The 57210-nt window shown below is 69.6% G+C and carries 53 protein-coding genes (2 of these 53 running past the window's edge); 23 read left to right on the forward strand and 30 right to left on the reverse strand.

Annotation, left to right across the window (positions count from 1 at the left end; all coding sequences use genetic code 11):
- The 5 genes in view from AB0B68_RS22550 to AB0B68_RS22570 are tightly spaced (at most 59 nt apart) and all read right to left on the reverse strand, a layout consistent with a single transcriptional unit that may run on beyond the window.
- Positions 1-233, reverse strand: the start of a protein-coding gene (locus AB0B68_RS22550) for a hypothetical protein (protein ID WP_357262412.1). 325 nt of this gene lie to the left of the window's left edge; the window shows 233 of its 558 coding nt (coding positions 1-233); the start codon lies at positions 231-233; its stop codon lies off the left edge, out of view.
- Entirely contained in the window at positions 226-714 is a 489-nt protein-coding gene (locus AB0B68_RS22555; RefSeq protein WP_357262415.1) for a hypothetical protein, read from the reverse strand. The genes AB0B68_RS22550 and AB0B68_RS22555 overlap by 8 nt, the downstream gene beginning before the upstream one ends.
- A 6-nt stretch (positions 715-720) precedes the next feature.
- Positions 721-1032, reverse strand: a complete 312-nt coding sequence (locus tag AB0B68_RS22560; protein ID WP_357262418.1) for a hypothetical protein — start codon at positions 1030-1032, stop codon at positions 721-723.
- Entirely contained in the window at positions 1029-1427 is a 399-nt protein-coding gene (locus AB0B68_RS22565; RefSeq protein ID WP_357262421.1) for a YbaB/EbfC family nucleoid-associated protein, read from the reverse strand. The genes AB0B68_RS22560 and AB0B68_RS22565 overlap by 4 nt, the downstream gene beginning before the upstream one ends.
- Positions 1428-1486: 59 nt before the next feature.
- On the reverse strand, positions 1487-1885 hold the full coding sequence (locus tag AB0B68_RS22570) for a hypothetical protein (RefSeq protein ID WP_357262424.1): 399 nt from the start codon (positions 1883-1885) through the stop codon (positions 1487-1489).
- A gap of 115 nt (positions 1886-2000) precedes the next feature.
- Between AB0B68_RS22570 and AB0B68_RS22575 the strand changes: the two genes are divergently transcribed.
- Genes AB0B68_RS22575 through AB0B68_RS22585 form a run of 3 tightly spaced genes read left to right on the forward strand, consistent with a single transcriptional unit; the run spans position 2001 to position 5266 of the window.
- Positions 2001-2273, forward strand: coding sequence for a hypothetical protein (locus tag AB0B68_RS22575; protein ID WP_357262427.1), 273 nt, complete (start codon positions 2001-2003; stop codon positions 2271-2273).
- Positions 2266-2877 (forward strand): DUF6879 family protein, encoded by a 612-nt coding sequence (locus AB0B68_RS22580; RefSeq protein WP_357262430.1) that lies wholly within the window; start codon positions 2266-2268, stop codon positions 2875-2877. Before AB0B68_RS22575 ends, AB0B68_RS22580 begins: the two co-directional genes overlap by 8 nt.
- 49 nt (positions 2878-2926) lie before the next feature.
- Entirely contained in the window at positions 2927-5266 is a 2340-nt protein-coding gene (locus AB0B68_RS22585) for a tetratricopeptide repeat protein (protein ID WP_357262433.1), read from the forward strand.
- Between the two features lie 27 nt (positions 5267-5293).
- Here the strand turns inward: AB0B68_RS22585 and AB0B68_RS22590 are convergent, their stop codons facing one another.
- Together AB0B68_RS22590 and AB0B68_RS22595 are read right to left on the reverse strand one after the other, a co-directional pair.
- Positions 5294-5545 carry a hypothetical protein gene (locus AB0B68_RS22590; RefSeq protein WP_357262436.1) on the reverse strand — a complete coding sequence of 84 codons (252 nt, stop codon included), beginning with the start codon at positions 5543-5545 and terminating at the stop codon, positions 5294-5296.
- Positions 5542-5844, reverse strand: a complete 303-nt coding sequence (locus AB0B68_RS22595) for a DivIVA domain-containing protein (protein WP_357262439.1) — start codon at positions 5842-5844, stop codon at positions 5542-5544. Before AB0B68_RS22595 ends, AB0B68_RS22590 begins: the two co-directional genes overlap by 4 nt.
- A 231-nt stretch (positions 5845-6075) precedes the next feature.
- Here AB0B68_RS22595 and AB0B68_RS22600 point away from each other — a divergent pair, with 231 nt between their 5' ends.
- The 4 genes from AB0B68_RS22600 (at position 6076) to AB0B68_RS22615 (ending at position 9878) form a co-directional block, all read left to right on the forward strand.
- The gene (locus tag AB0B68_RS22600; RefSeq protein ID WP_357262442.1) at positions 6076-6963 is read left to right on the forward strand and encodes a helix-turn-helix transcriptional regulator; all 888 of its coding nucleotides are present in this window, start codon (positions 6076-6078) and stop codon (positions 6961-6963) included.
- Positions 6956-7159 carry a DUF397 domain-containing protein gene (locus AB0B68_RS22605; protein ID WP_357262445.1) on the forward strand — a complete coding sequence of 68 codons (204 nt, stop codon included), beginning with the start codon at positions 6956-6958 and terminating at the stop codon, positions 7157-7159. Before AB0B68_RS22600 ends, AB0B68_RS22605 begins: the two co-directional genes overlap by 8 nt.
- Before the next feature lie 108 nt (positions 7160-7267).
- On the forward strand, positions 7268-7699 hold the full coding sequence (locus tag AB0B68_RS22610; protein WP_357262448.1) for a hypothetical protein: 432 nt from the start codon (positions 7268-7270) through the stop codon (positions 7697-7699).
- A 130-nt stretch (positions 7700-7829) separates the two neighbouring features.
- Complete coding sequence (locus AB0B68_RS22615; protein WP_357262451.1) at positions 7830-9878, forward strand: DUF262 domain-containing protein; 2049 nt, start codon at positions 7830-7832, stop codon at positions 9876-9878.
- Between the two features lie 605 nt (positions 9879-10483).
- Here the strand turns inward: AB0B68_RS22615 and AB0B68_RS22620 are convergent.
- The 6 genes from AB0B68_RS22620 to AB0B68_RS22645 form a co-directional block, all read right to left on the reverse strand.
- Complete coding sequence (locus tag AB0B68_RS22620; protein ID WP_357262454.1) at positions 10484-12091, reverse strand: serine/threonine-protein kinase; 1608 nt, start codon at positions 12089-12091, stop codon at positions 10484-10486.
- A gap of 43 nt (positions 12092-12134) precedes the next feature.
- Complete coding sequence (locus AB0B68_RS22625; protein WP_357262457.1) at positions 12135-13004, reverse strand: hypothetical protein; 870 nt, start codon at positions 13002-13004, stop codon at positions 12135-12137.
- 88 nt (positions 13005-13092) lie between these two features.
- Positions 13093-16152 (reverse strand): type I restriction endonuclease, encoded by a 3060-nt coding sequence (locus AB0B68_RS22630; protein ID WP_357262460.1) that lies wholly within the window; start codon positions 16150-16152, stop codon positions 13093-13095.
- On the reverse strand, positions 16149-17399 hold the full coding sequence (locus AB0B68_RS22635) for a hypothetical protein (protein WP_357262463.1): 1251 nt from the start codon (positions 17397-17399) through the stop codon (positions 16149-16151). The genes AB0B68_RS22630 and AB0B68_RS22635 overlap by 4 nt, the downstream gene beginning before the upstream one ends.
- Positions 17400-17505: 106 nt before the next feature.
- A complete protein-coding gene (locus AB0B68_RS22640; protein WP_357262466.1) occupies positions 17506-19467 on the reverse strand; it encodes a class I SAM-dependent DNA methyltransferase in 1962 nt (653 codons plus the stop codon).
- 304 nt (positions 19468-19771) lie between these two features.
- A complete protein-coding gene (locus AB0B68_RS22645) occupies positions 19772-21673 on the reverse strand; it encodes an N-6 DNA methylase (protein ID WP_357262469.1) in 1902 nt (633 codons plus the stop codon).
- A 103-nt stretch (positions 21674-21776) separates the two neighbouring features.
- Here AB0B68_RS22645 and AB0B68_RS22650 point away from each other — a divergent pair, with 103 nt between their 5' ends.
- The 9 genes from AB0B68_RS22650 to AB0B68_RS22690 all read left to right on the forward strand — a co-directional run bounded on the left by AB0B68_RS22650 (position 21777) and on the right by AB0B68_RS22690 (position 30435).
- Positions 21777-22337: a DUF4352 domain-containing protein gene (locus AB0B68_RS22650; RefSeq protein WP_357262472.1), complete on the forward strand. Its 561-nt coding sequence runs from the start codon at positions 21777-21779 to the stop codon at positions 22335-22337.
- A 223-nt stretch (positions 22338-22560) separates the two neighbouring features.
- Positions 22561-23151 (forward strand): hypothetical protein, encoded by a 591-nt coding sequence (locus AB0B68_RS22655; RefSeq protein WP_357262474.1) that lies wholly within the window; start codon positions 22561-22563, stop codon positions 23149-23151.
- 26 nt (positions 23152-23177) lie between these two features.
- The gene (locus AB0B68_RS22660) at positions 23178-23612 is read left to right on the forward strand and encodes a hypothetical protein (protein ID WP_357262477.1); all 435 of its coding nucleotides are present in this window, start codon (positions 23178-23180) and stop codon (positions 23610-23612) included.
- The gene (locus tag AB0B68_RS22665; protein ID WP_357262480.1) at positions 23548-24018 is read left to right on the forward strand and encodes an RNase H family protein; all 471 of its coding nucleotides are present in this window, start codon (positions 23548-23550) and stop codon (positions 24016-24018) included. The genes AB0B68_RS22660 and AB0B68_RS22665 overlap by 65 nt, the downstream gene beginning before the upstream one ends.
- A gap of 192 nt (positions 24019-24210) precedes the next feature.
- Positions 24211-26664 (forward strand): AAA family ATPase, encoded by a 2454-nt coding sequence (locus AB0B68_RS22670; RefSeq protein WP_357262483.1) that lies wholly within the window; start codon positions 24211-24213, stop codon positions 26662-26664.
- Positions 26661-27065 carry a hypothetical protein gene (locus AB0B68_RS22675; protein ID WP_357262486.1) on the forward strand — a complete coding sequence of 135 codons (405 nt, stop codon included), beginning with the start codon at positions 26661-26663 and terminating at the stop codon, positions 27063-27065. The genes AB0B68_RS22670 and AB0B68_RS22675 overlap by 4 nt, the downstream gene beginning before the upstream one ends.
- 187 nt (positions 27066-27252) lie before the next feature.
- Complete coding sequence (locus AB0B68_RS22680; protein ID WP_357197147.1) at positions 27253-27729, forward strand: hypothetical protein; 477 nt, start codon at positions 27253-27255, stop codon at positions 27727-27729.
- A gap of 70 nt (positions 27730-27799) precedes the next feature.
- Positions 27800-29602 (forward strand): glycoside hydrolase family 15 protein, encoded by a 1803-nt coding sequence (locus tag AB0B68_RS22685; protein WP_357262489.1) that lies wholly within the window; start codon positions 27800-27802, stop codon positions 29600-29602.
- Positions 29599-30435, forward strand: a complete 837-nt coding sequence (locus tag AB0B68_RS22690; RefSeq protein ID WP_357197141.1) for an aldo/keto reductase — start codon at positions 29599-29601, stop codon at positions 30433-30435. Before AB0B68_RS22685 ends, AB0B68_RS22690 begins: the two co-directional genes overlap by 4 nt.
- Positions 30436-30531: 96 nt before the next feature.
- On the opposite strand, the gene AB0B68_RS22695 is transcribed toward AB0B68_RS22690, so the two are convergent.
- From AB0B68_RS22695 to AB0B68_RS22720, 6 genes are all read right to left on the reverse strand, one after another.
- Positions 30532-31509 (reverse strand): oligopeptide/dipeptide ABC transporter ATP-binding protein, encoded by a 978-nt coding sequence (locus AB0B68_RS22695; RefSeq protein ID WP_357262533.1) that lies wholly within the window; start codon positions 31507-31509, stop codon positions 30532-30534.
- A 98-nt stretch (positions 31510-31607) separates the two neighbouring features.
- A complete protein-coding gene (locus AB0B68_RS22700) occupies positions 31608-32711 on the reverse strand; it encodes an ABC transporter ATP-binding protein (protein ID WP_357262493.1) in 1104 nt (367 codons plus the stop codon).
- A complete protein-coding gene (locus AB0B68_RS22705; protein ID WP_357262496.1) occupies positions 32708-33685 on the reverse strand; it encodes an ABC transporter permease in 978 nt (325 codons plus the stop codon). Before AB0B68_RS22705 ends, AB0B68_RS22700 begins: the two co-directional genes overlap by 4 nt.
- A 124-nt stretch (positions 33686-33809) precedes the next feature.
- On the reverse strand, positions 33810-35549 hold the full coding sequence (locus AB0B68_RS22710) for an ABC transporter substrate-binding protein (protein WP_357262499.1): 1740 nt from the start codon (positions 35547-35549) through the stop codon (positions 33810-33812).
- A gap of 49 nt (positions 35550-35598) precedes the next feature.
- Entirely contained in the window at positions 35599-36612 is a 1014-nt protein-coding gene (locus AB0B68_RS22715; RefSeq protein WP_357205968.1) for an ABC transporter permease, read from the reverse strand.
- Positions 36613-37254: 642 nt separating this feature from the next.
- Positions 37255-38181 carry an AraC family transcriptional regulator gene (locus AB0B68_RS22720; RefSeq protein WP_357262502.1) on the reverse strand — a complete coding sequence of 309 codons (927 nt, stop codon included), beginning with the start codon at positions 38179-38181 and terminating at the stop codon, positions 37255-37257.
- A gap of 103 nt (positions 38182-38284) precedes the next feature.
- Between AB0B68_RS22720 and AB0B68_RS22725 the strand changes: the two genes are divergently transcribed.
- From AB0B68_RS22725 to AB0B68_RS22745, 5 genes are all read left to right on the forward strand, one after another.
- On the forward strand, positions 38285-39115 hold the full coding sequence (locus AB0B68_RS22725) for an NAD(P)H-binding protein (protein ID WP_357262505.1): 831 nt from the start codon (positions 38285-38287) through the stop codon (positions 39113-39115).
- Positions 39116-39195: 80 nt separating this feature from the next.
- Complete coding sequence (locus AB0B68_RS22730) at positions 39196-40239, forward strand: SEC-C metal-binding domain-containing protein (protein ID WP_357205977.1); 1044 nt, start codon at positions 39196-39198, stop codon at positions 40237-40239.
- 88 nt (positions 40240-40327) lie between these two features.
- Complete coding sequence (locus tag AB0B68_RS22735) at positions 40328-41074, forward strand: metallophosphoesterase (protein ID WP_357262508.1); 747 nt, start codon at positions 40328-40330, stop codon at positions 41072-41074.
- Between the two features lie 2 nt (positions 41075-41076).
- A complete protein-coding gene (locus AB0B68_RS22740) occupies positions 41077-41712 on the forward strand; it encodes a LysE family translocator (RefSeq protein ID WP_357205982.1) in 636 nt (211 codons plus the stop codon).
- Positions 41713-41802: 90 nt separating this feature from the next.
- Complete coding sequence (locus tag AB0B68_RS22745; protein ID WP_357205985.1) at positions 41803-42318, forward strand: DUF2231 domain-containing protein; 516 nt, start codon at positions 41803-41805, stop codon at positions 42316-42318.
- A 54-nt stretch (positions 42319-42372) separates the two neighbouring features.
- Here AB0B68_RS22745 and AB0B68_RS22750 read toward each other — a convergent pair whose 3' ends face one another.
- The 11 genes from AB0B68_RS22750 to AB0B68_RS22800 form a co-directional block, all read right to left on the reverse strand.
- Complete coding sequence (locus AB0B68_RS22750; protein WP_357262511.1) at positions 42373-45708, reverse strand: S8 family peptidase; 3336 nt, start codon at positions 45706-45708, stop codon at positions 42373-42375.
- A 102-nt stretch (positions 45709-45810) separates the two neighbouring features.
- Complete coding sequence (locus tag AB0B68_RS22755; protein WP_357262514.1) at positions 45811-46803, reverse strand: LLM class flavin-dependent oxidoreductase; 993 nt, start codon at positions 46801-46803, stop codon at positions 45811-45813.
- Positions 46800-47126, reverse strand: a complete 327-nt coding sequence (locus AB0B68_RS22760) for a TIGR04076 family protein (protein ID WP_357205994.1) — start codon at positions 47124-47126, stop codon at positions 46800-46802. The genes AB0B68_RS22755 and AB0B68_RS22760 overlap by 4 nt, the downstream gene beginning before the upstream one ends.
- Entirely contained in the window at positions 47123-47494 is a 372-nt protein-coding gene (locus tag AB0B68_RS22765; RefSeq protein WP_357262517.1) for a nuclear transport factor 2 family protein, read from the reverse strand. Before AB0B68_RS22765 ends, AB0B68_RS22760 begins: the two co-directional genes overlap by 4 nt.
- A 38-nt stretch (positions 47495-47532) precedes the next feature.
- The gene (locus AB0B68_RS22770; RefSeq protein WP_357262520.1) at positions 47533-49176 is read right to left on the reverse strand and encodes a DUF885 domain-containing protein; all 1644 of its coding nucleotides are present in this window, start codon (positions 49174-49176) and stop codon (positions 47533-47535) included.
- Complete coding sequence (locus tag AB0B68_RS22775; protein ID WP_357207693.1) at positions 49173-50411, reverse strand: amidohydrolase family protein; 1239 nt, start codon at positions 50409-50411, stop codon at positions 49173-49175. The genes AB0B68_RS22770 and AB0B68_RS22775 overlap by 4 nt, the downstream gene beginning before the upstream one ends.
- A 9-nt stretch (positions 50412-50420) precedes the next feature.
- Positions 50421-51398: an ABC transporter ATP-binding protein gene (locus AB0B68_RS22780; RefSeq protein WP_357262523.1), complete on the reverse strand. Its 978-nt coding sequence runs from the start codon at positions 51396-51398 to the stop codon at positions 50421-50423.
- Positions 51395-52372: an ABC transporter ATP-binding protein gene (locus tag AB0B68_RS22785; RefSeq protein WP_357207687.1), complete on the reverse strand. Its 978-nt coding sequence runs from the start codon at positions 52370-52372 to the stop codon at positions 51395-51397. Before AB0B68_RS22785 ends, AB0B68_RS22780 begins: the two co-directional genes overlap by 4 nt.
- A 1-nt stretch (position 52373) precedes the next feature.
- Positions 52374-53273, reverse strand: a complete 900-nt coding sequence (locus AB0B68_RS22790) for an ABC transporter permease (RefSeq protein ID WP_357207684.1) — start codon at positions 53271-53273, stop codon at positions 52374-52376.
- Positions 53270-54355 (reverse strand): ABC transporter permease, encoded by a 1086-nt coding sequence (locus AB0B68_RS22795; RefSeq protein ID WP_357207682.1) that lies wholly within the window; start codon positions 54353-54355, stop codon positions 53270-53272. Before AB0B68_RS22795 ends, AB0B68_RS22790 begins: the two co-directional genes overlap by 4 nt.
- 10 nt (positions 54356-54365) lie before the next feature.
- The gene (locus AB0B68_RS22800) at positions 54366-55970 is read right to left on the reverse strand and encodes an ABC transporter substrate-binding protein (protein WP_357262527.1); all 1605 of its coding nucleotides are present in this window, start codon (positions 55968-55970) and stop codon (positions 54366-54368) included.
- 291 nt (positions 55971-56261) lie between these two features.
- Here AB0B68_RS22800 and AB0B68_RS22805 point away from each other — a divergent pair, with 291 nt between their 5' ends.
- Positions 56262-56798, forward strand: coding sequence for a helix-turn-helix domain-containing protein (locus AB0B68_RS22805; protein WP_357208222.1), 537 nt, complete (start codon positions 56262-56264; stop codon positions 56796-56798).
- 124 nt (positions 56799-56922) lie between these two features.
- On the forward strand, positions 56923-57210 hold the beginning of the coding sequence (locus tag AB0B68_RS22810; protein ID WP_357262530.1) for a Xaa-Pro dipeptidyl-peptidase. It continues 1596 nt past the right edge of the window; the window shows 288 of its 1884 coding nt (coding positions 1-288); the start codon lies at positions 56923-56925; its stop codon lies beyond the right edge, outside the window.

Consider the following 57210-nt stretch of genomic DNA (forward strand, 5'->3'; position numbering starts at 1 on the left):
TTAACTTCCTTCGCGGGGTTCTTTGGCCGGATGCTGTCCAGATTGTGCCGGGGGTGCGGCGGCTTGAGAGGGATCTTGCCGGCAGGCCCGGGGACGGCTCTTCGGGCCGCATCAGTGGCGTCACCGGCGGCCTTCGGCCCGACCTCCCTGGCTTCGCGCATCGACGCCGACGCCGCCTTGGCGATGATGCCGGAGGCGGCCTCGCTTCCCGCCTTCCGACCCCGCCTACCCAAGTACGATCTCCAGCGCCTGCCCGATCAGAAAGTCGATGGCGATGTCGATCAGCTTCTTGAAGATGGGGATCTCCAGCAACGAGGCACCCAGGGTCGGCCCGGCCGTGGCGATGGCCTGAACGATCGCGATGGCCAGCAGAGTCAACTGGACGATGACGTTGATTTTCAGAGCGAGCACCGCCATGGCACACAACAACAGCGCGGCTCCGACTGCCCGCGCTCCGGTGCCGATCCCCCGCAGCACGTCCGACGCAGAGTCGGTGTGAGCCCACTGGGCACGGAAGGCCTCCAACGCCTCCCCGTGGTTGTCGCTGAGCATTGCGGCGGCCTGACCTGCGGCGGTCGAGACGCTGTCGACTTCGGCCCCGAAGGCGATCCACGCCTGGCCCAGTTCGAATAGTCGGTCTTCGTCGCTCTCCGGCCAGATGTAGCCGAGTTCGTTCAGCAGGCCGGACAGCTCCCCCGGAATCTGGATGCCCATCGTGGGTCAGCCCAGCGCGCGGAACAGGTCGGCGTTGTCTTCCTCGACCTGGTCATAGGCGTTGCCCATGCCGACCAGGCCGTCAGCGAAGCCGCTCAGGGCGTTGAGGACGGAGGTGACCGATCGCTCTGCGACCTGGTTGGCGGCTTGGTAGGACACGCCGATCAGGCCACCGACATCGTCGGCACCGAAGATGTCTCCCATCCCGTCGGCCGTTGCGCGAAGTTGCTGCCACCGCTCGCCAAGCTGATCTGCCGCCGTCCGCACCGCCTCACCGGCCTCCCGTAGCTGAGCCGGGTCGACGTCCAGCGGTCTCATCGGCGGGGCTCACGTAGCAGCGCCACAACGTCCTGCAACGTCTGGCTCATCTGGGCCATCTGTCGGATCGACCGGTCCTGTACCTCGTGGAGGCCGCTCGCCAAGGCGTCGACGTCGACCGGCTGCCCGATGGCGGGCTGGCCTCCTCGCAGGACGTCGAGTGCCTCGTTGACGGCGGTCATCACATGCTCGGCCAGCTCCCACGAGGGCAAGCGCATCAGTCGTGGGTCGATCATGAACGAGTCGAGTCTGCCGTCGGTGATGGTCGCGGTGACCAGCCCGTCGGCGGCACTGCCATGGGCGGCAGGGACCTCATGGGAATCGGCGAGGGTTTCCGGGCGGCCGGACCGCACGGCCTCCAACGCCCGACGCGTCTCGGTCAGCAGATCGTCCATCGAAGACAGCTCACGTTCACCTACCACAACACGGGAAGATATCAGCTCAGTACGCAGCGTCAGTGCCGAGCGGGACCGTCGCCGAGATGGATTCCGCCATGGACATCACGCGCCTGCACCACTGACCCGTGCACGTCACCGGAGACCGAGTTGGCGACGCCGCCAGCACCTTCAGCGACGGTCGCCTCGACCTGCGACCACCGAGATCGCAGCTCGGCACCGAAGGCCACGTCGCGGCGCGACTCCCGTTCGAGCAGCTCGGCGAGGCGGCCCATTGCCTCATGCGAAGGCTGTTGCAGGGCATCCTCGACGACGGCACGGGACGCCGGCTCGTGCTGAAAGCGGCTGCGAAGAAAGCCGATCAGGGAGGACACGGCCGCCCGGCCACTCTGGGCCAGCTCAGTGGTCGCCCAGGCAACGAGCGTCGTCGCCGCGGTCACCATGATCGGGTCGGTCACCACTCCGCCTCCCGCCATCGCCCCGGATCGCGAAGGCGAACATCGGGCGCCAATAATCAAGGAGCCTCGATGTTACCTTGGGTGCTCGCGCGAACACCTGACCTCGGAGGTCACCATGAGCGGACAGCGTTGGGAAGCGGACCCTACCGCCGAGCTCACCCGCCGTTGGGGTAAGTCCTCCCACGAGCTGGGCAACACCTCCGGCGACGGCAGCTGCCCCGACGTCTGGGAGTTGAGCAACGGCGACATCGCGGTGATTGGGCAGGACCTCACCGAGGTCTACCAGGGACGGCTTCCCGCCGACGTCTCGGTGGATCCTGGCGAGCGACTTATCATCATTCCCCGGTCGACATTGATCGCGGCGAAGGTGGACATACCTGATGCATGACCTGTTCCACGGGGACCCTGGCGAGCGGCTCCGGCTGGAGGACTACTGGGCGGACTTCGACGACCGGTTCTGGCGGACCGGTGCTCCGGGCTTCTGGAAGCTGGAACGGCAGCAGACCTTCAAGGAGCCTGGCGACGAGGGTTGGCAGGCGTTCGCTGACGGCCGATGGGAGGATTCGCTGCGGATCCTCGACGCACGCCGCCCCGATTTCCAGAGCTACTACCGGCGCATCGCGGAGAACGGGTTCGCCACCCGCCGAGTACGAGTCGTCGAAGAGCCACTCACGCCATATCTTCAGTGGGAGCTGCACGTGCTGCGGCTGCGGCACGAGTACGGCGGTCTGACCCGTGTGGTCGGCGCGGACGCGCCCGCGGCAGCCGAGTCGGGCGGTCAGCTGCCGGAGATCTACACCCTCGGCACCGAGGTGATGTACGAGGCCGTCTACGACGCCGACGGAGTGTTGGCGGCTGCCCGCCGCTGGCGCGACCCCAAGTTGGTGGCAGGCTGCCAGTCCTTCATCGAGTCCCTCTACCACCGCGGTGAACCCCTGGACGAGTATTTTGCCCGTGTGGTGGCACCGATGGGACCTCCCCACGCGGGGTGATGAGGTGGACGGCGTCGGTTCGGACGAGCCTGGGCAGCAGCCGGCTCAGGTGAACCGGTCCGATCTGTCCGGCCCGGCGGAGCTGGTCCAGGCCCGCGACGTGTACGGCGGTGTGCACTTCCACGGCGAGGTGGCATCCCAGGAGCGACCGCAGCAGCTCCCCGGTGACGTACGCGGTTTCGTCAATCGGGTGGAGGAGCTGCAGACACTCAACCGGCTGCTGACCGAGGGCGATCAGAGCGTCGATGTCAGCCTGTCCGTGATCACCGGGACGGCCGGCGTCGGTAAGACCTCAATAGCCCTGCGCTGGGCGCACAGCGTCCGGAGCAGGTTCCCTGACGGGCAGCTCTACGCCAATCTGCGCGGTTACGATCCGGGGGAGCCGGCGCAGCCGGATCAGATCCTCGACCGCTTCCTACGGGCTCTCGGTGTTCCGCCCTCGGCGGTGCCAGCGGATCTGGATGACCGGGCGGCGCTGTACCGCTCGCGTCTGGCCGGCCGGCGCGTACTGGTGCTGTTGGACAACGCCGCATCGGCCCGGCAGGTGCGCCCGCTGCTGCCGGGCACGGACCGTTGCCTGGTCGTGGTCACCAGTCGGAACATGCTGTCCGGGCTGACCACCCGCGACGGCGGCCGACGGCTGACGCTGCGCATCTTGACCGAAGACGACGCCGTCACTTTGCTACGCGACATCACCTCGCCCTACCGAAGCGGCGATGACCCCGCCGAGCTGACCGAGTTGGCGCGACTCTGCGCCCGGTTACCGCTGGCGCTGCGCATCGCTGCCGAGCGAGCGGCGAGCCGGCCGTTCATGCCGCTCGGCGAGCTCATCCAGGATCTGCGCGACGAGTCGGCCCTGTGGGACGCCCTCACCGCTGAGGAGGACGAGGAGTCCGATGCCGTGCGGGCGGTCTTCGCCTGGTCCTATCGCGCCCTGAACCCGACGTCCGCGCGGCTGTTCCGGCTACTCGGGTTACACCCCGGCCCGGATTTCAGCGCCCCGGCCGCCGCCGCGCTGACAGGTGTGCCCCTGCCCCAGGTAAGGCAGCCACTCGACGCGCTGGTCAGCGCACACCTGTTGGAACTGAGCGCTCCGGGACGCTACCAACTCCACGACCTCCTGCGCGCCTACGCGGTCGACCAGGTCCGGCACCTGGAGAACGCGGAGGATCGGCAAGCCGCGCTGCGCCGTGAGTTGGACTGCTACTTGCACACCGCCGACGCCGCGCTGACCCGCACGCAGCCGTTCTACCGGACCGTACCGTTGGATCCGCCGACCGACGTCACGCCGCTCACCTTCGCGACCAACGCCGAGGCGGACGCCTGGTTCGACGCCGAACGGGACAACCTGGTAGCGGCAACCCGCGCAGCCGCCGAGGCCGGGCTACCGCGGATCGCCTGGCAACTGGCAGCGCTGCTGCGCAGCATCTTCATGCATCACAACGCCTTCGAAGACTGGTTCACCACCGCCCGGATCGGGCTGGCCGCAGCCCGCACGCTGGGCGACCGGCATGGCGAGGCGGAGGCGCTGGAGAGCCTCGGCAAGGCCCACTTCCAAGCTCGCCAACTCACCGAGGCCGCCGTACACCACCGGGCCGCGTTGGTCATTCGACAGGAGATCGACGACGAGTACGGCACAGCCGTGTCGATCAACGCGCTCGGGCTGCTGGGCCTGCGCCACCGTCACCTCACCGAGGCGCTCAGCCACTTCGGCGAGAGCCTGGCGATCTTCGAAAGACTCGGCAACCAGCGGTGGCAGGCCTTGTTACTCAGCAACCTCGCCGAGACCCGCTACGAGCTGGGTGAGCTGACCGAGGCGGCGGCGCTGTTGGAGCGGGCACTCGCGGTGCAGCGGGATATTGACGACTGCGGGCAGGAGGGCAACTCGCTCTTCTTCCTGAGCATGACCCTGCGGGAACTCGGCCGTACCGAAGAGGCTCTTGCCGCGATCGAGTCGGCCGTGGCCATCGCCGAGGGCGCAAGCCAGGTCTGGCTAGGACACTGGCTGGTGGAGTACGCACGGGTGCTGCGCGCCTCCGGCCGACCCGCCGAGGCGCTGGAGGCCGTGCACCGGGCGGCCACGATTCAACGTCGGCTCGGTGACCGCAGCCGCGAGGCGATGGCCCTCGACGGCGCCGGTGAGGCGTACCGGGAACTGGGGCAGGCCGACGAGGCGATTGCCTTCCACCTGCGCGCGGCGGTGGCGCATCGGCAGCTCGGGGACGATTGGCAACTTGCCCTGACGCTGAACCGTCTGGGCGGCGCGCTGACGGCGGCGGGTCGCGCCGAGGAGGCCGGCCAGCACTGGCGGGAGGCGCACTCACTGCTGGCCAGGTTCGACGACGCACGTGCTGCCGCGCTTCGCGAAAGCATCGCCGCGTCGTTTTAGCTCTGCCTATCTCCGGCTTCGCACGCCTCACCGACGCAGGCGGCGGGAGCAGTCGCCGTCGTGGCCGTCGCGCAGGAGGCAGCGCCGGCCGCCGGGCAGCCGCAGGTCGCAGAAGACCCGGTGCCGCACGAGCTGATGGTCCTCTTCGGAGACGGTGGTCTCCCCCGGGTCCGTCATCGGCAGCACCAGCATCCAGCGACCGATGGCCCGGGCCAGGCGTTGCGCGGCAGGCAGGTCGGTGGCAACGACTGGCAGGTGGACGACGTAGCGCTGGCTCACCGGGCCTGTCCCCGCTCGTTGCGGGCCCGGGCCTGATCGGTCTGCCAGCGACGCAGCCCGGACTTGATCCGGGCGGTCTCACGGCGACTCTCGGCGAGAGCGGCGTAGACGGCGGCCATGTCGACGGCGACCCGGTCGAGGAAGGCGCACACGTCGTCGGGGTTCAGACCGCGACGTCCGAACCCGACTGGCGCAAAGCGGCGCTCACGGACCTGCCACGGCAACAGACTGGTGTACGCGGCGGAGCGGTAGGTCGCACCACCGCTCGCCGTCCCTGGCCGCTGGTCTCTGGCGTTCATGTCTGCCTGCCTTCCTGATGCGGAGAGGGCGAGGGGTTGGGGGAAGCACGGCGGCCGGTCGGGGGGACCGGACGGCCGCCGTGCTGTGATCAGCCTGCGACAGTCCGGAGTGGAAACGCAACGTTCTAAACCGCAATTTCGCTGTTGTGCATTGACATTCTTTGCTGAAACCCGTAGGAGTTGCAGGCGTAGGTCACGCAGTGTTGCGTGATGGAACCAGGGAGTGTGCGGATGCCCGAAGACATCGGATCGACAGTGCCGCGCCGGCAACTCGGCCGGCTGCTGCGACAGTTCCGCAACGAGGCCGGGGTGACGCTCGACGCCGCCGCCGAAGCCCTCGAATACAGCCGGCAGAAGATCTGGCGCCTCGAATGCGGCCAAGGCTCGGTCCGAGTGCTGGACGTCAAGGCGATGTGCGAGCTGTACGGGGTGTCGCCGGAGATGACCGAGGCGATGCGCGGGCTGGCCGTGGAGACGAAGTCGAAGGGCTGGTGGCACGCATACGGCGATGCAGTGCCGAACTGGTTCGAGCTGTACGTGGGCCTGGAATCCGCCGCTTCGCGGCTCAGAGGCTTCGACGAGTCTCTGATCCCCGGCATCCTGCAGACCAAGGGCTACGCCGACGCGCTGATCCGGCGCGGCAGGATCCTCAGCGACGAGGAGAGGGAGCGCGCCGTCCAAGTAAGGCTTCAGCGGCAGGCGCTACTCGTCCGGCGGCTTCCTCCGGCGCCACGGCTGGAGTCGGTGTTGTCAGAGGCAGTGCTTCGACGCACGGTCGGCGGCCCCAACGTCATGACCGCGCAAATCGACCACCTACTCAGGGTGTCAGAGCTGCCGAATGTGTCCGTCCGAGTGCTACCACTGGCTGCGGGGCCACACCCCGGCGCGGTCGCCGGTACCGTCATGATCCTCGACTTTCCGCCCACCAAGGGCGGCAGAGCAGCCCCGGAACCGTCGGTCGTCTACAGCGAGTCGCTGACCGGGGCGCTCTACCTCGACAAGCCTGACGAGTTAGCCGCGTACGAACGCGTCTGGGGAGGGCTGGATGCGATGGCCCTCGACGAGGCAGAATCGAAAGACATGATCAAGAGGATATCCGGGGAGATGCGGCATGACTGACCTGACCGGCGCCGTCTGGCGCAAGAGCACCCGCAGCGGCGACAACGGCGGCGCCTGCGTCGAGGTCGCCGACAACCTGCCCGACATCGTCGCCGTCCGCGACTCCAAGGATCAGGCCGGTCCGGCTCTCACCTTTTGCCCAACCGCTTGGTGCGCCTTTGTCGGCGGTGCCCGCAACAACACGCTGACCCGCTGAAGTCGTACGCCTCCTTGGCCACACGGACGTGGGGACGGCCCTTGCAGTCCGATGCACGGGACCAAACGGCGGGTGACTCGCGAACTGTTCTCACGCGAGACTCATGCAGTGACTCATCCCGATCCCTACCAGCAGTGGCAGCCAGCACAGACCGAACACCTACCGGTCCCGGTTGCTCAGCAACATCCCGCTCCGGTCCCGATGCAGCCGGTTTACGTCGGACCGCAGGCGGTGCTCGTACCTCAGAAGTCTGCCGGTGCTGCCGTCGCCCTTGAATTGATCCTGGGCCTCTTCGGCATCTTCGGCGTGGGCAACCTGTATGCCGGTCGAACGTCTTCGGGTGTGATCCTGATGCTGTCCTTTTGGGGGTTGTTCTGGATCAACTTCTTCCTCATATTCGTTTTTATCGGCATCGTGACGATGCCCCTGACCTGGATCGCCTACCTGGTCCTGGGCCCCCTACTCGCAGCCCGTGGCGTCGAGCGATACAACACCAGCGTTGTCGCCGGCACCCACGCAGCGATCACGCGCTCCTACTGAACTGGGCCCACCGAGCGTCGAGCGACAGTAACCGATCCACACAGCCTGGTGACATCGGCCCTCCACATGGGAAGGTGACCGTTCACCCGTCAACTCTCCGCATTCGCCGGTCGCGGATCAGGGAGGTCACGTGCCGTTTCAGGCGCCCATCACGATCGCCACCGCACTTGAGCGGATGGCGCGGCACGACTACGTCCTTCCCGCCATCCAACGGGAGTTCGTCTGGGGGCCCGACCGGATCTGCAAGCTCTTCGACAGCCTGATGCGTGGGTACCCCATCGGCTCGTTCCTGTTTTGGAAGGTCAGCGGGGACAAGGTCAAGTCGTACACCTTCTACGACTTCGTGCGGACCTATCACGCAAAGAACTCGCCGCACTGCCCCACTCTCGACGTCGAGCGCGGCAGGGACGTGACCGCCATCCTCGACGGGCAGCAGCGGCTGACCGCGCTCAACATCGGTCTCCGCGGCTCCTACGCCGAGCGGCTCCCGAGGATGAGGCACAACAACCCGCTCGCGTACCCGACGAAGCGGCTCTACATCAACCTGTTGGCCCGCGGCGACGATGACGAGCTGGAGCTGGCGTACCACTTCCGGTTCCTGACCGCTGATGAGGCCAAGGCCCGCGACGAGCACACCTTCTGGTTCCCGGTTTCAGAGATCCGGAGCATCAACGAGGGTGATCAGGTCTTCGACATCACCGCTCACCACGAACTGCCCAACGCCGCCGGACGGGTGCTCTTCAAGCTCTACGAAGTGGTGAAGCGGCAGACGCTAATCAACTACTTCGAGGAGGAAGACCAGAGCCTGGAGAAGGTGCTCAACATCTTCATCCGGGTAAACAGCGGAGCAGTCCCGCTCTCGTTCAGCGACCTGCTGCTGAGCATCGCCACCTCTCAGTGGCGTGAGCGCGACGCGCGGGAGGAGATTCACGCTCTCGTCGACGACCTCAACCGCACCGGCCAGGGCTTCAACTTCGACAAGAACAGCGTCTTGAAGACCGGTCTGGTCCTGCTCGGTAAACGGGACATCCGCTTCAAGGTCGACAACTTCGACCGGCACACCATGCTGGCGATGGAAGAAGGCTGGGACGACATCGAGCGGGCGCTGCGGCTGGCCGCTCAGTTGCTCAACGACTTCGGGTTCTCGTCAGCCACCTTGCCCGCCAGCAGCGTGATCATCCCGCTCGCTCACTATGCGCATCTTCGCCGTCTGGAGACGGGCTACCTGCGGCGTTCGGCCGACGCGTCGGACCGCGACGAGATCCGCCGGTGGCTGCTGCAGGCGGTGATCAAGGGTGGCATCTGGGGCAGTGGCCTCGACACGTTGCTGTCCGGCCTGAGGGCGGTGTTGGACGCCGAAGCACGCAACGGCTTTCCCCGCGCTTCGCTCGAACGTGAGATGGCCAGGCAGGGCAAGGCCCTCCGGTTCGATCCTCTGGAGGTGGACGAGCTGCTGGACCTGAAGTACGGCGCGACAAAGACCTTCGCGCTGCTGGCACTGCTCTACCCGGGCATCGACGTACGCAACACGTTCCACGTCGACCATGTGTATCCGAGAAGCAGGTTCACCGCGGCCCGGCTTCGCGCGGCCGGCATCCCGGACGAGAACATTCCCGTCTACCTCGATCACGTCGACAGGCTGGGTAACCTCCAACTTCTGGAGGGGACGGAGAACGTCGACAAGCGAGCCGCTCTGCCGTCCGAGTGGGTTCGCAGGGCCTATCCCGACCCCGCCGCCCAGCTGGGCTATCTGACCCGTAACGACCTCGGCGACCTACCACCACTCGCCGAATTCCTGAGCTTCTACGACCGCCGGCGGACGCTGATGCGCGAACGCCTCCTCAGCCTGCTCGGCGTGGACAGCTCTGCCGTGACGGAAAGGCGGGAACCGACGGAGGACAGCAACGCCGGCCCGCCGACCGGCCACCTCTCAGTCGTGCCGGAGCCCCGGCGACGAGACATCGCCGCCCACATCGGTTCGGCTTTCTTGTCGCAGCCGTCCGGCGCGTTCCTGACGGTCAACGAAATCAGGAACCATCGCAGCGAGGAGTATGGCGACGAGTTCCCTTCGGCCGGTGCCATCTCGGCACGCCTCTTTCCGACAACCGGCAGGTGCACTGTGACGGGGGTCGAGCCGGGCGTGAACGAGCGCGGCGTCCGGGGCGCGAGGAAGGTGTAGCGCCCCCTGCTACTAGCCTCACCGTCGTCTGCCCAGCGTGGGCAGTCCTGCTGGCGCTGCTCGGACCGACGCTGACCGGTCGCCATCACGGCACAGGTCACACTTGCGTGAGCCTGGATCTGTGCCCCTGCGGCGAAACGTCTTCCCACAACGCGCGCATTTCACGGTCGCCCACTCCGCGTGACATCGGGAACAGCGGGGAGCACCTGACTTCCGGGTCAGGCTGCCATCGCGTCCGCTCAGGCCGCAGCCGACGCATCGCGCCGCGAGCAGTGACTCGGCCCGCTCCTGAGAGCTGGTCGCCTTCAAGGCGCGCTGTCGCTGCTGCCGCTTGGCCACACCCTGCTTGGCCTTTACGCGCCCGCGTTGCACCGCAAGGATCCGATGCATCTGCTGCCGGACCTTCGGGTCAGAGCAGCTCTTTGCGGCGTGTGAGCCCTGCTTCAGCAGGTCCCATGCGCCCCGAGAATCGCCGACGCTGATCGCCCGATCCACAGAAAGCAGGATCGAGATCAGGCGATCTTCGGGAGCGACCGACGAACCCGGCCTGCTGGCGCGTTTGCTGCCCGCCGGAAGGTTTCGTCCAGCTCGCTGGTCGTTGGTGGTCACCGCACTGACCCCTGACCGAAGCTTCGTTGCCGGTCGTCGTCGTCCAACCGTCGTAGGTGATCCAGTAGCGCCTCCACCTCCGCGGCAGTTGGCGACTCCGAGCCGTACGCTCGATGGACATCGCGCAGGAGGTCCCCCAGTTGGCGTCGCGCCTCGGTCACGTCGCCAACGCCGGCCACAAGCATGGCGACCTGTTGCCGCAGCAGGAACAGGTCCGGTGAGCCCGGGGACATCACCCGCTGCTCCTCGGCGAGCAACGCTCGCAGCTCGGCCAGCGCAGAAGTCCCTTCACCCAGCTCCGCCTGGCAGACGGCTGCCTGCTGCCGGCATTGCCAGATCAGCTCCTGGTCAGGCACCGGGCGCGCAGCCAGGTCGGGGATGAGGCGCTGGAACTCCGGCAATGCCTGCCGGAACGCCCCGGCGAGGACGTACAGGTTGGCGAGATGAAGCCGCAGCTCCAGGATCCTCGGCTGCTTGGCGCCGTGCTCCTTCCTGACCGGACGCAGCGCCATTTCGAGCAGTTCGGCGGCCTGGGTGAACCGCTCCTCCTCGGCGAGTTCCCAGGCGCGCTCCTCGACCTCGGTCAACTCGTCGAGGGACATCGGCTCAACAACCTCTGGCACCGAGCGCGGCCGGACGATGTCCACGCTGGTCGGCGCCAGCGGCGCGCGGGGCGGTAGCGGACCGAACGGATAACGGTGGGGCATGGTCGGATCGACGGTCTGACCATCGGCGACCGTCACCGCCAGGTCGTCGGCCACGCCGGGCTCGACCACTCCGAGCGGCGCCAAGAGCTCGTACACCTCGGCGGCGGACCCGGGCCTGTCCTGCGGGTCCTTGGCGAGCAGGTGGGCGACGAGCCGCACGAGCACGTCGGGCACACCGGCGCGATGATCAGTGACAGACGGGATGGGGTCGTTCATGTGGCGGTGCAGCAGGCCGAGCGCGCTGTCCGCGCGGTACGGCGGCTCGCCCGTCAGGAGCTCGAACAGCACGCAGCCCAGCGCGTACAGGTCCGCGCGCGGCCCCACCGCACTGTTGAGTGCTTGCTCCGGTGCCATGTAGGTCGGCGTGCCCAGTGTGTGGGCGGTCGCAGTCAGTCGGGGAACGTCCGGGCCCAGCAGCGCGGCCACCCCGAAGTCGAGGACCTTGACCGATCCGGTCGGGGTGACCATCAGGTTCTGCGGCTTGAGGTCGCGGTGCACCAGGGAGGCGGCGTGCGCGACGGCGAGCACCGAGCAGATCTGCGCGCCGATGGCGGCGGCCCATGGCACGGCGAGCCGGCCGCGCTCGGCGATCAGGTCGGAAAGGAGCAATCCCGGTACGAGCTGCATGACGATGTAGACGTCGTCACCGTGGTGGCCGACATCGTGGACGCTGGGCACCCCGGGGTGGTCCAGCCGGGCGGTGACCCGCGCCTCCCGCATGAACCGTTCGACCGCGTTCTCGCGCTCGCTCTCCGGGATGGAGAGCTTGCGGAGGAACTTGATGGCGACGGGCCGGTCGAGCTTCTCGTCGAAACCACCCCACACCTCCCCCATGCCGCCATGACCGAGCGGGTACGTCAGCTCGTACCGGTCGGCGACGCGCTCCTGCGCCCGCATCAAACCCCCACCTCACGCGCGGTCCGTTCAGTTGTCAACGCAGTCAGCGCTTACCCCCGTACAGGTCGTTCAGCTCGCGATAGGCCTGCACCACTGCGCTGGTTTCGTCTGCCAACTGTTCGCTGGCACCAGACGAGATCGACGCATCATCGATAGAAAGCTGTGCGAGTGCTTTCTCAGTGCGACTCAACGTTTCATCCAGGTCGCGATCCCGAATAAACACCTCCCCTGCTTCTGCTGCTGCCGTCAGGTGGGAGCGGAGCTTGTCAAGCTCTTCGTTCACGTCGCTCCACAGGGTGCTTGCCCGCTGCTGTTGCTGGAGGAGATCCAACCGGGGCCGGCTCATCTCATCGGACCGCTCTCGAGCGTGACGCTTGAGATCATCGCGCACCGCGCGGATCTCTTCCTTGCGAGCCAGGACCTTTGCGCCATCCCAAAGTGCGTGGGCTAGCAGCCCTCCAGCCTCGTTCGGGTCAACCAGATGCTTGAGCGCAGGCAGAGTCTTTCCCACCCGCTCTGCCAGCCTCAACAGGCGGTCGAACTCACCGCGCTCCGGTGCACCGGTCAACAGCCGATGGACATCGGGATAGCGATGAAGGTCCGGGGTGACCACCTTGCCTGGTTGCTCCGCCCTTGTCGAGGCAGAGAAGATCGCTATGGTCAACACGCCTGCGACCAGGAGAATCAGCCACCAGTAGGCACCCCCACCGTTACCGCAGAAGTACAGCGCTCCTAGCGACACCAGAATTAGCTGGAATTTGGCCCTGCGATCCGCTGCCTTCGCCGTCATCGGCTGGCCAGGGGTGAGGTCGATGACGTTTCCCCACTCGTGCCGATGAGGCCTGCTGCTGATCTCGACCGGACGCAGCGCCACAGCCGTTTTACTAGGGTCGCGAGCGATCCAGACCTTCATCTTCCGTCCTCCGGCGTTCAAGACGCAGCTCACCTTCCTGGACACACATCCTGCGAAGGGTTGGTCAGTGGGCTGTTGTTCGCTCTGGCTAAGCGATGCCCTTGCGGCTGCGGATCATTTGGTACGCCTGTCGGCGTGCGAACTGGTTGAGCTGCGACCGCAGGCTCTCGTCGTCCAGGTAGCGCTGCATCAGCTTCCCGTTGTCATCGTGGCGAGACAGGATCACGTCCTCGATCCTTTTGTCGCAGACAACGCCGAAGTTGCTTTCGTCGTTGACCATCGCGGCGGCTTCGAGGGTGCCATCCTCGGCGAGCGCGACGATCTGCTGCTCGACCCAGACCTTGTCCGACTCGCCCAGACCGATACCGAACCGGTCGTTGAATGCGTCGATCAGCTCGGAAAGCACGACCTTCTCCAGGTCGCGCTGCCCGCCCGCTGCCCCGCCGAGGAAACCCGGCAGCATCTGCTCACCCTCGGGCGACAGCGACGCGTCGTGCTCGCCGGTCTTGCTGACCCGCAGGTGGGTCAGCTGCACCTCACCGATGTCGACGGACGCGTCACGGGGCCGGGGCAGTCGGTTGAGCAACGCTCGCCCGTACAGGTAGAGCCGCTCCAGGTCCTCGTCGTGGTAGGGCACGACCTGACTGAGGAACGCGTACATGCGGGTGTAGTCGCGCAGCGCGGACCGGAAGATGTCCGCGGCCTCGGGGTCGTCGGCGGCCAAGGCGTTGAAGCGCTGCACGGCCGGCTCCGTGAAGCGGTAGAGGGAGGCGTGCGCCCGCTGTAGCGCGGTGTCGCTGGTTGCCTTCTGCTCGGCGGCGAGCAACGCCTCGGCGTACGCCTGCATCTCCGAGTTGACCAGGACCGGGTAGGCCGTCACCGCGTTCTGGGCGGTGTAGAGCAGGTTCGGGTCGGTGGGGGTGGTGGCGGCGGTCTCGAAGTACGGCTTGAAGTGCTCGGCGATGTCGCCGGCTTCGTTGACGAAGTCGAGGACGAAGACGTCACCCTGAGCCTTGAGCGGGTGGGTGCGGTTGAGCCGGGAGAGGGTCTGCACGGCGGCGACGTTCTTGAGCAGTTTGTCGACGTACATCGTGGTGAGCAGCGGCTGGTCGAAGCCAGTCTGGTACTTCTCGGCGACGACCAGGATCCGATATTCGGTGTCCTGCTTGGCCTTGGGCGTGCCAGCGTGCTTGTCGTCGGCGGCCGTGTAGGCGAACCGCTCGGGCAGCTCGCCCTCGCTGAACCCGTTGCTCCGTGCTTCGGTGTGCTCGACGCCGTCGACCTCTAGGTCGCCGGAGAAGGCGACCAGGGAGTCGCAGCCGACGTAGCCCTGCATCTCGACGTACTTCTTGACGGCGGTGTGCAGGCGGACGGCGGCCTCGCGGGAGCTGGTGACCACCATGGCCTTCGCGCGGTTGCCCAGGCGCGGCGCGGTGTGCTTGCGGAAGTGCTCGACGATGATCTCGGCCTTCTGCGCCTGCATCGTGGGGTGCAGGCTGGCAAAGCGGGCGAGCTGGGCGCCGGCCTTCTTCGGGTCGACCTCGGGGTCGTCGGGGTTGGCGTTGGCCAACTTCCAGTACGACTTGTAGGTCAGGTAATTGCGCAGCACGTCGAGGATGAAGCCTTCGTCGATGGCCTGCCGCATCGAGTACGTGTGGAACGGCTGCGGGTTGTCGGTGACCGGGTGCGGTGTGCCGAACAGCTCCAGGGTCTTCGGCTTCGGGGTGGCGGTGAACGCGAAGTACGACAGCGTCTCGTGCCGGCCCCGGGCCAGCGCCGACGCGGTGAGCAGGTCACCCGACTCGTCCACGTCGTCGCTGCCGAGCTTGAGCAGCACCTTCTTCAGCGCGGCGGCCGAGTCACCGGACTGCGACGAGTGCGCCTCGTCGACGATGACCGCGAACCGCTTCCCGCGGAGCCCCTGCACCTGATTGAGGATGTAGGGGAATTTCTGCATGGTGGTGATGACGACTTTGGCCGTCTCGCCTTGAAGGGCGGCGGCGAGCTGAGCGGAGTCCTTGTCGATCCGCTGCACCACGCCGGGCACGTGCTCGAACTGAAAGACGGTGTCCTGCAACTGCCGGTCCAGCACCACCCGGTCGGTGATGATGATGACCTTGTCGAAGACCGGCTCGTTGGGGCGCAGCCCTTTGGTCATGGCGAAGTGGCCGAGTGCGGGCGCGGTGTGCAGGCTGGACAGGCGGTGCGCCAGCCAGGCGATGGTGTTTGACTTGCCCGACCCGGCCGAGTGCATGACCAGGTAGTTGTGGCCGGAGCCGTTGCGGGCGGCGTGGTCGGCCAGGTTGGTCACCGCGTGCCACTGGTGGTAGCGCGGGAAGATCAGCGCCTTGGATTCCTTGTCCGTGTGCAGGAACCGCCGGACCAGGTCCATCCAGGTGTCCGGGTGCCAGATCTGCTCCCACAGGTAGGAGCTGCGGTAGCCGCTCTCGCCGGCGGGCGGGTTGCCGGCACCACCGGATACGCCCGGCCCGTCGGAGCCGGTGTTGAAGGGCAGGAACCGGGTCTTGTCGCCCGCGAGCTTCGTCGTAACGAAGACCAGGTCGGGATCCACGGCGAAGTGCACAAGGGTACGCCGCGCGAAGAGCAGTTCCTTCGGGTCGCGGGTCTCCCGGTACTGCTTCTTGGCGTCCTCGACGGTCTGACCGGTGAGCGGGTTCTTCAGCTCGGCCGTGGCGAGGGGGATGCCGTTGACGAAGAGCACCAGGTCGAGGGTGTTGTTGTTGCTCGTCGAGTAGGCGAGCTGGCGGGTGACGGTGAGGCGGTTGGCGCGGTAGAGCTTGAGCGCGTCGTCGGTGATGGCGTGGGCGGGCTTGAAGTAGGCGAGCCGGATGCGGACGCCCTTGTCGCTGACGCCCCGACGAAGGACGTCGAGGGGGCCGCGCTCGTCGATCTGCTTGGCGAGGTACTTGGCGAACTGCCGCTGCGCCTCGTCCGGGTTGTTCCCGTGGTACGCCAGCAGCTTCGCCCACTCGTCCGGCTGGGTCGCCCCGATGAACGCGAACAGCTCGGCTGTATCCAGCCCCAACTGCCGGTCATAGTTGCTGGTCGCCCCGCTAAGCCACCCCGCGCCCAGCAGCGTGCCTTCGATCGCCGCCTCAAAGGCCCGCTCCTGATGGGCCGGGCTCATACGTCCGCTCCCCGCCTCGTCGTTACGTCGATATGTCCAGTCACCGCCGCCGTGATCAAAGCCTGTCGGCGCTCGACAAGGAGGTCTAGCTGTCGCTCAATAGCCCTTCGAAGAGCTGCGGTGCGGCCATGATGTGCGGACAGCTCGGCCACCATCAGCAGTTGGGCCTCTACGGGAGCAGCAGGTACAGGCCATTCCTTGATCTCCTCAACCTTTAGGTTGGCCATAGATTGGGAGGTTCCGTGAGACGCGGCAGCACACAGGTCGCGGATTTTGGTACCGCGCGCAACCATCGCTAGATAATTCTTATCTAAACCTCCGCCTGTCCTGATCCGGAAGATCTTGTCGCAAAGCATAAGCTTTCGCCTGACGGGTCCGACCACCGCGGCAGCACCGACAAGTGCAGGAGTGTTAGCACGAGTTACGAGGAGATCGTTCTCCCTGATCTCATAACGGACAACCGGAGGCACCTCGCCTGGGAGCTTCTTGTTCTCTAAGGGGTGGAAGGCTCCACGCTTGACGCTACTAACCTTCAACACGCCCCACTCGTGATTCTGCGCTGGCACGTTGTCACACTGGGGGCTCGACCCCTGTTCGACACTGGCAATGAATCTTCTGAACGGAGTGGTGCCGAATGCGCAAGATAGCTCCTCGATCTTGGAGTCGAGGATTGCCAGATCTCGCTCGTTCAACTTAAGTTGAATCTCCTGCTGAACCTTTGCTAAGCGTTCGACTCGCGCAAGTTCGATATCGAGGAAGTCGGCAATGCGACGCTGCTCAGACAAAGGGGGGCAGGGAACCGGCAGGTCCCCGAGAGTGTCCCAGCGTCGGAAGTCCGCTCCACCTTCGCGCACTCCACGTGCCATAGCCTTCGGAAATCCACTCAAGGCCTGAGCACGCATAGCGTACGCGATGAATCGTCCGTCAACCTGATTCGATGGACGACACACGGTACAGACGGCCGATATCGCACCGGTGGAGTCTGACACTCCTACCGAACCTCGCATGATGTCGAGACCATGAACAACGAAGTCGCCGGGCTCGACGCCTTGGAAGCCCGAGAGATCAGCTGCCTCGTGGTAACCAATCTTTGATCTGTTGCTGCGCAGCGTTACCTGACCGTTGGTGTAGGCGGTGACGATCTCCGCTCCCGGGGGAACCTTACGCTTGATCGGCACGAATAGCCGCCGGAACATCACCGACGGAAACCTAGAGAAGCCTCTCGCCCAGGTGATGGTGGCACTCATCGTGTGACTCCTCGTCGATTTGCTGCATCACGAACCATGGCGGTGCGGCCGGGCCACCGAGTGGCGCTACTCTCCAGCCAACTCAGTCCGGCGCCTCGGACCGTACTCACGCCGTCACGTCACTAAGGATTGCCTGAATTTCAGCCTCAAGCGCCTTGATCTCGGCGTCGATTTCCAATAAGGGACGCGGCGGCTTGTAAATGTAGAAATGGCGCGTAAGGGGTATTTCGTACCCGATCTTGGTTTTGGATTCGTCAATCCAGGCATCGGAAACGTGCGGCAACACCTCCCGCTTGAGGTAGTTGTAAGTGTCCTCATCCAGCGGCACGTTTTCGTTGTCGCGCAGGTCGGGGTCCGGCAGTGGGTTGCCCTTGCGGTCGATCTGCATCTCGCCCTCCGGGTCGCTGACCGAGAACGCCTCCCACACCGCCTTCTCCACCGCCGCCGGCAGCTTCCCTAGCCCGTTCAGCTTCATCGCGAAGTCGGCACGAGCCCCAGACGATGTACCGATCAGCGACTTCGCCGCCGCCAGCAGCGACTCCCGCTCCGCGTACTTGAGCATCCCCTTCGCCTCCCCGAGCAGCGCCACCGTCTCCTCGGTGACCTCGAACCGCAGCCGCAGCGGGCGCTCGACGGTGATCCGCTGGTAGCCGAAGTCGGTGGTCTTGAAGACCTTCACCTTGGCGTGCTGCGGGTGCTCCGGGTCGTCCGCGATGGACAGCGCCTCGACGTACGCCCGGGTCAGCTCGGCGATCTGCTCCTCGGTGATCTGCTTGCGCTTCTCACCCAGGCCCTTGCGCATCTTGGTCCAGTAATCGCGGCCGTCGAGCAGCACGACCTGCCGCTTGCGGGCTGGGTCCTTGCGGTTGGTGAGGATCCAGAAGTACGTGGAGATGCCGGTGTTGTAGAAGAGCTGATCGGGCAGGGCGACGATGCCCTCCAGCAGGTCGTTCTCCAGGATCCAGCGGCGGATCTCCGACTCCCCCGACCCGGCGGCGCCGGTGAAGAGCGGCGAGCCGTTGAAGACGATCGCGAGGCGGCTGCCGCCGTCCTCGGGGCGTTTCATTTTTGAAATCATGTGCTGGAGGAAGAGCAGCGAGCCGTCGTTGATCCGGGGCAGCCCGGCGCCGAACCGGCCAGCGTGGCCGCGTGCGTGCTCGGCCTTGATGAACGCCTCTACCTTCTTCCACTCCACGCCGAAGGGCGGGTTGGCGAGCATGTAGTCGAAGCGCTCGGTCTCATGGCCGTCCTGGCTGAACGAGTTGCCGTAGGCGATCTTCGTTGGGTCGCCGCCCTTGAGCATCATGTCGGACCGGCAGATCGCGTACGTCTCGCCGTTGAGCTCCTGGCCGTACACCTCGACGGTGGCGTGCGGGTTGTGCTCCTGGATGTGGTCCTGGGCCTCGCTGAGCATGCCGCCGGTGCCACAGGCCGGGTCGTAGACCTTGCGGACGATGCCTGGGGTGATCAGGTGGTCCTCATCGGGGGCGAGCAGCAGGTTGACCATCAGCTTGATGACCTCGCGCGGAGTGAAGTGCTCACCGGCGGTCTCGTTGCTGATTTCGGAGAAGCGGCGAATCAGCTCCTCGAAGACGTAGCCCATCTGATGGTTGGAGACCACGTCCGGATGCAGGTCGATGTCGGCGAACTTGGCGACGACCTGGTAGAGCAGCCCGGCCTCGGCGAGACGGCTGATCTGGGTGTCGAAGCCGTACTTCTCCAGGACGTCGACCGCTCCGGGCGAGAAGCCGCCGATGTAGGCGCGCAAGTTGAGCGCGACGTGGTCCTGGTCACCGAGCAACTTGCGGAAGGACATCTCGCTGGTGTTGTAGAACGACAGCCCAGCGGTCTTGCGCAGCACCGGGTCCATGTTCTGCACGCCCATGTCCTTGAGCTGCGCATGCCGGGCCAGCACCGCGTCCTTCGTCGGCTCCAACACGCAATCGAGCCGGCGCAACACGGTCAGGGGAAGGACCACCCGGCCGTACTCAGACTGCTTGTAGTCGCCCCGGAGCAGGTCGGCGACAGACCAGATGAAGTTCGCGAGCTCTTGGTGCTTGGTACTCACCAGGTTCCTTTCGATTGCCTTAAGTCAGGAGTATTGCTGCTGGTCCGCGTCGCCGGAGTCCCCCACTCGGTGGAGATGATCAACCGAGTGTCAGCGGGTCGTCGCTGACGGAGGTTCCTGTCTCGCTAGGTTGGAGAGCATGGGTCGCCGTGTACCGATCTCTGTCCCTGATGACGTGGCCGAACAGCTGGATGCGCTCCCGGCCCGCCAGGTTTCCGCGTATGTCACCGAAGCACTGCGCCGCCGTCGGATATCCGACGGCACGCGGGCGGCGCTGGAGGCGACTGGGCACGACGGTCCGGGGTCACCGCGGGTCGTCCGGTCGGATTGACCCCCGCGCCAGGCCGTCGGCCGTAAGCTGGGCCAGCTCCGCCCCCAGTGAGGCGGCCTGCCGGATCGCTGACTCGAAGGCGTCGAGGCGCCGGAACGCGTCCCCGTGCGCCCGCTGCTCGTCCAGCGACAGCCTTCGCACCTGCGCCCGTCGAATGTCGAACCGCATCGTCCCCGAGAGACTCGACGACTGTTTCTCGTTCGCCGACGTCCGCAGTTGCCCGGCCAGGAACCACGGATCCAACGCCGCCGGGTTGGGTCGCAGCAGGTACAGGTTGCGCCCCAACAGCGCGCCGTCGGCGGTGACCACCCGTGCGGTGAGCTGCCGCGCGATCATCGGCACCACCACGTCCCCCACGGCCAGGGGGATCTCCTGCCCGGACCGGTCGTCGCCCCGACCGGACGCCTCCACCCCGGCGAGCACGTCCGGGACGGTGAGCACCGGCGGCCCGTCGGGCGCAGGTGCGGAGGTGCCGGCGCGGACCGGCCCGATCAGTTGCAGCGCCCCGGTCTTCGCCAACTCTCCGACGGTGAGGAAAAGGCCGTCCGGTCCGTCGGGCGCGGGCGTGACCTGCGGGAGTAGCGCCGGCAGCTCGCCGACGATGGCGGCCAGTCGTTCTCTGGTGCGTACCAGATGCTCTCCGGAAGCCTCGCCCACGACGGCGGGTTGCCGGCGTGCGGGGGTGAGGTCGACTTCCTCGTCGAGCAGTTCGATGACCGGGACCGCGCGGGCGAACCCGGCCTCCTCGATGTCGCCGTTCGGGGCGGCGGCGAAGGCCCGCCACGCGGCGAGCACGCGCGGCGCGGTGTCGGCCAGCTCGCCGCCAGCGGCGTCGATCAGCAGCGCCCGCGCCGGTGGCGGCGCGTCGGTGGCGGCGCGGCGCAGCACCCACAGATGCAGGGGTACGCCGTGTGGCGCCGCTACCCCGGGTGGAAGGGCGATGACGGCGCGCATGTGGCCTCGGCGCAGCAGTTCGCCGCGGATGCGTTTGCCGGCGCGGCGGCTGGCGACAGTGGGTGGCATCAGCAGGACGGCGTGCCCGCCGACCCGCACATGGGCGAGGGCGTGTTGCACCCAGGCCAGCTCAGGTTCGGTTCGGGGTGTGGTGCCGACGATCCAGCGGGGGTCGTGGCCGAGTTCCTCGTCGCCCCAGTTGGTGGCGCCGAATGGTGGGTGGCAGACGACGGCGTCGACGGCGCGGCCGGCGAAGGCGTCGGCGCGCAGTGAGTCACCGCCGCTGACCTCCCCGGGTACGTCGTGCAGGGCCAGCCACAGGCCGGCGAGCCGGGCCAGCTCGTCGTCGAGTTCCTGCCCATACACGGAGGTGCTGCCGGCGCGGACGGCGGCTCGCAGGATGGCGCCGGAGCCGGTGGCCGGGTCGAGCACTGATCCGCCGCCGACGTTGGCGAGCCCGATCATCAGGTCGGCGAGGTCGTCGGGGGTGGCGAAGGGGCGGCCGGGCCCCGGTGCGGAGAACCGCTGCCACAGCTCGTCGAACGCGCCCTGTGGGCCCAACTGGTCGGCGAGGGCGTCGACGTCGGGCAGCAGCGGCGTGAGTTGGGCGTCGGTGCTGGCGCTGCGGGAGCCGCGTTGACGAGCCAACAGCAGGGCGCCGACGGCGGCGAGGCCGGCGGCCGGGGAGTCGCTGGCCGCGGCGAGGTGTCGCCAGAGCCGGTCGGCGGTGGCGAGCTCGGGGAGCTTGCCCTGGGTGCGTAGCCACTGCTCGACCTGGATCAGGTCGAACTCGGGGCTCGCCGTCGTTCCGCCCACGGGGGCGGGGAAGTCGGGATGCCGTTTACGCCAGTTGCTGACCGCAGCGCGACCGACACCGGCGAGCCGGGCGATCTCCGCTGCCGTGATGGTCGGGTTCTCCACGTCGAAAGTCTCCCACGCCTGTCAAGCACGAGAATGTCTGTTGACAGTGTTGTCAGACAGATGCTCTTATTGACCCCGCAACGGCCACTTCAGGAGGACAACGATGCGCAAGACCAGCACTCTCGCTCTGCTCGCCACCGGCCTCATCGCCCTGGGCTGCGGCTCCGGCACCGCGGACAAGGCGAGCGACTCCAGCAGCGACAGCAAGGCGAGCAGCTCCAGCGGCGACGAGGGCGGCGCCAAGGCCGAGGAGAAGCCGGCGAAGACCGCCAAGATCGGGCAGCCGGCCCGGGACGGGAAGTTCGAGTTCACCGTCAAGTCGTCCAAGTGCGGCGTCGCCAAGATCGGCAGCGACATGCTCGGCCAGAAGGCACAGGGCCAGTTCTGCCTGGTCACGGTCAACGTGAAGAACATCGGCAAGGAAGCGCAGATGTTCGACGGCAGCAGCCAGAAGGCGTACGCGGCCGACGGCACCGAGTATTCCGCCGACACCGGCGCGGCGATCTACGCGAACAAGAACGCCGAGACGTTCCTCAACGACATCAACCCCGGCAACCAGGTCAACGGCGTCGTGGTCTTCGACATCCCGAAGAACGTCAAGCTCACCAAGCTCGAGCTGCACGACTCGATGTTCTCCGGCGGCGTCGACGTCGCCCTCAGCTGATCTCCTCCCCACCGCCCGGGGCGGGCAACCCACGCCCGCCCCGGCTGTTCACAGCCCACCTGTTCACACAAGGAGCCTCCCCATGACCGATCCAACCAACCCGACGCCGCCTGATGAACCCAGTGAGCCGCCACAGCCTTCGACAGCTCCCGTAGCGGGTCCGGCATCCGAGACCAACCCGGTCTTCCTGTCCGCTCCTCCCGTAACCGGCAGGCGGTCCAACGTGCGGGCCTGGGTGGTCGGCGGCACCGCACTCGCGGTCATCCTCTGCTGCGGCGGCGCTGTGATCGGCACGTTCAACGGTGACGAGTCGAAGCCGACCGCTGGCGCCAGCAGCTCCCCTGCGACAAGTCCCACCAGCGCGTCGCCGACGACTGTCGCTCCCACTACAGCGGCCCCGACCAGCGCGGCTCCCACCAGCGCCATTCCGAGCCCTACCAAGGCTGCCCCGCCGCCGAAGCCGAAGCCGCCGTCGTACAAGACGTTGACCGAACGGCAGTGGAAGCTGATCGCCAAGGACCCGGACGGCTACCTGGGGAAGACCTACGTCGTCTACGGGCGGGTGACCCAGTTCGATGCGGCCACCGGTACCGACAGCTTCCGTGCGGACGTCGCCCACCGCCGGATGGCCGAGGACTACGACTACGAGACCAACACCATCTTGAACGGGTCCGCGTCGGACCTCGACAACCTCGTCGAGGACGACATCTTCCGCGCGAACGTGACGGTGCTTGGCTCCTTCAGCTACGACACCCAGATCGGCGGCGAGACCACTGTCGCGCTGCTCCAGGTCGACTCCATCAAGGTCCTCTGAACTCCCCTCAAACGTCAGGAGGCGTCGTGCGCCCCGATGAGTTCCTCCGCGCCCTGACCCAGCTGCCCCCGCCCCTGCACGACCGCGTCCTCATCCTCCGCCCCTACACCCGCGCCACCCGTTGCGACGACTGCCAGGGCATCGGTGACGCGGTCCACCTCGCCCTCACCGCCGCCCACTACGACGAGCTGACCTCCGCCGCCGATCTGCTCGACACCGCCGAGCGCCTCGCCGCCGCGCACACCGAGCACTCTGGGCGCAAGGCGGACTGCCTGCCGCTTCCCGACCAGGACCGTGGGCGCGGCAGGGTGCTGCGCTGGACGCAGGCGGCCGGTCCGCTGGTGGCGGCGACCGACGCCAGCTGGAAGGGCCGCGCCGGTGGGTGGCATCGGGTACGTGGTCAGCGACGGTCACTACGGCCTGCTCGGGCGGGGCACCGGCCGGCTCGACCCGACCGGTAGGTCCCGAGTGCTCGTCGACGAACTGCGCGCGGTCGACTATCTGCTCAGCGGGTATGCCGAGGTGCCAGCGGGCATGACCGTGCTGTTGGACAGCCTGACGGCCGTGCGGTACCTGCACCGCTGGCAGGCCGGCGAGACCGACGCCATGCCCGCCGGCTACAGCCTGCGGCAGCGCCGCTGGTCCGACAAGCCGACCCTGGTCCGGCTCGCCGAGCAGGTGGCTCACCGTCCCGACCTGACGTTCGCGCACGTCAAGGGGCACAGCGGCCACGCCCTCAACGAGGCCGCCGACGGCCTGTCGCACATGGCGCGCCGCCGGCGGGAGGAGTCCTTCGACCTGCGTCCTCGAGCGCACGCCCTGGTCGACGCGTTCCTGCGCGACTGGCACGCGAGCGCCACGCTCTGAACCCTCCCGGGGCGCCCGGAGCGGCCGGCGCTGGACCACTGATTCGTATGCGACATCAGCTCTACAGCGTCCAACCACCATCAGCGGCTCCCGAGCCCCAGCCGGCCGACAGCGGCCTCCCCACTTCCACCGCTCACCCCGGGCGGGCCGACGAGCCGTCGGCCCGCGGACACCACACGCCTGGAGACGACAATGACCCAGCCCGCACAGACCACCGCCCCGCTGATCGAGCTGATCTTCGACCGACTGGCCGCCGCTGACGGCGTACCGACCGAGACCGCCGAACTCGTCCTCGCCGCCCTCACCGGCGACGAGGACCTGACCGCCGCGCTCGCCGGTACTCCCACCCGGCTCGACCCCCGCTCCCCCGCCGACGACGGTCAGGCGGAACGGATCTGGTTGAAGTCGGTGACCGTCGCCGGGTTCCGCGGCGTCGGCCCGGAACGGACCATCCAGATCGGCCCCGGCCCGGGCTTCACACTGGTCGTTGGCCGCAACGGCTCCGGCAAGTCCAGCTTCGCCGAGGCCGCCGAACTCGCCCTCACCGGCGACAGCGCCCGCTGGGCCGACAAGACCAGCGTCTGGCGTACGGGGTGGCGCAACCTGCACAACCCGGACCCGTGCTGGGTGGATGTGGAGCTGCGCGTCGACGGGGTGGCCACGCCGACCCGGGTGCACCGGGCCTGGCCGGTCGGTGCCGAATTGGCCGACGCCGAGGTGACGGTCACCAGTGCTCAGGGCCGGCACGCGGACCTCTCCGAGCTGGGTCTGGCCCGCTCGCTGGAGCTGTACCGGCCGTTCCTCACCGCGGCCGAGCTGGGCAAGCTCGCCGCCGGAACGCAGAGTCAGCTCTTCGACGCGCTCTTCGCGATCCTCGGCCTGGACGCGCTCACCGACGCCGACCAGCGTCTGCTGCGCGCCGCCCGGCCGCACGACACGGCAATCAAGGGGGTACGCGCACAGCGCGCCACCCTGGTCGCCGCGCTCGACGGGATCGCCGACGACCGGGCCCGGCGGACCGCCGTGCTGCTGCGCGGCCGGGGCGCGGTCGACCTCGGCGCGGTGACGGCGATCCTGGATGAGCCGGACGAGGCGACCACCGACCGGGAGGTGTTGCTCTGTCGGGAGCTCGCCGCCCTCGCCCCGCCGGCGGTCGACGAGGTGGCCCGGCTGGCCGGTCAGCTGCGGGACGCGGCGGTCGAGGCCCAGCGGTACGACGGTGGCAGGTCCCGGGCGGCACTGCGTAGCGCCGAGCTGCTCCGCCTCGCCCTCGAACATCACGAGGACGAGGGCGACGGGTCGTGCCCGGTCTGCGTCACCGGCACCCTCGACGGTGGTTGGCGTGCCGCCGCCGCACAGTCGCTCGGCGAGCTTCGGCAGCGCAGCGTCGCCGCTCAGACGGCGACAACCCGGCTGACGGCTCTGCTGCGGCAGACGCACCACCTGATCGACGACCTCGTCGTGCCCGAGGGCCCCGGGTCGGAGCCGACGGTCGGGGTGCTGTGTGACGCCGTTGCCGCGCTGCGGCGCGTACCCGGGGAGCCGGCCGAGTTGGCCGACCACCTGGCCGCGCGGTACCCGGCGGTGGTGGCGGCGGTCGACGCGGCCCGCGCGTACGCCGAGGGGTTTCTGCGGCAGCGCGACACCGGCTGGCGGGCGGCGGCGGCCGACGTGCGCGAGTGGGTGGCCACCGTCGGCGGACTGCCGACGCGGGAGGCGACATTGGCCCGTTTGAAGGCCGCCTGCGCCTGGCTGAAGGACGCCGGTGCGCAGATCCGCAACGAGCGGGTCGCGCCGTTCGCCGGGCATTCGCAGCAAATTTGGGCGCAGCTGCGGCAGGAGAGCAACGTCGAGTTGGGGCCGATGACGTTGGCAGGCGCGAACACCCGACGGCGGGTGGTCTTCCCGGTCAGCGTGGACGGCGCCGACAACGGCACCGCGTTGGGTGTGATGAGTCAAGGTGAGATGCAGGCGCTCGGGTTGGCGACGTTCCTGCCCCGAAGCTGCGCCCCGGAGAGCCCGTTCCGGTTCATCGTGGTCGACGACCCGGTGCAGAGCATGGATCCGTCGAAGGTGGACGCTCTCGCGCGGGTGCTCGCCGAGCTGGCCGAGCAGCGGCAGGTGGTCGTCTTCACCCATGACACCCGGCTGCCGGACGCGGTCCGCCGACTCGATCTCGGCAAGGCGCGGATCATCGAGGTGACCCGCGCGGAGAAGTCGGTGGTGACGCTGCGGCCCGGGTCCGACCCGGTGACCCGCTACCTGGACGACGCGTACGCGTTGGCGCGCAACGAGGAGATCCCCGCCGAGGTGCGCGGGCCGGTGGTCGCGGAGCTGTGCCGCTCTGCGGTCGAAGCGGCCTGCCACCGCTCGGTCTGGCGGAACCGGGTGGCGCGGGGTGTCCGGCACGCCGACATCGAGGCGGCCATCGAGGACGCGTCGCGTCGAGTCGCCACCATCGTCGCCCTTGCGGTGTTCGACGACGCCGAGAAGGGCGGCGAGGTGCTCGGCTGGCTGGGCCGCCGGCACGGACGACGTGCGGTGAACGCGTACCAGGCATGCCGGGAAGGTGTGCACGGCGCGTACCTGGCGGACCTACCCGGACTGGTCGCGGACGCCCGCCTCCTCACGGCGGCGCTGTCGTGACCGCGCCGACACCACAGCGCTGCCTGGCGGCGGCCGACCAGCTGCTGCGTGGCACCGGTCTGCTCGGTGCCGCGGCGATCACCGCCGGCTGGTGGCCCCGGGCCTGCGCCTGCCTGATCCGGCTCGCTCTCGAAGGCGGCATCGACGCCTACTGGCGGCGGGTCAAGCCGACCGTGGCGGCGTGCCGGCAGGGCCGCGCGAAGCAGTTGATGCTGCGCGGCCGGCTCGGCCCGGGCCGCGAAACCGCTCGTCGGGTGGCGTTCGCCTGGGCGACGCTCTCCGCCGCCACGCACCACCACTGCTACGAACTGGCCCCCACGGCAGCAGAGCTACGTCGCCTGCACACCGAGGTGAGCACCCTGCTCGCGCGACTTGAGCCGACCCTGGGCACCAGAAACTGACCCCGTCCCACTGCCAACTCGTCACGGGAACGTCTGGGCGAGCAGGTCAGCGCGACAGCTCCAGTAGCTTATGGTGAGAAACCGGACACCCGGTGAGCGGGCGTCCGGTGCGGGCCGTGGGATTCACGCTGTTCAGCCGGAGGGTGACCGATGACCGCGAACGCCCGCGACGTCGACGACTGCTGAGATGGACTGGGCCGGATGGGCGTTGTTCGGGTTGGTCGCCACCGCGGCGCTCACCGCGGCGATGATCACCGCTCAACTGGCCGGTCTCACCCGGCTCGACATCCCCCTGGTGCTGGGGGCCTTCGTCACGGAGGACCCCGACCGGGCCCGGGTCGTCGGGTTCTTCCTCCACCTCTGCACCGGTCAGGGTTTCGCCCTGGGTTACGCGGCCACGTTCGCGCTGCTGCACCGGGCGGACTGGTGGATCGGGGCGCTACTCGGGATTGTGCACGTCGGGATCGCGCTGACGGTGATTCTGCCGCTGCTTCCCGGTGTCCATCCGCGCATGGCCTCGCAACGGGCGGGACCGGCCAGCACGGCGGTGTTGGAGCCGCCCGGGCTGTTCGCTCTCAACTACGGCATCCAGACCCCGCTGGTCACGGCTGTCGTCCACGTCGTCTACGGGGTTTGTCTCGGGCTGCTCCTGCAGGCCAGGTGACCGGTGCCCGCCTGGCGTCCCGGCCTGACACGGGCTGCTCCCCGGCGTGGCGCATCGAGGAGCGGTCTCCATGACCGGTGGGCCACCGATCAGCGACTATGGTCTGCTGGGCGACACACGCACTGCCGCCCTGGTCGCGAGTGACGGCGCGATGGACTGGTTCTGCGTTCCACGCTTCGACGGCGATCCTCTGTTCGGCCGACTGGTCGGGGGCCCGGACGCCGGAACGTTCCGGGTTGGCCCGGCCGGGCCGGCCACCGTCGTTGAACGCCGTTACCGGCAGCACACCGCCACCCTGGAGACCACCTGGGCGGCGAGCGGCGGGCGGCTCCGCCTCACCGAGGCGATGGTGGCCGAGGTCAGCGGTCGCCTGCTGCCCACGACACTGATCGTGCGACGGCTGTCGGCCGAGCAGGCAGCGGTCGAGGCGGTGGTGGAGTTCGATCCCCGCCTTGGCGCGCGGCACCACCGGCCCCGAGCACAGCACCGGCGCCGAGGGCTCGTCTGTGAGTGGGGGGCGTTGGCGGTCGCGCTGGACAGCACTCCCACGTTCAGATGTGAACCGGGTCGGCCCACCTCGTTCACGGTCACGCCGGGACATCCGGTCACAGTCGTCCTGGCCGTGGCCCACCGCGAACCGGTGATCCACGTCGACCCGACAGCAGCCTGGGAACTGCTCGTCGAGGACGAGGCCCGTTGGCGGGCCTGGACCGCGGAGATCGACGAGCGGTTGCCGTTCCGGGAACACGTCGTACGCAGTCTGCTCACCTTGCGGCTGCTGACCTACTCGCCCTCGGGAGCGCCGGTGGCCGCACCCACCACGTCGCTGCCCGAGGATCCCGGCGGTGTACGGAACTGGGACTACCGCTATGTCTGGCCCCGCGACGCGAGCATCGGTGTCGGCGCCTTCCTCAGCGTCGGCAAGACCGACGAGGCACGCGGTTTCCTCGCCTGGCTGTTGCACGCCACCCGGTTGCAACGGCCACGCCTGCCGGCGCTGCTCACCCTGCACGGCCGGCGCGTCCCGGCGGAACGTGAACTGGCCGGTTGGCCCGGCTACCTCAACAGCGTTCCGGTACGGATGGGCAACGGCGCCGCCGGTCAACACCAGCTCGACGGCTACGGGTGGGTGGTCGACGCCGCCTGGGTGTTCGCTCAGGCCGGGCACCGCCTCCCCGCCGAGACGTGGCGGGCGGTACGCGGTTTCGCTGACGTGGTCGCCGGTCGCTGGCGGGAGCCCGATGCCGGTATCTGGGAGGTACGGGAGCCGGCCCACCATGTCCACTCCAAGCTCATGGGCTGGCTCGCGCTGGACCGGGCCCTGGCCATCGCCGGCACACACCCCCTGCCGGAGCGTCAACGCCGACGCTGGCAGGAGGCCCGGGACGCCATCGCCGCCGACGTCCGGACGCGCGGTTTCGACCCGACGGCGGGAAGCTACGTCCGCGCCTACGGCTCTCCGGATCTCGACGCGGCCCTGCTCGTCCTACCGCTGCTGGGGATGGACCGGACCGATTCACCCCGGGTTCGGGGCACCATCGACGCCATCTGGAACAGGCTCTCCGCAGGCGGGCCACTGCTCTACCGCTACCCGCCCGGGCGGGACGGGCTGCCCGGCACCGAGGGCGCGTTCCTGCCCTGCTCGTTCTGGCTCGTTCAGGCCCTCGCCCGCACCGGGCGTCGCCGTGAGGCCGTCGAGCTGTTCGAGGCCATGCTCGACCACGCCAGCCCACTCGGCCTCTACCCGGAAGAGGTGGACCCGGCGACGGGTGCCCACCTCGGCAACTATCCCCAGACGCTGACCCACGCCGCGCTGATCCAGGCCGCGCTCGCCATCCGGGACGCCCCCACGCGGGTAGGGTTCCGATCATGACGATTCCGCACCTGACGGCCGCTGACGGCACGGCTCTGCCGGCGATCGGGCTGGGTACGTACAAGCTGAACGGCTCGGCGGGTGTCGACGCGATCGGTCAGGCGATCCGGACGGGCTACCGGTTGATCGACTCGGCGGTGAACTACGAGAACGAGGGCGCTGTCGGCCGGGCCGCCCGGTCGGCCGGTGACGTACGGGACGAGCTGGTCGTCACCTCGAAGCTGCCGGGTCGGCACCACCGCTACGACGAGGCGCTGACCACCATCGAGGAGAGTGTGTTCCGCACCGGCCTCGACCGGGTCGACCTGTACCTGATCCACTGGCCGAACCCCAAGGAAGACCTGTACGTGCAGGCGTGGCGGGCGCTGATCGAGGCGCGTGAGCGTGGCCTGGTGCGGCACATCGGGCTCTCCAACTTCCTGCCGGAGCACATCGAGCGGCTGGTGGCCGAGACCGGGGTCGCCCCAGTGGTCAACCAGATCGAGGTGCACCCGTACTTTCCGCAGCAGGAGGCGATCGACTACCACCGGGAGCACGGCATCCTGGTGCAGGGGTGGAGCCCGCTCGGCCACGGCAATGACCTCCAGCAGCACCCCGTCGTCGTGGAGATCGCGACCGCGCACGGCGTCAGCCCGGCGCAGACGATCCTCGCCTGGCACGTGGCCCGTCAGGTGATTCCGCTGCCCAAGGCCGCCTCGCCGCAGCGGCAGGCCGAGAACCTGGACGTCTTCGGTATCGCGCTCACCGACGCGCAGGTCGAGGCCATCACCGCGCTGGGCCGCCCGGACGGGCGGCTCTCGGACCAGGACCCCGCGGTGTACGAGGAGTTCTGACGGGCCCGCCCCACGATGCTGACGTACCTCCGGCGGGTGCCGTAGCCGGCCGGCGACCAGGCCGGCGGCGGCATCCACGAGGCCGCGCCGGGCTCGTCAGGCCGCCACCGCGGTGGCCGATTCCTGCAACGGGCCGGCGAAGTGGCACGCCGCGGCGTGCCCGTCGCCCACCTGGCGCAGCGGCGGGGTCGTGGTGGCACAGACGTCCTCGGCCTTCCAGCAGCGGCTGCGGAACCGGCAGCCGGTCGGCGGGTCCATCGGGCCCGGCACGTCGCCGGCCAGCCGAATCCGAGTCTTCGGCGCCCCGCCGCGCACGACCCCCAGATCGGGTACGGCGGAGAGCAAAGCCTGGGTGTACGGGTGCTGCGGCGCGCCGTAGAGCGCGTCGCGGTCGGCGGTCTCGACGACCCGACCGAGGTACATGACGGCCACCCGGTCGCAGAAGTGCCGCACCACGCCCAGGTCGTGGGCGATGAAGACGAACGCGATGGTGAACTCCTTGCGGAGGTCTTCGAGGAGGTTCATCACCTGCGCCTGGATCGACACGTCGAGGGCGCTGACCGGTTCGTCGGCGACGATCACCTTCGGCTGTACGGCCAGCGCGCGGGCGATGCCGATGCGCTGCCGTTGACCGCCGGAGAACTCGTGTGGGTACCTGTTGTAGTGCTCGGGGTTGAGCCCCACCACCTCCAGCAACTCCCGGACCCGGTCCAGTTCCCTGCCCTTGGGCACAAGGTTGTGCACCCGCAGGGGCGCGCCGATGATGGTGCCCACCGTGTGCCGCGGATTGAGCGACGAGTACGGGTCCTGAAAGATGAGCTGCAGCTCCCGGCGGTACGGCCGCAGGTCCTTCTCCTTCAGGTGCGTGATGTCGGTCCCCTGGTAGAGGACCTGCCCGCCGGTCGGTTCGAGCAGCCGGGTGATCAGGCGGCCGGTGGTGGTCTTGCCGCAACCGGATTCACCGACCAGGCCGAGCGTCTCGCCGGCGCGCAGTTGCAGCGACACCCCGTCGACGGCGCGGATCCGGTGGTCGTTGCGGCCGAACCACCCGTCGCCCCGGGCGGTGAAGTGCATCTGGAGGTCCCGCAGTTCCAGCAACGGTGCCCCGGTCGGGCCGGCGGGCGCAGCGAGGGTCGCGGTGTCGGTGGTGGCAGTGGTCATCACGTGTTCCTTCAGGGCAGCCGGGGCAGGATGGCGGTCTCGAAGATCCCGGCCGGGTCGGGCAGGTGGCAGCGGGAGGTCCGGGTGGTGTCCGCCGTGCGTGGGACCAGCTCGGGCAGGTCCACGGCGCAACCCTGCGCCCGACCGGCGAACTCGCACCGCGGGTGGAACGAGCACCCGGTGGGCAACGCGAGCAGGCTGGGCGGCGTGCCGGGAATCGGGTGCAGCCGGGCCGGTTCGCCGGAGACCGCAGGGATGCTCTCCAGCAAACCCCAGGTGTACGGGTGCAGTGGCCGGCCGAGGATCGCGTCGGCCCGGCCGTACTCGACGCCGCGGCCGCCGTACATGACCAGCACGTCGTCGGCGATCTCGGCGACGACACCGAGGTCGTGGGTGATGAAGAGGACCGCCGAGCCGAAGTCCTGCTGCAACTCCATGATCAGGTCGAGGATCTGCGCCTGCACTGTGACGTCCAGCGCGGTGGTGGGCTCGTCGGCGATCAGCAGCTTGGGGTCGTTGACCAGGGCCATCGCGATCATCGCGCGTTGCCGCATGCCGCCGGAGAACTGGTGGGGGTAGTCGCCGAGGCGGCGGCGGGGGTTGGGGATGCCGACCCGGCCGAGCATGTCGACCGCCCGGTCCCGGGCCACCCGCTTGGACACACGGTGGTGCGCCCGGTACGCCTCGATGATCTGGTCGCCGACGGTGAAGTACGGGTGCAGCGACGACTGTGGGTCCTGGAAGATCATCGCGGCGTTGACGCCTCGTCGTTTGCGGAGTTCGGCGGGCGGCATGCCGACGACCTCCTCGCCGCCGACGGTGATCGAGCCGGTCATCCGGGTGCTGCGCGGGTCGTGCAGGCCCATGATTGCCATGCTGGACACGCTCTTGCCGGAGCCGGATTCGCCGACCACCGCGAGGGTGCGACCCAGTGGCAGGGAGTAGCTGAGCCCCTGCACCGCCCGCACGAGGCCGTCGGCGGTCGGGAAGGTGACGGTGAGGTCAGTGACCTCCAGATAGGACTGCCCGGCGGCGCGGTCGCCGGCGGCGCGGCGGGCGCGGGAGACCGTCTCGGGCCGTCGGTCCGGGCGCGACAGCAGGTGCGGTTCGGTCATCCCAGCCTCACTCGCGGGTCGAGGATCGTGTAGAGGATGTCGACGAGCAGGTTCATCACGACCAGCACCACCGAGCCGACCAGCACGCCGGCCATCAGCACCGGCAGGTCGTACTGGTTGAATGCGCGCAGGGTCAGCACGCCGAGGCCGGGCAACCCGAACATCGCCTCAGTGAAGATCGCTCCGGTCAACTGGATTGCCAGGTCGACGCCGAAGATGGTGGCGATCGGGGTGATCGCGGCGCGCAGGCCGTGGCGGTAGACCACCCGGCGCTCGCTGATGCCCTTCGCGCGGGCGGTGCGGATGTAGTCCTCGCCCAGCGTCTCGATCATCGACGCTCGGGCGTAGCGGGTGTACGAGGCGGCGTTGGCCAGGCCGAGCGTCAGCCAGGCGGCCAGCAACCCGGTCGCCCAGGTGAACGGGTTCTCCAGCAGCGGGTGGTAGCCGGCGTGCGGCAGGAACGTCGCGTACAGCGAGACGAGCAGCGCGACCACGAAGTACGGCACGGCGTTGATGCCGAGCGAGGTGCCGACCATGAGCCGGTCCAGGTAGGTGCCTCGTCTTCGGGCCGCGACGATGCCGGCGAGGATGCCGGTGATCAGGTAGACCACCGCGCCACCGAGGACGATCGAGACGGTGACCGGCAATGCCTGCCCGATCAGCTTGGTGACCGGCTGGCCGAGGGTGTACGAGTAGCCGAGGCAGGGCGCATGGCAGTCGATGGCGAGCCCACCGGAGTGGTAGGTGCGCCCGGCCACGAGCCCTTTCAGATATCCGCCGACCTGCTGCGCGACGGGCTCGTCGAGGTTGAGGCTGGCGCTGATGTCGGCGTAGCGCTCCGGGGTGCAGCGCTGGCCGCAGATCGTTCCGGCCGGATCGGTGGGCGCGACGAAGAACAGCCCGAAGCTGGCGACCAGCGTCACGATGACGACGGAGACCGCGCTGGCGACCCGTCGCAGGATGTAGATGAGCACCGCCGAGGCTCCTGGTGGCAGCGGGCCGGGGCTGGGAGCCCAAGCCGGAACGGGGAGGGGGTGGACGCCGACCGGCACAGTGCCGGAGGCCGGCCGGCGTCCACGACTGGGAGTGCGGTGAGAGTCAGTTCTTGAGGAACATGTTCAGGTAGAACGGCTCACCCGCGGAGGCGTCGCCCTCGGCGCCACCGATGTTCGTGCCGATGGCGAAGGCGAGCTTGCCGTAGTAGCGCGGCAGGGCCACGTACCTGCCCATGATTTCCTTGTCGAGCTCGCCCCACTTGGCGACGGCCTGGTCGGCCGGGAGGTTGCCGATCTCGTCGATCTTGGCGTCCAGCGCCTTGTCGCTGAGCTCGCCCCAGCTGAGGCCGTCGGAGATGCTGTGCGTCTGGAACAGCACCGGGAACCAGCTGCCGCCGCTCGGCCAGTCCGAGCACCAACCCTGCGGCGCCTGGCCCATGTTGACCGGAGCGTCGTAGTCAGCGATCTTGGAGCGCAGCTCCGCGGTGGTGACACCGATCGGCTTCACGGCGAAGCCGGCCGCCTTCAACGCGTCGACCCGGATCTGGTTGGTCTGCTGCGGGATCGGCTTGGTGTTGTCGTAGTACCAGCTGAGCTCGAAGCCGACCTTGCCGGCCGCCTCCAGGTCGGCCTTGGCCGCGGCCGGGTCGCCCTGGCCGACACCACTCAGGCCCGGCAGCGGCTCGTACTTGGTGTAGCCCGGCACGCTGGGCGGCAGGATGGTGCTGGCCGGCTGGGAGTTGAAGCTGTTCAGACCGGCGGCCTTGTTGACCTGGTCGTACGGGTACGCCTTGGCGACCGCCTTACGCACCTCCAGCGGGATCTTGCGGGTGTCCATCTGCACCGAGTAGGTGCAGGGCTGCTCGCCCTGGATCAGCTGGGCCTTCTTGTCCCCGGTGAGCTGCGGGATCAGCGAGGCGTCGACGGCACCGTAGTTGAGGGCGTTGGCGTCCTCGCCGGCGCTGTTGAGCACCTGCTGCTGGGTCTTCGGGTCCTCGCCGCCCCACTTGAAGTCGAAGCCGTCCGGGTACTGGTGCCGCACCGCGTCGGTGTTCGGGTCCCAGTTCGGGTTCTTCTTCAGCTTCAGCTCGGTGCCGGGGGTGTAGGTGTCGAACTGGTACGGCCCGGTCGCGAGGGGGTTGTTCTTGTAGTTCTCCTTGGTGTCCTTGGCCTTCGGGATCGGCGTGAACACCGGGAAGGTCAGGTAGAGGGGCAGGTCCGCGAACGGCCGGGCCAGGTGGATGACCAGCGTGGTCGGGTCCGGGGTCTCCACACCGGCGTAGGCGTCGCCGCTGACGTAGGGGCCCTTGTACTTGTCGCCGTCCTTGAAGGTGGTCAGCTGGTACGTCGGACCGTTCGCGAACACGTCGTGGGCGAACGACCGCTTGATCGCGTACGCCAGGTCCTCGACCTTGACCTCGCCGCCGTCGGCGTACTTGATGCCCGACTGCATCTTGAACGTCCAGGTCAGCTTGTCCGACGAGACCGTGCCGAGGTCGGTCAGGTCCGGTACGAGCACCGGCTTGCCGTTGCGGATCGCGAACTGGGTCGGGCTGCGGAAGAGCAGCTTCTCGATCGCCAACGCGTCGGCGTAGTAGGTGTCGGTCGGGTCGAAGGTGTTCGGGGTCAGCTGGGAGTAGACAGTGATGACGCCGCCCTTCTTGGCGCCGGGCACCTCGGCCGCCGGTCCCTTGGCGGTCGGGTCGAGCGCGCTCTGCTGGGTCTCGATGCCCTTGGAGTCACCCCCGCCGCTGCTGCCGTTGTTCGACGAAGGGCTACCGCAGCCGGCCACCGCCATGGTGGCGGCCAGCGCGGCGGCGAGACCAACCTTCAGTTGCCTCACAGACGTACTCCTGTCTTGTCTTTCGGTTTCACTTCAGCCCGGGGCGTCCTCATCGACGGGTCCGGGGATCGAAGGCATCGCGTACGGCGTCGCCGAGCAGACTCAGGGCGAGCACCAGGATCGTGATGCCGAGTACGGGCAGCCACAGGTAGAGCGGGTCGGCCCGGTAGTACGTGGTGGCGGCGGAGATCGTCAGACCCCAGGACGGTGTGGGCTCGATCAACCCCGCACCGAGCACGGTCAGGCCGGCCTCCGCCACGACGTAGCCGGGCAGGGCCAGCGACACGGAGACCACGATCGGTGCCACCAGGTTCGGCAGCAGCTCCTTGAAGAGCACCTGCCGGGTCGGGATGCCGAGCACTTTGGCCGCCGCGACGAACTCCCGCTCCCGCAGCGAGAGCACCTGCCCCCGGACCAGGCGGGCGAGGCTCGCCCAGCCGAAGAACGACAGCACGCAGATCAGCGAGATGAAGCGGATCTGGGCCACGTCCTCGGACCCGGCACCGTCGGCGCCGCCGAAGATGGCGACCAGCACGGCGGAGCTCGCGATCGCGAAGAGCAGGTACGGCAGGCTGAGCACCAGGTCGATCAGCCAGGAGAGCACCCGGTCGACCCAGCCGCCGGAGAAGCCGGCGACCAGGCCGACGACCACGCCGATGATCGTGGTGATCGTGGTGACCGCGACGGCGACGATGAGCGACGGGCGTGCGCCGTACACCCAGCGGGCGAAGAGATCGCGGCCCAGGCGGGGCTCCACCCCGAACCAGTGTTCGCTGGTCGGCCCGATCGTCGGGAAGCCGAACTCGTCGATCAGGGTCTGGTGCAGCTCGCTGGCGTTCTGCCCCTCCACCCGGGCGAGCAACGGCGCGAAGATCGCGATCAGGACGTAGGCGACACAGATCGCGGCGCAGATCATCGCGATCCGGTCGCGGCGCAGCCGGGCAAGGGCGATCCGGGTCGGCGACCTGCTGACCGTCCGGACCGGGGCGGCGGGCGACGCTGCGCTCCGCACCCGTTCGTCGCCCGGCTCTCCGGCGCGGAGCACCTGGGGCTCCGTGACCATCGGCTCCACGCGGGACGCCCTCCTCATCGTGCTGACACATGGCACCGCCACCTGAGCGGTTCCCCGTTCAGGTGGCGGCTCTAGTGCCGGAACGTTAGCCGGGCAAATGATTTCGTTGTGGGTCCGATTCGTTACGGGTTAATTACGTGGACGACGCCTATTCAGGCTTTCGTGCCGCCAGCCACAGTCGTCCTCAGCGGCTGCGGAGCGACCGAACATCCAGTCACTCAGAGTTATATCGACGTCCTGCCGTCGTCGACGTCGAGCTCCAGCGGTCGCCATAACGGCAGCTCAATGCGTCGATCTTGCCGTGCATCGAACCATAACGTTGCTCGGGGCAACATTAGTCAGTTACTTCCGGTAACGGTCTTCAATGGGAAATCGCTGCCCGGAAATGCCATTCGGCGAAGCCGCAAGCGCATTAATCATGCACAGATCAAGGGGACCCTCGGAGCGCTTTTACATTTGCGGTCATGCTTACCTGATACGCCGTAGCACCTGCCCGTGCCGCTGGATACCGTCGCCAGCCAGAGACCGACGGGCGCTGATCGCGGACGTCCTATCAGGACGGGTGACGCGACACTGGTCAGACGAGCCCGCCGAGGGCCGGGTCGCAGCGACAGCGTGACCGGTGAGTGCCGGTCACGCCGCCGTGGCGTCGACCCGGGTGAGCCGTCGATGCCCGCTCGGGCTCAGGCCGTGCACGCGTTTGAAGGCCGCGCTGAAGCCGAACGCGTCCGCGTACCCGAGGCGACGCGCCACGGCGGCGACCGTCGCTGTCGATTCGGAGAGCAGGTCGGCGGCCACCGCCATGCGCCAGTCGGTCAGGTAGGTGAGCGGCGGTTCACCCACCAACGCGGTGAACCGTTTCGCCAGTGTGGAACGGGAGACCCCGGCATGGGCGGCGAGGCTGGCCAGGGTCCACGGCCGGCCCGGGGCGTCGTGCATGGCGCGCAGCACCGGACCGACAGTGTCGTCGCTCAGCGCCCGGTACCAGCCGGGCGCCTCGGCCTCCGGCTGGTCGAACCAGTCCCGAACCGTGCACACCAACAACCAGTCCAGCAGGCGGTCCAGCACCACCTGCCGTCCGGGCCGACCCGCGTCGAGCTGGGCGTCCAGGTAGTCGCGCAGCGCGGCGCAGTCCTGGTCTTCTGGCACGACGAGGACCGGCGGCAGCGCGCCCAGCAACCGCTGAGGCACCCGACCCCGGACGTGGTACACCCCGACCAGCAGCACGGGTCGGACGGTGTGATCCGCACCCACCGGGTCGAGGACCCCGGTCTGGCCGCGCCGGACGTCGCGCAGTTCCCCGGGCTCGAAGCTCGACCGGGGCTCGGCGGAGAAGACGAACGGCGCCGGCCCGCGCACGATGGCCGCCTCGCCGACCCGGACCAGGCGAGGCTTGTCGCTGTCCGGATGCGAGATCCAGCCCTCGCCCCGCATCGGAACGCAGAGCGTCAGCGGGGCGCCGTCGGTGAACCGCAGCGCCCACGGCGGCGTCAGCACCGACCGGCCGAATGCCGCGCCGTCGGCGTGCAGACCGCGCAGCAGATTGTCGAACGGGTCCATGTCACCGACGATAGATCGCGGAGGATGGACCGCGGACGATCGGACATGCCCGGCGTACGACAGGACATGTCCCGCCCACGACGGGGCGCGTTAACTCGTGGTCATGACGACGGACGCACCTTCGACACTCGTGATGGCCGGCACCGGTAAGACCGGTCGCCGGCTGGTTCAGACGCTGCGGGCGGCGGGTCACCACGCCCGGGCCGCCTCTCGCTCCGGTGAGGTGCGCTTCGACTGGTCGCGGCGGGACACCTGGCGGCCGGCCGTGGCGGGTGCCTCTGCTGTCTATCTGCTCGCTCCGGAGGACCCGGCGCTGGCCACCGACTTCGTGACGCAGGCAGTCGACTCCGGTGTCGGCCGGATCGTGGCGCTCTCCGGGCGCGGAATCGACCGGGTCAGTGACTTCTCCCCCGGTATGCTCGCCGCGGAAGAGGCGGTGCGGAGGTCCGGCATCGAGTGGACGATCATCCGGGCGAACAACTTCAGTCAGAACTTCAGCGAGGACCTGTTTCGCCAACCACTGCTCGATGGTCGGCTGGCCCTGCCGATGGGGGCCACGCCCGAGCCGTTCGTCGACGCCCAGGACGTCGCCGACGTGGCGGCGACGCTGCTCACCTCGCCAGGTCACCACGAACAGGTGTACGACCTGTCCGGCCCCCGTGCGCTCACCTTCGCCGCAGCGGTGGCGACGATCGCGCGGGTGACCGGCCGCTCGATCCGCTATGTGGAGCTCAGCCCGGAGCAGTACCACGCCGAACTGCTCGCCGAGGGCTTTCCGGCGGAGGCGGCCACGGCGCTGAACGCCCTGTTCGGCGGGATGCGGGCGGGCCACCTCGCCGAACCGACCGACGGAGTACGTCGGGTTCTCGGACGGGACCCGCTCGACTTCGACACCTACGCCACGCGGGCCGCTGCGGCCGGCGCGTGGTCGTAGTCCGCCCGGCGGGCGGCATGAGAGCGGGGTAACAGGTGATCTGCCCTCGTACCGCGAGCACCCCGACGTACCGTGAGATCGTGCCGACGAGAGAGACACTCACCAAGGCTGACCTCGCCGAACTTCGCCGCTCGGCGCTCGGGACGGCGAATCCGCTCGGTGTCGCCGCCGACCTCGCGGAGGCCGTCGAGCAGGGCCGGTTGGAGGACCCGGACGATGCCGGGGACGCGCTGACGCTCGCCGCCGAGATCGCGGAGATCCGGGCCAGGCCCGAGGCCGCGCTGCGGTACGCGGAGCAGGCCCTGACGGCGTACCCGTCCGCCGATGATCCTCGGGCCGGGTTCGCCCGCGCGCTGCGGGCCCGCACGCTGTTCCGGGCCGGCGGTCACGACGACGAGGCGATGGCGGAGTTGACCGCGTTGCGCCCGTTGCTGCTCGTGCAGCCCGACGCCCCCGCCTACGTCAGTGCCGCGCTGGACGCCGGTGGGCGTTCGGCAACCGCCGAGACGTGGCTGAGCGAGGCGGTCGACACGCTCCTGAAGGAGCATGCGACCGCCGCGTCCGGGCCGGCCAGCACCGCCATCGACCCGGTGGTCGATCTCGGTCCGCCGGACGCGCCAGGTGTCGCCTTCTTCCTGTTGCAACAGCGCCATCGGGTACGACGCAACCTGAACCTGCCGCACGACCGGCAGGACGACCTGGCGGACCGGCTGGAGACCCAGCTCGTCCGTCGGGCCGGGGAGCGCAGGGACGCCGAGTCGGATCTGCTCTTCTGGCCGCGGGCCGAGTTCGATCGCCTGCTCGCCGAGCATCCCGCCCTCGCCGACGTCTATGGGCCGGACTGGGACGCGCACCGGGGCCGGCTGGAGACGGAGCTGGTTCGGCTGCGGGGTGCCGGTCAGGCCGGTTTGGGCGTGTTCGGCGCGACAGTGGCCGGGTTGACCGCGTTCGCCGGTCGACGTGACGGCGATCCGGCTGACGCGGCGGTCCGCGCGGGCTACGCGGCCGAGGTGTCGGCGCGGCCCAGCGCGCGGATCGCCTGGCCGCCGGAGCGCAACGACGCCTGCTGGTGCGGGTCGGGCCTCAAGTACAAGAAGGACTGCCTGCCGCGCTCGCGGAGCTGACCGCGGCGGTCATCGCGCTGCGCTGGCCGACCTGGCCCGGAGTAGCGTTCCTGACGGCTTTCACGTTGATAGCCGTTAGGAGAGCCTCGTGCTGGTCATCGCGCACCTCAGTGACACCCACCTCGACAGCCATCCCCGGTCGGCCGAGCGGACCGCCCGGGTCATGGACTATCTGCACGGCCTGCCACGACCTGTCGACGCGATCCTGATCACCGGGGACGTCGCCGACAACGGCGAGGTGGCCGAGTACGAGACCGCCGCGAAGCTCTTCGAATCCCCGCTGCCGGTCATGGTCTGCCCCGGCAACCACGATGTGCGCGCCGCGTACCGCAAGGGTCTGCTCGGTGACGACCGCGGCGGCACCGGCCCGATCAACGCCCGCCACGACGTGGCCGGGGCGGTCTTCCTCCTCGCCGACTCCTCCGTGCCCGGGGCGGACGACGGTCACCTGGACGAGGAGACGATGGCCTGGCTCGCCGACGAGTTGGGTTCGGTGCCGGCCGGGACACCCACGTTCATCGCCCTGCATCACCCGCCGGTGGTGCTGCACCACCCGGTCATCGACCCGATGCGGCTGCTGCCGGCCGACCCGCTGGCCGCACTCGTCGCCGCCCACCCGCAGGTCGTCGCCGTGCTGACCGGGCATTTCCACACCGCCGCCGCGAGCACCTTCGCGGGCCGTCCACTGCGGATCGCCCCGGGTGTGGTCTCCACCCTGCGGATGCCCTGGGAGGGCGACGGCCCGTTGACCACCCAGACCCAGCCGCCCGGCGTCGCGTTCCACGTCTACGACGACGCCGGCCTGCTCACCACCCACTACCGGGTGGTGGTCTGAGGATGCAAGGGGTCGCGGTGCTCGGCTTCCTGGTCGCCGTCGCGCCGATCACCGCCACGCCGGGCGCGAGCCTGACCCTGGTCGTCTCGCGGGTCACCACCGGCGGGCGGCGGCAGGGCTGGTGGGTCATCCTGGGTACGGTCACCGGGCTCTACGTGCACGCCACGCTGGCCGCTGTCGGCCTGGCCGCGCTGGTGCTCCGATCGTCGCAGGCGTTCTGGGTGGTCAAGCTGGTCGGGGCCGCTTATCTGGTCGGGCTCGGGCTCTGGATGCTCTGGTCCGCGTCGCGCCGTCGCCCGGAGGCGGAACGGCGACCGACGGTTTCCGCCCGGAGGTTGCCCTGGCGCGTGGACCACCCGTACCTGCAAGGGTTGCTCGGCAACGTGCTGAACCCCAAGGCCGCCGCCATCTACCTCACCTTGGCGCCGCAGTTCCTCGAACCGGGCCGACCGGTCCTGCTGCCGATGGTGCTGCTCGCCACGGCGCACGCCGCGCTGCACACCTGTTGGCTCGCCGGCTGGACCTTCCTCTCCGGTGCCGCCGCCCGGTTGCTCCGCACCGCCTCGGTGCGACGAATGCTCGATCGGCTGACCGGCGTGATCCTGGTCGGCCTCGGCGTACGCGCGGCGACGACCTGAGTCACGTCGCGACAGGTGATCGATCAGCCGGGATGACACGCCCGCTTGGTACCGATAGCGTCCCGGTGTGGACGATCACCGTCCAGGCCGATGTCACCGGAGGAGACGCCGATGTTCGAGGAGATCATGGGCATCCCGGCCCACCCTCTGCTGCTGCACGCCGCTGTCGCGTTCGTGCCGCTGCTGGCCCTGCTGACTGTCGGCTACGCGTTCGTCCCGCAGATCCGGCCGCACACCCGGTGGGTGCTGGGTCTGCTGGCGGTGGGTGCGCCGGTCGCCGCCCTGCTGACCAAGCTCTCCGGCGACGCCTTCCTTGAGCGGATGCGCGCCGCCAACCGGGTCACCCCCGAGTTCCTGCCGAAGCTGGAGGCACACCAGGAGTTCGGTGACATAACGCTCTACGCCAGCATCGGGTTGGGGGTGGTGGCCCTGGCGCTGGTCCGGCTCGTCCCGCCGAGGGCCGCCGACGCCAGCGCGGACGGGCGACCCGCTCGGCCGCTGACCCTGGCGTTGCAGGTGCTGTCGCTGGTGGCCGCCGCCGTCACCGTGTATTACGTGGTGCGCACCGGCGACTCCGGGGCGAAGGCGGTCTGGGAGGGCCAGTGACGTTGGCCGGTGGTGCGGCCCGGCCGGAGCCGGGCCGCACCAGCGGGGTGACGGTCAGCCGGCGTGGTACGCCCGGATGATCGTCTGGTCGATTCCGCTACCGCCGTTGGCGGCGGCCTTCACCCGCAGCGAGACTGCCTGCCCGGAGGTGGCCTTCGGCAGCTCGACCCGGTAGCTGTCACCGCTGCCGGTGACCCGGGCCGACTTCCAGGTGGCGCCGTCGTCGGTCGAGGTCCAGACCTGGAACGACGTCACCTTCTGCGCCTTCACACCGTGCGCCTGCCGGACGGCCAGCTCGGCCGTTCCGTCGACCGGGTGGTTGTTGTGGTCCATCGGCAGGGCGTAGTCGACCGCGAGCAGCGGCAACGGCACGCTCCCGGTCCCGTCCGGGCCGGCGGACCGGAACGTCCACGATGTGTTGACCTTGGTGGAGATCGGGAGGATCAGGCTCGTGTCGACGTCGAGGGTCACCCGGTAGTCGGCCATCGACTGCGGAACGGTGAAGTCGCCGTACGGGCCGGACCGCTCGTCGACCAGCTTGCCGTCGCGGTACAGCGACAGCTTGCGCTTCACACCGACCGCCTCGCCCTGAAGGCAGTCGGCCCGCTGGTGCTGGTCGGTCAGCGTCACCATGTCCAGGTGCAGGTTGCCCCGGGACCGCGACGGCGCGGTGGCGCAGCTCCAGTCGGCGCCGGCCGGGTCGTCGTACCAGTCGGAGTGCAGCGGCTGCCGCGCCCAGACCTTGGACTGCTGGCTGCCCGGCCGGTACTGACGCGGCGCCTCCATGGCCCCCAGTCCGCCGTAGACACCCTGGTCGGCCCAGACGATCTCCGGTGAGAGGTACGACGTCCGGCTCGGCGGCATGACGCCCTCGTAGGTCTGGGTCACCGCCACCCCGTCAGGAGTGGAGCCCGTGCGGACCAGCAGGGTGTACATCTCCGGTGAGTCGGTCTGGTGGAACCGCTCGTCGATGCGGGCCAGTCGGGCCTGCTCGGCCCTGGTCACCCGGAACGACGGGTCGGCCGGCACGCCGTTGGCGTACTCGTGCACGATGTTGTAGCGGTACGGCTTCGCGGTGCCGGCCGGCGAGTCCATGTTGACGGCCGCCCAGCTACGCCGCGATCCGATGGTGGGCTTCGGGATCGCCACGCTGCGGACCGCCGTGGCCACGCCGAACCCGCTGATCTGGTGCCACCACGGCAGGCCGTTCACCGCGGTCTGGAAGGTGGTGACGTCGGTCCGGGTGGTCGTGGTGGCCGCCCCGTCGACGGTCGCCGTGACTGGCCGGGCCTGCGCCGGGTCGAGGGTCACGCTTCGGGGGGCGTGCACGTCCAGGTCACCCGCCGCGGTGAGGGTGCTCTCCTGCACGTCGCTGTCGACGTAGTAGGCGACCGACGCGCCGAGCACCGAGTACCGGCCTGCCGGCACCCGCAGGGTGAAGGTCTCACCGGGCGTGCCGCCGCCCCCGCCGTAGAACAGCAGGGGGTCGGTGAGGTTGGCGACCATGAGGTTGATCCAGGTGTCCGCGCCGTCCCGCAGGCCGGGCATCGGCTTGGTGTGGATCGTCAGGTCGTAGCTGGGCGGCTCGACGTAGAAGCTCACCGGGGTCGTCGCGACCAGCTTGCGGCCGGTGCGGGCGGTGACGGTGGCCAGGTAGAAGCCCGGCCGGCTGCCCAGCGCCGCGCGGTTGATCCGCAGGGTCGCCGCAGCGGTGACGCCGCGCTTGAGTGTCAGCCGGCTCGTCGACAGCGACGCCGCGCCGCGCGGCACGGGCTGGCCGTCGTGGTTGACGATCGACACGTCGAGATCGAGAACGGCAGTCGACTCACCGGTCCAGCTCAGCTTCGTCTCGTTGGTCCCGGACTGCGGGTACGCGAACGTGCCGAGGTTGACCACCGGCTGGTCGCTGGTCGGGCCGCCGAGGGCCCGGGCCGCGTTGAGCCGGCCGGCGCCGACGGCGTACGGGTCGATGCCGGTGAGCGGGTCGGCGGCGCCGACGAGGGCGGCCTTGAGCCGCTCTCCGGTCCAGTCCGGGTGGCGCTGGGCGAGCAGCGCGGCGGCGCCCGCCACGTGCGGGCTCGCCATCGAGGTGCCGCTGATCGCCTCGTAGTACCTGTCGATCGGGTCCTGGAGGTTGGTGCCGGCGGCCCGGGCGGCGACGATGTCGACACCGGGTGCGACGAGCTCCGGCTTGGCCACGTTGCTGGTGACAAGCGGTCCCCGGCTGGAGAAGTCGGCGAGCTTGTCGTCGCGGTCGACGGCCCCGACGGTGAGCGCGGTGGCGGCCGACCCGGGCGAGGAGATCTGCGCGCCGCTGTTGCCCGCGGCGATGACGAACAGGGCGCCGGTGGACTTGCTCAGACCGTCGACGGCGAGCGAGAGCGGGTCGGTGCCGTCGTCCGGTGCGCTGCCGCCGAGGCTCATGTTGATGACGTCGGCCCGGGTGGCGGCCCACTCCATGCCGGCGATGATGCCGGAGTCCTCGCCGGAGCCGTGGTCGTCGAGAACCTTGCCGATCACCAGCTTGGCGTCCGGTGCCACGCCACGCCGCTGACCGTGTGCGGCAGCGCCGGTGCCGGCGATTGTCGAGGCGACGTGCGTACCGTGGCCGTTGTGGTCGACGGCGTCACCACCCTCGGCGGTGAAGTCGGCCCGCTCGGCGACCCGGCCGACCAGGTCCGGGTGGGTGAAGTCGGCGCCGGTGTCGAGCACCGCGACCCGGACGCCCTTGCCGGTGTAGCCGGCCTTCCAGGCGTCCGGCGCGGCGATCTGGCCGAGGTTGCGGTCCAGGCCGGCGGGTCGCCCACCGCCGGTCAGGGCGGTGGCGTGCACCTTGCGGTCGAGCCAGACCTTCTTCGCGCCGGCGAGCAGCGAGTTGGTGGCGAGCTTCGCGGTGGCGGGGCTCTTCTTGGGTACGCGGCCGGCTACCGCGCCGATGCTGGGCAGCGGGAGCACGTCACCGAGCGCGGCCACCCGGGCGGACGCGGTGGCGGGCTGCACGATCAGCGGCAGCTCGGCGGAGTTGTCGTCGTCGTAGCCGTCGGCGATCAGGGTGGTGACGTCGAACAGGTCCGGGTCGAGGACCGGGCCGACCTGGGACGCGACGCGGGCGGGGATGACGTGCAGGTGACCGTCGGGGCCGCAGCTCTGCTGGATCACCGCGTTCTCGTCGACCGGCCGGATCGTGGCCTGCGGGCACCCCGAGCCGTTGCTGCGGACGGTCACCACGTCGCCGGTCAGCAACGTGACGGTGTGGGTCTTGCCGTCGACCGAGGCGGCGGGTGCGCCGGGTCGGTCGATGCCGCCGGCTGTGGCTGCGCCGCCCGGTAGGGCGGTCAGCGTCGTGGCCGTGACGGCAACCGCCAACAGCCACCGCGTTCTCCTGAGCATGGTGCTCCTCGTCTAATGTGGACGAAAGTGCCTCTTCGGGCAACTTCCCGCAAGATCATATGCAGGTCAACGATCTTCGGGGAGCCCTCGACGAGGAGGTTTTCACGCTCTTAACAGTGGGAGCACCCGCCGGCCGAGCAGGTCGATGCCGCCGTGCGGCGTCAACCCGTGCGGGGTGCCGAACTCCACCCGACTCGCCCCGGCGTCGAACACCGCCGCCGCCTGCCCCGCGACGTGCTCCGGCGTGCCGGAGAAAGCGAACAGATCGAGCAGGTCGTCGCCGATCAGCGCGCCGGCGAGGTCATCCTCCCGACGGCCGACGTGCTGCTGGAGCCGGGCCAGCAGCTCCGGGTCCACCTCGATCGTCGGGTCGAGGGCGGCCACCACCGCCAGGTACATGGCCACCTCCCGGCGGGCCACCCGCCGTGCCAGCGCACCGTCCTCGTCGACGACGGTGACCGCGCCGAGCACGACACCCGTGCCGTCCCGGTCCGCGACCGCAGCGTCGTCCAGCCAGGCACGCATCATCCGGGCCATCGCCGGGTTGGCCGACCCGCCGACCTTGACCTCGCCGGCGAACCCGGCCGCCGCCCGTGCGGTCTGTCGCCCCCAGGTGCCGACGAGGACCGGCACGTCGGCACGGGCCGGCGTGTACCGCAGCGACGTGCCCGGCGCGACAGTGAACTCCCCACCCTGGAAACCGCTGTCGTCGCCGGCGAGCAGCAGCCGCACGACGGCGACCGTCTCGACGATGCGCCGGATCGGACGGACCTGCGGCACACCGATCTCGTTGAGCCAGGTGCCCCGGGCCAGGCCCAGGTAGGCCCGACCCCGCGAGGCCAGGTCCAGCGCGGCCACCTGACCGGCGACCTCGACCGGGTGCATGGTGAACGGGTTGAGGCACGCCGCCCCCAGGCGGATCCGCCGGGTGTGCCGGGCCGCCACCAGCAACGGGAAGATCGGCGGTTGGTACATCAGGTCACCGAAGACCGACAGCACGTCGAAGCCGTGCCGCTCGGTCAACTCGGCAAGCTCCGCGTACTCGTCGGCGGACTTGTCGGACTGAAGGCCGATGCCGACCAGCCCAGCGCTCACGTCAGCTCCTCGGTGGGGATGCGCTGAAGGCCGGTCCGTTCGATGCGCATGATGAGCCGCTCGTCCGGGTCCGGACAGGCGACGTGGCTGTCCCGGGCCATCCAGTCCCCCTCGGCCAGCGCCCGCTGCTTCGCCGGCAGCAACGGCAGGCACGCTGCCAGGGCGTAGAGGCAGAAGTGCCCGCCGGCCGGGATGGTCACCCGATTCGACTCCGTCACGTCGAAGTGGTCGCCCGGCTTGAGGCCACACACCGAGCGGCCCTCGATCCGCTCCACCACGACCCGCAGGTCGTACAGGTCGGTGGTGGGTTCCTCGGCGCTCATCGGACGGCCTCCGCGTGGTGGTGCACGATGCGCCAGGAGTCGTCCTCGCGGCGCAGGACGTCGGTAACCCGGAAACACTCGTCCGGCCGGCTGTCGGCGAAGCGGGCCCGCAGCACGTACCGGACCAGACCGGTGTCGCCCCAGCCGTCGGCACGCAGCTGTTCCGGCGCGACCGAGATCGGCGTCGCCCCCGTCGCCCGGGTCGCCCGCCGGTCCCGCAGGTCGTCCAGCGCGGGCAGGCCGGACAGCAGGCCGTCGGCGTCGGACTCCCAGAACGTCAGGTCGGGATGCAGATGCGCGTCGAAGGCCGGCCGGTCGCCGAGGCACCGGTACAGGTCGGTGATGGTGGTGGTGAGCTCATCGCTCATCGGCTGTCACTTCCGATCGGGTACGGCGGTGCGGGGGGTCAGGGCAGGTCGGCCAGGCGGGCGCGGAGCGGGTCCAGTCCCATGGGTCCGAGCGCCAACGCGGTGTGGTGGAAGCGTTTCCGGTCGAAGGCCGTACCCTCGCGCCGCTCGGCGTCCCGGCGGGCCTGCTGCCACAGCCGCGCGCCGACCTTGAAGGCCAGGGCCTGCGCCGGCCAGCCGAGATACCTGTCGACCTCGAAGCGCGCGGTCTCGGCGTCCAGCCCGACGACACGGGTGAGGACGTCCACCGCGAGAGAAGGCGTCCAACGGCGTTCCTCGGTGAACCCGTTGCCGGCCGGGATCGGCAGCCCGAGGTGCAGACCCAGGTCGATGACCACGCGGGCGGCCCGCCACAGCTGACCGTCGAGCATGCCGAGCCGCTCGGCCGGGTCGGCGTACAGGCCGATCTCGTCGGCGAGACGCTCGGCGTAGTGCGCCCACCCCTCGGCGTACCCGTGCACCTGGCAGAGGGTGCGCTGCCACGGGTGCAGGGCGCCGGTGGTGAGGGTGACGGCGTGCTGGAGGTGGTGGCCGGGCAGCCCCTCGTGGCAGAGCGTCCCGACGTGCCGCCACACCGGCACCGTCGACGCGCCGGTGGGCACCGACCACCAGATCGCGCCGGGACGCGTCAACGCCGGGTCGGGGGGCGTGTAGTACATGACCCCGGACGTGGCGGGGCTGATCCGGCACACCACCCGGCGGGTGGCGGACGGGATGTCGAAATGGGTGCCGTCGAGGGCGTCGGTCAGCTGCTCGGTGCGCTGGCGCAGCCACTCCTCCAGGGCTGGCCCGGCCGCCACCCGCCCGGCCGGGTCGGCGTCCAGGGCCGCCCGCGCGGCAGCCACCCGCGAATGGCCCAGCTCACCCGCGACGGTCCGCAGCTCGGCGGCGGTGCCCGCCAACTCCGCCCAGCCGTACTCGTACACCTCGTCGAGGTCGACCGTCGCGCCGAGGAAACTGCGGGCGGTGACCCGGTACAGGTCGCCGCCCACACCGTCCACCTCGGAGGCCCCGGGTGCCAGCTCGGCACGGAGGAACGCAGCGAAACCGGCGGTGGCGGCGGTCGCCAGCCGCGCGCCCCGGTGCAGCCGAGCGGCGACCGGGCCGTCGGGGCAGCCGTCGACCAACCGCCCGTAGAAGTCGGCGGTGGTCCAGGAGGTGCACTGGTCGGCGACCACGAGCACCTGGCGGCGGGCGACCAGTTGTCCCTGCCGCGCCGACCGGCGCAGCGTCGCGGCGTACCGGTCGAGGGCGTCGGGCACCTGGTGCAGGTGGTCGGCGACCACCGCCCAGTCGTCCTCGGTGTGCCGGGGCAGATTGTCGAAGAGCTGCCGGAGCAGGTGCACCGGCGTGGCCAGTGGGGCGAGCAGTCGGGTGGTGAAGCCCGCGTCGTACAGGTCGACCTCACTGGCCAGCCGGTCGAGCAGTGCCCCGGCCAGGGACCGCTCACCGGGGTCGTGAGTGGTCGCCGCGGCGGCGGCCGTCGCGGTGCGTCGGGCCAGCTCGGCGCGGGCGTCGAACCCGTCCGGTGAGAGATCCGGGACGTGCGACCCGGGGGTACGCCCCACCGCCTCGGCCGCCTGCGGGTCCAGCTCGGCGAGCGCGTCGAGGTACCCGTCGGCGACCTGGGTGATGCTGCTCATCGCGGCACGCCGAACCGGCCGTTGTCGTCGCGGTACGCCACCCCGCCCTTCATCACCGCGTGCAGGGTGCGCAACGCGGAGACCGAGCGGGTCGGGTCGTCGCGCAGCACCAGCAGGTCGGCGTGCCTGCCCGCCTCGACGGTGCCGAGGGTGTCGGCACGACCCAGCCACTGCGCGGGGCGGGTGGTGGCGGCCTTGAGCGCGTCCGCGACCGGCATCCCGGCGTCCACCATGAACTCCAGTTCACGGACCGTCGCGGTGGTCTCGTCGTAGCCGGCGTGCGGGGGCATGTCGCTGCCCAGTGCGATCGGCACACCGTTGCGGATGGCGTGCTGGAGGCTCTCCCAGTGTCGTGGACCGGCCGCGAGGGCCCGGTCCATCAGCCAGCCGGGCACCCCGGAGTCGCGGAAGAACTGCTCACAGCGGCTCACCACGATCGTCGGCACGTACCAGACACCCCGCTCGGCCATCAGCCGGGTGACGTCGTCGGTCAGCTCGTACCCGTGCTCGACGCAGTCGAGGCCCAGCTCGACGGCGCGGCGGACCGAGTCGGCCGGGCCGGCGTGCGCGGTGACCTTGCGCCCCCAGTCGTGTGCGACGCGGATGACAGCGGCCATCTCGTCGTCGAGCAGCTGCGGGGTGTCGATCGCCTCGTGCTGGCCGGCGATCCCGCCGGAGATGCAGACCTTGATCAGGTCGGCGCCGGCGCGGAGCTGTTCGCGGGTGGCCCGCCGGAACCCGTCCGCGCCGTCGGCCTCCAGGGCGTCGGCGTCCCAGCCGTGCCCGCCCGTGCAGCAGAGCGCGTGCCCCGCGGTGAAGATGCGCGGGCCGTCGACCGCGCCGGCCTCGATCCCCCTGCGCAGGGCGAAGTCGGCGTACCGGCTCTCCCCGACCAGGCGGGCGGTGGTGACACCGGAGTGCAGGGTGCGCCGGGCCGAGTCGGCCATCAGCAGCACCAGCTCCGCCAGGTTCGCGCCGTGCACAGTGTCGGCGAGGTGGCCGGGCAACCCCAGGGAGAGGTGGACGTGCATGTTGGTCAGACCCGGCATGACGTGCTCGCCGCCCAGGTCGACCACCCGGGCCGCGCCGGCCTCGGCGAGAACGTCGTCGACCTGACCGACGGCACGGATCATCCCGTCGGCGTCGATCCAGATGCCGCGATCCGGTTGGAGGGCGTCCTGGACACCGTCGTAGAGGGCGAGGTTGACCAGGACCTGTTCGGTGGGCATGCGCATGGGGCGTCCTCAGAGTGAGCGCGCGGCGGTCGGGGCCGTGGCAGGGTCGGTGAGCCAGCAGGCGACGCTGCGGCCGCCCAGGTCGACGGTGGGCGGCTGCTCGCCGCAGGGCGCGAACGCGTGCGGGCAGCGTGGCCGGAAACGGCACCCGGTGGGCGCGTTGGCCGGGTCGGGTACCTCCCCGGCGAGGATGGCGGGCAGGCGCGGGGTGGGCCCGATCTGCGGCACCGCGTCGATCAACGCCCGGGTGTACGGGTGTCGTGGCTCGCGCCACAGCTCGCGGGTGGGTGCGGCCTCGACGATCCGGCCCAGGTACATCACGGCGGTAACGTCGGCGATCTCGTGCACCAACGCCAGGTCGTGGGAGATGAAGAGCATGCCCATGTCGAGGTCGCGGACCAGCCCGACGAGCAGGTTGACCACCTGCGCCTGGGACGAGGCGTCCAGCGCGGTGACCGGCTCGTCCGCGATGATCATGCGGGGTTCCGGGGCGAGCGCGCGGGCGATCGCCAGGCGCTGCCGTTGACCGCCGGAGAACTGGTGCGGATACCGCTGGGCGGCGCTGGTCGGCATGGCCACCCGTTCGAGCAGCTCGTGCACCCGGGCTCGGCGGGCCGACCCGGTGACCGCAGCCGGCACGCCATCGAGGAGTTGAGAGCCGATGGTGCGCCGGGGGTTCAGCGAGGCGTACGGGTTCTGGAAGACCATCTGCAGGCCGACCTCGGCACCGGAGCGGGGCCGCCAGCCCAGCGGGGTGACCGGTCGGCCGGCGTACTCGACGGTGCCGGCGCTCGGCGCGCTGAGCCCGACCGCGACGCGGGCGAGTGTGGACTTTCCGCACCCGGACTCGCCGACCAGGCCGACGATCTGGCCGGGCGACACCTCCAGGCTGACCCCGGCGACGGCCCGCACCCGGCCCCGCCCTCGGGAGCGGTACTCGACCTCCACGTCGGTGAAGGACAGTCGCGCGGGCGCTGTGGTGTTCACGCGGCCACCTCCAGGTGCGGACGAACCACGCAGGCCACCGACCGGTCGACTCCGGCGGGGGTGAGCGGGGGCGGGGCCTCACCGCAGGACGGTTCGGCGTACCCGCAGCGGGGTTGGAACGGGCAGCCGGGCGGCGCCTCGCCGGGTGCCGGCGGCGCGCCCGGGATGGGCCGCAACGTCCCGCCGTTCTGGGTGCCGTGCGGTCGGGCGCCGAGCAGCGCGGCGGTGTACGGGTGGGTGGGGGCGGTGAGCAGGCTGCCCGTCGGGCCGGTCTCGACGACCCGCCCGGCGTAGAAGATGTAGCCACGGGTGGTGAGGGCGCTGAGCACCCCGAGGTCGTGGGTGATGAACGCGACGGCCAGCCCGGTCTCGGCGCGCAGCCGTTCCAGCAGGGCGAGGATGCCGGCCTGCACTGTGACGTCGAGGGCGGTCGTCGGTTCGTCGGCGATCAGCAGTCGGGGCCGGGCGGCCAGCGCGATGGCGATGGCCACCCGCTGCCGCATCCCGCCGGAGAACTGGTGCGGGTACGCGCGCAGCGCCCGCTCCGGGTCCGGGATGCGGACCTGGTCGAGCAGCTCCACAGCGCGGCGACCGGCAGCGCGACGGTCCATCCGCAGGTGCGCCCGCATGTGCTCGGTGAGCTGCCGTCCGACGGTGAGCATCGGGTGCAGGGCCGCGCTCGGGTCCTGGAACACCATGGCGATGCCCGCGCCGCGGACCCGCTGCCAGCCCCGGGCGTCCAGGCCGAGCAGTTCGGTCCCGGCGTACCGGGCCGAGCCGGTGACCGCCGCCCCCGGGGGCAGCAGCCCGAGCAGGGTCTGCGCGGTGAGGCTCTTGCCGCAGCCGCTCTCCCCCGCGATGCCCACCAGCTCACCCTCGTCGACGGTCAACGACACGTCGTGCAGGATCGGCAGCGGGCCACGCGGTGAGGGCAGGGTGACGGCCAGGGAGTCGACGTCGAGCAGCGGTGCCACCTCAGCGTCCCTTCGTGTAGCGGGGGTCCAGCCGGTCGCGCAGCGCGTCGCCGAGCACGTTGAAGGCCATCACCACGGTGAGGATGGCGAGGCCGGGGAACACGCTGACCCACCACATCGACAGGTCCTGCGCGCCGAGGGCCACCATCGAACCCCACTCGGCGGCCGGCGGGCGCGGGCCCAGACCGAGGAACGACAGGGCGGCGAGCAGCAGCACCGCGTTGCCCAGCTCCAGGGTGGCCAGCACGATCGCCGGGCCGATGCTGTTGGGCAGCACGTCGCGGCGCAACGCCCGGATCGGCCCGACGCCGAGCAGGCGGGCGGCGTTGAGATAGTCGTCGCCGCGCATGCTCAGCACGGCGCTGCGGATGACCCGGGCGTAGACCGGCCAGGAGACGATGACCAGGGCCAATACGGCGTTGCGGGTGTTCGGGCCGAACGCCGCCGTCACCGCCATGGCCAGGATGATCTGCGGGAACGCGAACACCAGGTCGGTCAGGCGCATCAGCGCCTCGTCGACGAACCGGCCGACGTATCCGGCGACCAGCCCGAGCAGCCCGCCGACCAGCAGGGCCAGCGAGACGATGGCCAGGGCCAGCGGGATGGACAGGCGGGCGCCGTGGATGACCCGGCTGAGGATGTCGCGGCCGAGCGAGTCGGTGCCGAACCAGTGCGCCCCGGACGGCGACGCGTACGTGTCGGGGCTCTGCGCCAGCGGGTCGTACGGTGCGAGGACGTCGGCGAGCAACGCCAGCAGCAACCATCCGCCGAGGATGGTCAGCGCCGCCACGGTGATCGGTTGACGCCACACCGGTCGGCTGCCCGAGCCGCCGCGCAGTCGGCCGAGCCAGCGGCGTCGGCCCAGGGCCCGTTCCGCCTTCGGGTCTGCAAGTGTCGTCATGACAGCCGGATCCTCGGATCGATGAGCCCGTACAGCAGGTCGACGGTCAGGTTGACAAGCGTGTAGACCAGCGCCACGAAGAGGCTGACACCAAGGATCGCGGGCAGGTCCAGCGCCGTGGCGCTGCGGTACGCGTACTGGCCGACGCCGGGCCAGCCGAAGATGCTCTCGACAAGCACCGTCCCGGAGAGCAGCGAGGCGAACGCCAGGCCGGAGACGGTGACCACCGGGACGAGGCCGGCGCGCAGCAGATGCCGGCGCAGCACCACCCGGGTCGGCAGGCCCTTGGCGTACGCGGCCCGGATGTAGTCCTGCTGGAGCACCTCCAGCATCGCCGAGCGGACGAAGCGGACCAGCATCGCCACCGTCAGCGAGGTCAGCACGAGCACCGGCAGGGACAGGTGCTGGGCGGCGTCCCAGGCGACGTCCCACTGCCCGGCGAGTGCCCCGTCGACGGTGTACATGCCGGTGACCGTGGGCGGCGGGCTGAAGTCGGTGGACAGTCGCCCGCCGCTGGGGGCCAGGCCGAGTTGGTAGAAAAAGACGTACAGCACGACCAGCGACAGCCAGAACGGCGGGGTGGAGAGCCCGAGCAGGGCGCCGATCCGTACGAGCTGGTCCGTGAGCCGGCCGTTGCGGACCGCCGCGAGCATGCCGACCCCGGTGCCGATGAGCAGCGCCAGCACCATGCTCGGGAGGGCCAGCTCCAGGGTCGCCGGCACGTAGTGCAGCAGGTCGTCCAGGACGGCCCGCCCGGTCTGCTGGGAGTGGCCCAGGTCGCCGTGCAGCAGGTTGCCCAGGTAGTGCAGGTACTGGGCCCAGAGCGGCTGGTCCAGACCCCACTTCTCGCGGAAGGCGGCCACCGCGGCGGGGTCGTTGAGGGCCTGGTCGGAGAGGTTGGCGGTGACCGGGTCACCGGGGACCACGTTGACCAGACCGAACGTCACCACGGTGACGCCGAGCAGCAGGCCGGCGGTGACCGCCACCCGCTTGGCCAGGAAGGTCAGCAGTGGGTGGGCACCCCGGGGCCGGGACGCGGTCGTGGCGACCGCGCCCGGCTCACCGTCGTGGACTGTCGTCATGTCGTCGGTACTACTTGCGCCCGACCGCGGCGACGTCCACCTGCCAACCGGCGGCGGTGTAGTCCGCCCCGGTCAGGTCCGTGGTCGCCACGACGATGGAGGAATTGCTGGCCAGCACGAGGTACGGCGAGGACGCGTTCATCAGCCGCTGCCACTCCTGCATGGCGGTGGCCCGGCCGGCCAGGTCGAGGGTCTCGGTGACCTTCCTGCCGGCGGCCACCACTGCCGGGTCGGCCCGCTCGACCGTCCAGCCGGAGCGCAGCGCGGTCGCCTGGCCCGGTGCCATGTTGTTGATCAGTGAGTCGGCGACCGGGTAGTTCAGGCTCTGCGGGGTGAACCCGAGCGGAGACTTCCCGCCGCGCATCTCGTCGAGGAACGTGGTCAGCGGCTGCGGGTTGAGCTCCAGCTTGATGCCGGCCTCGGCGGCGTCGCCCTGCACCTTGGTCGCCACCGTGCCGAGGTCCACACCCTTGTAGGTGATGGCCGGGTAGGTGAACTTGACCGTCGGGTTCGTCAGGCCGGCCTCGGTGAGCAGCGCCTTGGCCTTGGCGACGTCCCGCTTGGACTCCTCGCCGGCCGGCAGCGCGCCCGGGAAGGCGGGCGCGACCAGCCCGGCGCCGGGGGCGGCGCCCTTGCCGTACAGGGCGGCGATCCCCTGGTAGTCGATGGCGGCGCGCAGGGCCTGGTTGAACTTCGGGTTCGAGGTGACCGCCGAGACGGCCGGGTCGGCGTTGAGGAAGAGGAAGTAGACGGTGTCCTGCACGCCGGAGGTCTGCAGGCTGCCCGGCAGGCCGTCGAGGAGCTTGCCGGAGATGTCCAGGGACACCTCGGCGGCCTCGGCGCGTTGCATGGTCAGCTTCTGGGTCTGCACATCCATGTTGCGCAGCACCACCCGGGAGAACTGCGGCTTCGTGCCCCAGTACTTCGGGTTGGCCTCCAGCACCACCTGCGACGAGGGGTCGTAGGACTTCAGCACGTACGGGCCGCTGCCGACGGAGTTGGTGTCCAGGTACTGCTGCGCGGTGTCGCCCTGGGCGGCGTCGGCGCCGTCGCGGGCGCCGTGCTCCTTGGCGACCTTGGAGTTGAGCACCGCTGTCGACGGCATCGACAGCACCACCGGGATATTCGGGTCGGGGGTGGCCGAGGCGACAACGACCGTGCTGTCGTCGGTCTTGGTCACGGTCAGGCCGCTGACGGTGACCGCGGGGCTGGCCTTGATGTTCTTCAGCCGATTGAGCGAGAACACGACGTCGTCGGCAGTGAGCGGGCTGCCGTCGGCGAACGTCACGCCCTGCCGCAGCTTGAAGGTGAACGTCTTGGCGTCCGGCGACGCCTGGTACGACTCGGCCAGCGCCGGGACCGGCTTACTCACATCCGAACCCTTGAAGGTGAGCAGGGTGTCGTAGAGGGCGTGCACGGCGGTCAGACCGGTTGCCTCGTAGACCCGGCCGGGGTCGAGGGTCTTGAGCACGAACGAGGTGTTCACGGTGAGGGTCTTGGCCGTGCCGTTCGCGTTTCCACCACTGCCGCCGGCGCTACAGGCGCTGACGGAGAGGACGGCCAGCGTCGCCAGAGCGGACGCTCCGGCGAGGAGCCGGCGGGGAGACACCGACATGCTGTTCCTACCTTCGTATCGCGCGGCCCGCCGTGCGGGATCCGCGGGGCGTCGACGCCCGGCGGGCGACACCACGCATCGGCGGGGCCGATGGGATGACGGCGTCGCGGGCTTCTCGGGGGCGTCGTCTCGGGGTTGGATGTAGGCCGGACTGGGACGTCGTCCGGTTCGTCTTGACGCGGCCTTGTCTAGTGGTGTCGAACGTGGCCGCCTGTTGTTCAGCGATACTAAACAGACCCGTATAGTCAGGTCAATCAAGATTCAGCCACACTGTTTTTGGAACGAGGACACATGCTCGGTGACCGACTCCGCGACCTGCGTCAGCAGCACTCCCTCACGCTGCGTCAGCTCGCCACAGCGGCCGACGTGTCCCCCGCCCTGCTCAGCCAGATCGAGAACGGCGCCACCGACCCCAGCCTCTCCACCCTGCGCAAGCTCGCCCAGGTCTTCGACACCTCGATCGCCGAGCTGTTCTCCGAGCCCGAGGCGCCACCGGTGCACGTCAGCCGCGTCGGCGCCCGGACCAGGCTGGCCGCGCCACCCGGCCAGATCACCTACGAACGACTCACCCCCGGCCGCGGCGACCTGGAGGTGCTCCAGGCCCACCTCGCGCCCGGCGACGCCAGCTCCGCCGAGCCGTGGGCGCACCCGTCGACCGAATGCGCGATCGTCATCAGCGGCGCTGTCGTCGCCGAGATCGGCGGTGAGTCGTACACCCTCACCGCCGGCGAGTCGGTCACCTTCGACTCGCGCCTCGCGCACCTCTACCGCAACGCCAGCGACCAGCGCGCCCACCTGATCATCGCGGTGACGCCACCGACTCCCTGACCGACCACGGTGGACAGCCGACGGGATCGACGGGACGCCTCGGCGGACCTAGCATGACCACGAATGGATCTTCGAGATTGGCCCCTGCCGACCCGGCAACCAGCCCAACCGAAGGGAGACGCGCATGCGTCGACCCCGTCATCTGGTCCTCCTGAGCCTCGGCGTGTCCGGCGCTCTGGTTCTCAGCGCAGCCCCACCCGCGGCTGCGGCTCCGCCCACGCCCACCACGCCCACCGGCATCGTGGTCAGCGACGGCATGACCCAACCGGTGTTCTCGCTCGCCGACGCGATCGAGGAGCGGGTGTTCGTCCAGACCCCGGTGGACACCGACCACGACGGTCGGCCCGACCGGGTGGCGATCGACATCTCCCGGCCCCGGGAGACCGCCACGCAGGGCTTCAAGGTGCCCGTC

Origin of the sequence: Micromonospora sp. NPDC049049, assembly GCF_040649115.1 — a bacterium.
Taxonomy (GTDB): Bacteria; Actinomycetota; Actinomycetes; order Mycobacteriales; family Micromonosporaceae; genus Micromonospora.

What these genes read in the sequence shown, in the direction of transcription:
- AB0B68_RS22680 (WP_357197147.1), top strand. Translation starts at nt 27,253, where the DNA reads ATGGACTGGGCCGGATGGGCGTTGTTCGGGTTGGTCGCCACCGCGGCG.
- AB0B68_RS22625 (WP_357262457.1), bottom strand. Translation starts at nt 13,004, where the DNA reads ATGAAGGTCTGGATCGCTCGCGACCCTAGTAAAACGGCTGTGGCGCTG.
- AB0B68_RS22600 (WP_357262442.1), top strand. Translation starts at nt 6,076, where the DNA reads ATGCCCGAAGACATCGGATCGACAGTGCCGCGCCGGCAACTCGGCCGG.
- AB0B68_RS22795 (WP_357207682.1), bottom strand. Translation starts at nt 54,355, where the DNA reads ATGACGACAGTCCACGACGGTGAGCCGGGCGCGGTCGCCACGACCGCG.
- AB0B68_RS22720 (WP_357262502.1), bottom strand. Translation starts at nt 38,181, where the DNA reads ATGGACCCGTTCGACAATCTGCTGCGCGGTCTGCACGCCGACGGCGCG.
- AB0B68_RS22635 (WP_357262463.1), bottom strand. Translation starts at nt 17,399, where the DNA reads ATGAGTGCCACCATCACCTGGGCGAGAGGCTTCTCTAGGTTTCCGTCG.
- AB0B68_RS22695 (WP_357262533.1), bottom strand. Translation starts at nt 31,509, where the DNA reads ATGCACTTCACCGCCCGGGGCGACGGGTGGTTCGGCCGCAACGACCAC.
- AB0B68_RS22760 (WP_357205994.1), bottom strand. Translation starts at nt 47,126, where the DNA reads ATGAGCGCCGAGGAACCCACCACCGACCTGTACGACCTGCGGGTCGTG.
- AB0B68_RS22790 (WP_357207684.1), bottom strand. Translation starts at nt 53,273, where the DNA reads ATGACGACACTTGCAGACCCGAAGGCGGAACGGGCCCTGGGCCGACGC.
- AB0B68_RS22765 (WP_357262517.1), bottom strand. Translation starts at nt 47,494, where the DNA reads ATGAGCGATGAGCTCACCACCACCATCACCGACCTGTACCGGTGCCTC.
- AB0B68_RS22555 (WP_357262415.1), bottom strand. Translation starts at nt 714, where the DNA reads ATGGGCATCCAGATTCCGGGGGAGCTGTCCGGCCTGCTGAACGAACTC.
- AB0B68_RS22560 (WP_357262418.1), bottom strand. Translation starts at nt 1,032, where the DNA reads ATGAGACCGCTGGACGTCGACCCGGCTCAGCTACGGGAGGCCGGTGAG.
- AB0B68_RS22775 (WP_357207693.1), bottom strand. Translation starts at nt 50,411, where the DNA reads ATGCGCATGCCCACCGAACAGGTCCTGGTCAACCTCGCCCTCTACGAC.
- AB0B68_RS22750 (WP_357262511.1), bottom strand. Translation starts at nt 45,708, where the DNA reads ATGCTCAGGAGAACGCGGTGGCTGTTGGCGGTTGCCGTCACGGCCACG.
- AB0B68_RS22620 (WP_357262454.1), bottom strand. Translation starts at nt 12,091, where the DNA reads ATGCGGGCGCAGGAGCGCGTCGCCGACCGGTACGAGCTGACGTACCCG.
- AB0B68_RS22770 (WP_357262520.1), bottom strand. Translation starts at nt 49,176, where the DNA reads ATGAGCAGCATCACCCAGGTCGCCGACGGGTACCTCGACGCGCTCGCC.
- AB0B68_RS22805 (WP_357208222.1), top strand. Translation starts at nt 56,262, where the DNA reads ATGCTCGGTGACCGACTCCGCGACCTGCGTCAGCAGCACTCCCTCACG.
- AB0B68_RS22690 (WP_357197141.1), top strand. Translation starts at nt 29,599, where the DNA reads ATGACGATTCCGCACCTGACGGCCGCTGACGGCACGGCTCTGCCGGCG.
- AB0B68_RS22575 (WP_357262427.1), top strand. Translation starts at nt 2,001, where the DNA reads ATGAGCGGACAGCGTTGGGAAGCGGACCCTACCGCCGAGCTCACCCGC.
- AB0B68_RS22650 (WP_357262472.1), top strand. Translation starts at nt 21,777, where the DNA reads ATGCGCAAGACCAGCACTCTCGCTCTGCTCGCCACCGGCCTCATCGCC.
- AB0B68_RS22725 (WP_357262505.1), top strand. Translation starts at nt 38,285, where the DNA reads ATGACGACGGACGCACCTTCGACACTCGTGATGGCCGGCACCGGTAAG.
- AB0B68_RS22745 (WP_357205985.1), top strand. Translation starts at nt 41,803, where the DNA reads ATGTCACCGGAGGAGACGCCGATGTTCGAGGAGATCATGGGCATCCCG.
- AB0B68_RS22685 (WP_357262489.1), top strand. Translation starts at nt 27,800, where the DNA reads ATGACCGGTGGGCCACCGATCAGCGACTATGGTCTGCTGGGCGACACA.
- AB0B68_RS22715 (WP_357205968.1), bottom strand. Translation starts at nt 36,612, where the DNA reads ATGGTCACGGAGCCCCAGGTGCTCCGCGCCGGAGAGCCGGGCGACGAA.
- AB0B68_RS22605 (WP_357262445.1), top strand. Translation starts at nt 6,956, where the DNA reads ATGACTGACCTGACCGGCGCCGTCTGGCGCAAGAGCACCCGCAGCGGC.
- AB0B68_RS22595 (WP_357262439.1), bottom strand. Translation starts at nt 5,844, where the DNA reads ATGAACGCCAGAGACCAGCGGCCAGGGACGGCGAGCGGTGGTGCGACC.
- AB0B68_RS22740 (WP_357205982.1), top strand. Translation starts at nt 41,077, where the DNA reads ATGCAAGGGGTCGCGGTGCTCGGCTTCCTGGTCGCCGTCGCGCCGATC.
- AB0B68_RS22800 (WP_357262527.1), bottom strand. Translation starts at nt 55,970, where the DNA reads ATGTCGGTGTCTCCCCGCCGGCTCCTCGCCGGAGCGTCCGCTCTGGCG.
- AB0B68_RS22670 (WP_357262483.1), top strand. Translation starts at nt 24,211, where the DNA reads ATGACCCAGCCCGCACAGACCACCGCCCCGCTGATCGAGCTGATCTTC.
- AB0B68_RS22565 (WP_357262421.1), bottom strand. Translation starts at nt 1,427, where the DNA reads ATGGACGATCTGCTGACCGAGACGCGTCGGGCGTTGGAGGCCGTGCGG.
- AB0B68_RS22700 (WP_357262493.1), bottom strand. Translation starts at nt 32,711, where the DNA reads ATGACCGAACCGCACCTGCTGTCGCGCCCGGACCGACGGCCCGAGACG.
- AB0B68_RS22630 (WP_357262460.1), bottom strand. Translation starts at nt 16,152, where the DNA reads ATGAGCCCGGCCCATCAGGAGCGGGCCTTTGAGGCGGCGATCGAAGGC.
- AB0B68_RS22580 (WP_357262430.1), top strand. Translation starts at nt 2,266, where the DNA reads ATGCATGACCTGTTCCACGGGGACCCTGGCGAGCGGCTCCGGCTGGAG.